At 71.4% G+C, this 57084-nt stretch carries 47 protein-coding genes and 2 pseudogenes (1 of these 49 cut by a window edge); 37 read left to right on the top strand and 12 right to left on the bottom strand.

Going from position 1 to position 57084, the window contains the following annotated elements; translation table 11 throughout:
- From glmS to ACZ7OO_RS03135, 9 genes are all read left to right on the top strand, one after another.
- On the top strand, positions 1-1325 hold the 3' portion of the coding sequence (gene glmS / locus ACZ7OO_RS03175; RefSeq protein ID WP_471500930.1) for a glutamine--fructose-6-phosphate transaminase (isomerizing). It extends 523 nt beyond the left edge of the window; the window shows 1325 of its 1848 coding nt (coding positions 524-1848); the start codon falls outside the window, past its left edge; its stop codon occupies positions 1323-1325.
- Positions 1326-1382: 57 nt separating this feature from the next.
- Positions 1383-1718 (top strand): hypothetical protein, encoded by a 336-nt coding sequence (locus tag ACZ7OO_RS03170; RefSeq protein ID WP_471500928.1) that lies wholly within the window; start codon positions 1383-1385, stop codon positions 1716-1718.
- A 55-nt stretch (positions 1719-1773) separates the two neighbouring features.
- On the top strand, positions 1774-2145 hold the full coding sequence (locus ACZ7OO_RS03165) for a holo-ACP synthase (protein WP_471500926.1): 372 nt from the start codon (positions 1774-1776) through the stop codon (positions 2143-2145).
- 54 nt (positions 2146-2199) lie between these two features.
- Complete coding sequence (locus tag ACZ7OO_RS03160) at positions 2200-3651, top strand: NAD(P)H-hydrate dehydratase (protein WP_471500925.1); 1452 nt, start codon at positions 2200-2202, stop codon at positions 3649-3651.
- Positions 3652-3992: 341 nt separating this feature from the next.
- The gene (locus tag ACZ7OO_RS03155) at positions 3993-4913 is read left to right on the top strand and encodes a L,D-transpeptidase (RefSeq protein ID WP_471500923.1); all 921 of its coding nucleotides are present in this window, start codon (positions 3993-3995) and stop codon (positions 4911-4913) included.
- Between the two features lie 105 nt (positions 4914-5018).
- A complete protein-coding gene (gene alr / locus ACZ7OO_RS03150; RefSeq protein WP_471500921.1) occupies positions 5019-6215 on the top strand; it encodes an alanine racemase in 1197 nt (398 codons plus the stop codon).
- A gap of 158 nt (positions 6216-6373) precedes the next feature.
- Positions 6374-7627 carry an alpha/beta fold hydrolase gene (locus ACZ7OO_RS03145; protein WP_471500919.1) on the top strand — a complete coding sequence of 418 codons (1254 nt, stop codon included), beginning with the start codon at positions 6374-6376 and terminating at the stop codon, positions 7625-7627.
- Entirely contained in the window at positions 7593-8162 is a 570-nt protein-coding gene (gene tsaE, locus ACZ7OO_RS03140) for a tRNA (adenosine(37)-N6)-threonylcarbamoyltransferase complex ATPase subunit type 1 TsaE (protein ID WP_471500917.1), read from the top strand. The genes ACZ7OO_RS03145 and tsaE overlap by 35 nt, the downstream gene beginning before the upstream one ends.
- A 130-nt stretch (positions 8163-8292) precedes the next feature.
- On the top strand, positions 8293-8454 hold the full coding sequence (locus ACZ7OO_RS03135) for a hypothetical protein (protein WP_471500915.1): 162 nt from the start codon (positions 8293-8295) through the stop codon (positions 8452-8454).
- A 52-nt stretch (positions 8455-8506) separates the two neighbouring features.
- On the opposite strand, the gene ACZ7OO_RS03130 is transcribed toward ACZ7OO_RS03135, so the two are convergent.
- Entirely contained in the window at positions 8507-9070 is a 564-nt protein-coding gene (locus ACZ7OO_RS03130) for a hypothetical protein (RefSeq protein ID WP_471500913.1), read from the bottom strand.
- Positions 9071-9182: 112 nt separating this feature from the next.
- Here ACZ7OO_RS03130 and tsaB point away from each other — a divergent pair, with 112 nt between their 5' ends.
- The 4 genes from tsaB to ACZ7OO_RS03110 are packed head-to-tail and all read left to right on the top strand — an operon-like array spanning position 9183 to position 11701.
- The gene (gene tsaB / locus ACZ7OO_RS03125; protein WP_471500911.1) at positions 9183-9839 is read left to right on the top strand and encodes a tRNA (adenosine(37)-N6)-threonylcarbamoyltransferase complex dimerization subunit type 1 TsaB; all 657 of its coding nucleotides are present in this window, start codon (positions 9183-9185) and stop codon (positions 9837-9839) included.
- 17 nt (positions 9840-9856) lie between these two features.
- A complete protein-coding gene (rimI, locus tag ACZ7OO_RS03120; protein ID WP_352223104.1) occupies positions 9857-10354 on the top strand; it encodes a ribosomal protein S18-alanine N-acetyltransferase in 498 nt (165 codons plus the stop codon).
- Positions 10347-11438 (top strand): tRNA (adenosine(37)-N6)-threonylcarbamoyltransferase complex transferase subunit TsaD, encoded by a 1092-nt coding sequence (gene tsaD, locus ACZ7OO_RS03115; protein WP_471500909.1) that lies wholly within the window; start codon positions 10347-10349, stop codon positions 11436-11438. The genes rimI and tsaD overlap by 8 nt, the downstream gene beginning before the upstream one ends.
- Entirely contained in the window at positions 11435-11701 is a 267-nt protein-coding gene (locus ACZ7OO_RS03110; RefSeq protein WP_471500907.1) for a hypothetical protein, read from the top strand. The genes tsaD and ACZ7OO_RS03110 overlap by 4 nt, the downstream gene beginning before the upstream one ends.
- Before the next feature lie 466 nt (positions 11702-12167).
- On the opposite strand, the gene ACZ7OO_RS03105 is transcribed toward ACZ7OO_RS03110, so the two are convergent.
- Entirely contained in the window at positions 12168-14465 is a 2298-nt protein-coding gene (locus ACZ7OO_RS03105; protein WP_471500905.1) for a beta-xylosidase/alpha-l-arabinosidase, read from the bottom strand.
- A gap of 104 nt (positions 14466-14569) precedes the next feature.
- Between ACZ7OO_RS03105 and ACZ7OO_RS03100 the strand changes: the two genes are divergently transcribed.
- The 6 genes and pseudogenes from ACZ7OO_RS03100 to ACZ7OO_RS03075 all read left to right on the top strand — a co-directional run bounded on the left by ACZ7OO_RS03100 (position 14570) and on the right by ACZ7OO_RS03075 (position 21085).
- Positions 14570-15601 (top strand): LacI family DNA-binding transcriptional regulator, encoded by a 1032-nt coding sequence (locus ACZ7OO_RS03100; RefSeq protein ID WP_471500903.1) that lies wholly within the window; start codon positions 14570-14572, stop codon positions 15599-15601.
- A 238-nt stretch (positions 15602-15839) separates the two neighbouring features.
- A pseudogene (locus ACZ7OO_RS03095) lies at positions 15840-15980 on the top strand (cellulose binding domain-containing protein); the annotation flags it as partial.
- A gap of 95 nt (positions 15981-16075) precedes the next feature.
- Positions 16076-17131: an LCP family protein gene (locus ACZ7OO_RS03090; RefSeq protein ID WP_471500901.1), complete on the top strand. Its 1056-nt coding sequence runs from the start codon at positions 16076-16078 to the stop codon at positions 17129-17131.
- A gap of 126 nt (positions 17132-17257) precedes the next feature.
- On the top strand, positions 17258-17614 hold the full coding sequence (locus ACZ7OO_RS03085; RefSeq protein ID WP_471500899.1) for a YciI family protein: 357 nt from the start codon (positions 17258-17260) through the stop codon (positions 17612-17614).
- Between the two features lie 43 nt (positions 17615-17657).
- On the top strand, positions 17658-18926 hold the full coding sequence (locus tag ACZ7OO_RS03080) for an RNA polymerase sigma factor (protein WP_471500897.1): 1269 nt from the start codon (positions 17658-17660) through the stop codon (positions 18924-18926).
- A 116-nt stretch (positions 18927-19042) separates the two neighbouring features.
- Complete coding sequence (locus tag ACZ7OO_RS03075; protein WP_471500895.1) at positions 19043-21085, top strand: cell wall-binding repeat-containing protein; 2043 nt, start codon at positions 19043-19045, stop codon at positions 21083-21085.
- Here the strand turns inward: ACZ7OO_RS03075 and ACZ7OO_RS03070 are convergent.
- Positions 21063-22253 (bottom strand): THUMP-like domain-containing protein, encoded by a 1191-nt coding sequence (locus tag ACZ7OO_RS03070; protein WP_471500893.1) that lies wholly within the window; start codon positions 22251-22253, stop codon positions 21063-21065. The genes ACZ7OO_RS03075 and ACZ7OO_RS03070 overlap by 23 nt on opposite strands.
- Before the next feature lie 90 nt (positions 22254-22343).
- Here ACZ7OO_RS03070 and ACZ7OO_RS03065 point away from each other — a divergent pair, with 90 nt between their 5' ends.
- The 5 genes and pseudogenes from ACZ7OO_RS03065 to ACZ7OO_RS03045 all read left to right on the top strand — a co-directional run.
- A complete protein-coding gene (locus ACZ7OO_RS03065) occupies positions 22344-23243 on the top strand; it encodes a polysaccharide deacetylase family protein (RefSeq protein WP_471500891.1) in 900 nt (299 codons plus the stop codon).
- Positions 23240-24043 carry a polysaccharide deacetylase family protein gene (locus ACZ7OO_RS03060; RefSeq protein ID WP_471500889.1) on the top strand — a complete coding sequence of 268 codons (804 nt, stop codon included), beginning with the start codon at positions 23240-23242 and terminating at the stop codon, positions 24041-24043. Before ACZ7OO_RS03065 ends, ACZ7OO_RS03060 begins: the two co-directional genes overlap by 4 nt.
- Positions 24044-24327: 284 nt before the next feature.
- Positions 24328-24636, top strand: a complete 309-nt coding sequence (gene groES / locus ACZ7OO_RS03055) for a co-chaperone GroES (protein WP_066995800.1) — start codon at positions 24328-24330, stop codon at positions 24634-24636.
- A gap of 118 nt (positions 24637-24754) precedes the next feature.
- Complete coding sequence (gene groL / locus ACZ7OO_RS03050) at positions 24755-26380, top strand: chaperonin GroEL (RefSeq protein ID WP_471500887.1); 1626 nt, start codon at positions 24755-24757, stop codon at positions 26378-26380.
- Positions 26381-26754: 374 nt separating this feature from the next.
- Positions 26755-26844, top strand: a pseudogene (locus ACZ7OO_RS03045) (type II toxin-antitoxin system YoeB family toxin); the annotation flags it as partial.
- Between the two features lie 271 nt (positions 26845-27115).
- Here ACZ7OO_RS03045 and ACZ7OO_RS03040 read toward each other — a convergent pair.
- The 3 genes from ACZ7OO_RS03040 to ACZ7OO_RS03030 form a co-directional block, all read right to left on the bottom strand.
- On the bottom strand, positions 27116-27823 hold the full coding sequence (locus ACZ7OO_RS03040; RefSeq protein WP_471500885.1) for an ester cyclase: 708 nt from the start codon (positions 27821-27823) through the stop codon (positions 27116-27118).
- 75 nt (positions 27824-27898) lie between these two features.
- The gene (locus tag ACZ7OO_RS03035) at positions 27899-28672 is read right to left on the bottom strand and encodes an SDR family NAD(P)-dependent oxidoreductase (protein ID WP_352223031.1); all 774 of its coding nucleotides are present in this window, start codon (positions 28670-28672) and stop codon (positions 27899-27901) included.
- Between the two features lie 120 nt (positions 28673-28792).
- Positions 28793-29461 (bottom strand): MOSC domain-containing protein, encoded by a 669-nt coding sequence (locus ACZ7OO_RS03030; protein WP_471500883.1) that lies wholly within the window; start codon positions 29459-29461, stop codon positions 28793-28795.
- 79 nt (positions 29462-29540) lie between these two features.
- Here ACZ7OO_RS03030 and ACZ7OO_RS03025 point away from each other — a divergent pair, with 79 nt between their 5' ends.
- A complete protein-coding gene (locus ACZ7OO_RS03025) occupies positions 29541-30440 on the top strand; it encodes a LysR family transcriptional regulator (RefSeq protein ID WP_471500881.1) in 900 nt (299 codons plus the stop codon).
- 71 nt (positions 30441-30511) lie between these two features.
- On the opposite strand, the gene ACZ7OO_RS03020 is transcribed toward ACZ7OO_RS03025, so the two are convergent.
- On the bottom strand, positions 30512-30841 hold the full coding sequence (locus ACZ7OO_RS03020) for a WhiB family transcriptional regulator (RefSeq protein ID WP_352223028.1): 330 nt from the start codon (positions 30839-30841) through the stop codon (positions 30512-30514).
- A gap of 381 nt (positions 30842-31222) precedes the next feature.
- Here ACZ7OO_RS03020 and ACZ7OO_RS03015 point away from each other — a divergent pair, with 381 nt between their 5' ends.
- The 4 genes from ACZ7OO_RS03015 (at position 31223) to ACZ7OO_RS03000 (ending at position 35584) form a co-directional block, all read left to right on the top strand.
- Positions 31223-31834: a response regulator transcription factor gene (locus tag ACZ7OO_RS03015; RefSeq protein ID WP_003948568.1), complete on the top strand. Its 612-nt coding sequence runs from the start codon at positions 31223-31225 to the stop codon at positions 31832-31834.
- Between the two features lie 277 nt (positions 31835-32111).
- The gene (locus tag ACZ7OO_RS03010) at positions 32112-32699 is read left to right on the top strand and encodes a sigma-70 family RNA polymerase sigma factor (RefSeq protein ID WP_351693558.1); all 588 of its coding nucleotides are present in this window, start codon (positions 32112-32114) and stop codon (positions 32697-32699) included.
- 152 nt (positions 32700-32851) lie between these two features.
- Positions 32852-34354, top strand: coding sequence for an IMP dehydrogenase (gene guaB / locus ACZ7OO_RS03005; RefSeq protein WP_471500878.1), 1503 nt, complete (start codon positions 32852-32854; stop codon positions 34352-34354).
- A 105-nt stretch (positions 34355-34459) separates the two neighbouring features.
- A complete protein-coding gene (locus tag ACZ7OO_RS03000; protein ID WP_471500876.1) occupies positions 34460-35584 on the top strand; it encodes a GuaB3 family IMP dehydrogenase-related protein in 1125 nt (374 codons plus the stop codon).
- A gap of 214 nt (positions 35585-35798) precedes the next feature.
- Here the strand turns inward: ACZ7OO_RS03000 and ACZ7OO_RS02995 are convergent, their stop codons facing one another.
- Positions 35799-37007 (bottom strand): nucleotide sugar dehydrogenase, encoded by a 1209-nt coding sequence (locus tag ACZ7OO_RS02995; RefSeq protein ID WP_471500874.1) that lies wholly within the window; start codon positions 37005-37007, stop codon positions 35799-35801.
- A 290-nt stretch (positions 37008-37297) separates the two neighbouring features.
- Between ACZ7OO_RS02995 and ACZ7OO_RS02990 the strand changes: the two genes are divergently transcribed.
- On the top strand, positions 37298-39004 hold the full coding sequence (locus ACZ7OO_RS02990) for a glycerol-3-phosphate dehydrogenase/oxidase (RefSeq protein WP_471500872.1): 1707 nt from the start codon (positions 37298-37300) through the stop codon (positions 39002-39004).
- 67 nt (positions 39005-39071) lie between these two features.
- Here ACZ7OO_RS02990 and ACZ7OO_RS02985 read toward each other — a convergent pair whose 3' ends face one another.
- Positions 39072-40115, bottom strand: coding sequence for a serine hydrolase domain-containing protein (locus tag ACZ7OO_RS02985; RefSeq protein WP_471500870.1), 1044 nt, complete (start codon positions 40113-40115; stop codon positions 39072-39074).
- A gap of 180 nt (positions 40116-40295) precedes the next feature.
- On the opposite strand from ACZ7OO_RS02985, the gene ACZ7OO_RS02980 reads away from it, so the two are divergent.
- The 3 genes from ACZ7OO_RS02980 (at position 40296) to ACZ7OO_RS02970 (ending at position 47050) form a co-directional block, all read left to right on the top strand.
- The gene (locus ACZ7OO_RS02980) at positions 40296-42380 is read left to right on the top strand and encodes a serine/threonine-protein kinase (RefSeq protein WP_471501247.1); all 2085 of its coding nucleotides are present in this window, start codon (positions 40296-40298) and stop codon (positions 42378-42380) included.
- 136 nt (positions 42381-42516) lie between these two features.
- Complete coding sequence (locus ACZ7OO_RS02975) at positions 42517-45243, top strand: protein kinase domain-containing protein (RefSeq protein ID WP_471500868.1); 2727 nt, start codon at positions 42517-42519, stop codon at positions 45241-45243.
- A 178-nt stretch (positions 45244-45421) separates the two neighbouring features.
- Positions 45422-47050, top strand: a complete 1629-nt coding sequence (locus ACZ7OO_RS02970; protein ID WP_471500866.1) for a serine/threonine-protein kinase — start codon at positions 45422-45424, stop codon at positions 47048-47050.
- A 68-nt stretch (positions 47051-47118) separates the two neighbouring features.
- Here the strand turns inward: ACZ7OO_RS02970 and ACZ7OO_RS02965 are convergent, their stop codons facing one another.
- Positions 47119-47493, bottom strand: coding sequence for a hypothetical protein (locus tag ACZ7OO_RS02965; RefSeq protein ID WP_471500864.1), 375 nt, complete (start codon positions 47491-47493; stop codon positions 47119-47121).
- A gap of 40 nt (positions 47494-47533) precedes the next feature.
- On the opposite strand from ACZ7OO_RS02965, the gene ACZ7OO_RS02960 reads away from it, so the two are divergent.
- Positions 47534-49150 carry a serine/threonine-protein kinase gene (locus tag ACZ7OO_RS02960; protein WP_471500862.1) on the top strand — a complete coding sequence of 539 codons (1617 nt, stop codon included), beginning with the start codon at positions 47534-47536 and terminating at the stop codon, positions 49148-49150.
- 34 nt (positions 49151-49184) lie between these two features.
- Here the strand turns inward: ACZ7OO_RS02960 and ACZ7OO_RS02955 are convergent, their stop codons facing one another.
- The gene (locus ACZ7OO_RS02955) at positions 49185-51071 is read right to left on the bottom strand and encodes a glycosyltransferase family 2 protein (protein WP_471500860.1); all 1887 of its coding nucleotides are present in this window, start codon (positions 51069-51071) and stop codon (positions 49185-49187) included.
- Between the two features lie 146 nt (positions 51072-51217).
- Between ACZ7OO_RS02955 and ACZ7OO_RS02950 the strand changes: the two genes are divergently transcribed.
- The 3 genes from ACZ7OO_RS02950 (at position 51218) to ACZ7OO_RS02940 (ending at position 55727) form a co-directional block, all read left to right on the top strand.
- On the top strand, positions 51218-52102 hold the full coding sequence (locus ACZ7OO_RS02950) for a serine/threonine-protein kinase (protein WP_471500859.1): 885 nt from the start codon (positions 51218-51220) through the stop codon (positions 52100-52102).
- 124 nt (positions 52103-52226) lie between these two features.
- The gene (locus ACZ7OO_RS02945) at positions 52227-53852 is read left to right on the top strand and encodes a succinic semialdehyde dehydrogenase (protein WP_471500857.1); all 1626 of its coding nucleotides are present in this window, start codon (positions 52227-52229) and stop codon (positions 53850-53852) included.
- A gap of 96 nt (positions 53853-53948) precedes the next feature.
- Complete coding sequence (locus ACZ7OO_RS02940) at positions 53949-55727, top strand: GMC family oxidoreductase N-terminal domain-containing protein (protein ID WP_471500855.1); 1779 nt, start codon at positions 53949-53951, stop codon at positions 55725-55727.
- A 120-nt stretch (positions 55728-55847) separates the two neighbouring features.
- On the opposite strand, the gene ACZ7OO_RS02935 is transcribed toward ACZ7OO_RS02940, so the two are convergent.
- Positions 55848-56873 carry an LAETG motif-containing sortase-dependent surface protein gene (locus ACZ7OO_RS02935; RefSeq protein ID WP_471500853.1) on the bottom strand — a complete coding sequence of 342 codons (1026 nt, stop codon included), beginning with the start codon at positions 56871-56873 and terminating at the stop codon, positions 55848-55850.
- Positions 56874-57084 lie beyond the last annotated feature (211 nt).

Raw genomic sequence — 57084 nt, 5'->3', positions numbered from 1 at the left:
CGCGCCGGAACTCCCCACTGGTGGTGGGCGTTGGAGAGGGAGAGGCCTTTCTCGCCTCGGACGTCGCCGCGTTCATCGCCCACACGCGGTCGGCGATCGAGCTGGGTCAGGACCAGGTGGTGGAGCTGCGCCGGGACGGCGTGACGGTGACGGGCTTCGACGGCGCCCCGGCGGACGTCCGCTCGTACCACGTCGACTGGGACGCGTCGGCAGCGGAAAAGGGGGGTTATGACTACTTCATGCTCAAGGAGATCGCCGAGCAGCCCAAGGCGGTCGCCGATACGCTCCTGGGCCGCATCGACGCGGCCGGCTCCCTGACGCTGGACGAGGTCCGGATCGGCGCCGCCGAGCTGCGGGAGGTCGACAAGGTCGTCATCGTCGCGTGCGGTACGGCCTTCCACGCGGGCCTGATCGCCAAGTACGCCATCGAGCACTGGACGCGCATCCCGTGCGAGGTGGAGCTGGCGAGCGAGTTCCGGTACCGGGACCCGATCCTGGACTCCCGGAGCCTGGTGATCGCCATCTCCCAGTCCGGCGAGACCATGGACACCCTGATGGCCCTCAGGCATGCGCGGGAACAGGGCTCCAAGGTCCTGGCGATCTGCAACACCAACGGCTCCACGATCCCGCGCGAGTCGGACGCGGTGCTCTACACCCACGCCGGGCCGGAGGTCGCGGTCGCCTCGACCAAGGCGTTCCTCACCCAGCTGGTGGCCTGCTATCTGGTCGCCCTCTACCTCGCCCAGGTGCGGGGCACCAAGTGGGGCGACGAGATCGGCGCCGTGATCCAGGACCTCTCGCACATCTCCGGTGAGGTCGAGCGGGTCCTGGAGACCATGGAGCCGGTACGGGCGCTCGCACGCTCCCTCGCCGACAAGAAGACGGTGCTGTTCCTGGGCCGGCACGTCGGCTACCCGGTCGCCCTCGAAGGCGCCCTGAAGCTGAAGGAACTGGCGTACATGCACGCCGAGGGCTTCGCGGCGGGCGAGCTGAAGCACGGGCCGATCGCGCTGGTCGAGGAGGACCTGCCGGTGGTGGTCGTGGTCCCGTCCCCGCGCGGCCGGTCCGTCCTGCACGACAAGATCGTCTCCAACATCCAGGAGATCCGGGCCCGGGGTGCGCGCACGATCGTGATCGCGGAGGAGGGGGACGAGGCGGTGGCCCCGTACGCCGACCACCTGATCCGCATCCCGGCCACGCCGACGTTGCTTCAGCCGCTGGTGGCCACGGTGCCGTTGCAGGTGTTCGCGTGTGAGCTGGCCACGGCCCGCGGCAACGAGGTGGACCAGCCGCGGAACCTGGCGAAGTCCGTGACGGTGGAGTGAGGAGACGCAGCCCGACGAGGCGAGGTGCTGGGCGTTCCCTTATCCGAGAAGGCGACCGTGGACGCCGTCACGACGGATGTGACGGACGTCCGGCCGCCGGAGCGGCGCGTGGACACCGTGCTGCGCGTCGGTCCGTCCGACGGCGAGAGCTTTCTGCTCGCCATCGAGTCGCAGTCGGGCAAGAAGGCCGAGGACCGGGCCGCGCTGATCCTTCGGGTGCTGGAGAAGCGCGGCATCCCTGTTCCCGAGGAGACGCGGGAGCGCATCACCTCGTGCACCGACCTCGACACGCTCGCCGTCTGGTTCGGCCGTTCCCCGGGCGCCACGTCGGCCGAGAACCTCTTCGCCGCGGACCCGGAGGAAGTTCCGGGAACCGGTCCGGGGCAGGCCTGAGCGTTGTCCACGAGGTAGCTCCGCGTGGTAGGCGGGTGGATCGTAGAGTGCCCGGGTGAGCATCATCGGGGTAGGGATCGACGTCGCTGAGATCGACCGGTTCCGGGAGTCGTTGGAGCGGACTCCCGGGCTGGCCCAGCGGCTGTTCGTCGAGCGGGAGTTGTTGTTGCCGAGTGGGGAGCGGCGCGGTATCGCCTCGCTCGCGGCGCGGTTCGCGGCCAAGGAGGCGCTGGCCAAGGCGCTGGGCGCGCCGCCGGGGCTGCTCTGGACGGACGCGGAGGTGTTCGTGGAGGACAGTGGGCGGCCCCGGTTGCAGGTGAAGGGGAGCGTGGCCGCGTGCGCGGCGGAACTCGGTGTGCGGTCCTGGCATGTGTCCCTCAGCCATGACGCCGGGGTGGCGTCGGCGGTGGTGATCGCCGAGGGGTGACCCGGGTGGGGTGGGCGGATGCGCGTCCCGGCGGTTCCGGGGGAGACTCGGGGCATGCGGACTGCTTACAGCGTGGAGACGGTACGGGCGGCCGAGCGGGAGTTGATGGCGCGGCTGCCGGAAGGGGCGCTGATGCAGCGTGCCGCCGCCGGGCTGGCCGCCGCCTGCGCCGAGTTGCTCGGACGGGTGTACGGCAGCCGGGTGGTGCTGCTGGTCGGCAGCGGGGACAACGGCGGGGACGCGCTGTACGCCGGGGCGCGGCTCGCGAGGAGAGGGGCGGGGGTGACCGCCGTACTCCTGACGCCGGATCGGGCGCATGACGGGGGACTGGCGGCGCTGCGGCGCGCCGGGGGGGCAGTCGTCACGGCTGATGCCGCCGACGAGTTGATTCTGCGGTCCGATCTCGTCGTCGACGGGATCGTGGGGATCGGTGGGAAGGGCGGGCTGCGGCCCGAGGCGGCCGCGCTGGTCGGTGTGGTGGAGCGGTCTCGGGCCGCCGTCGTCGCCGTGGACCTGCCCAGTGGGGTGGAGGCGGACAGCGGGCAGGTGCGGGGAGCGGCCGTACGGGCGGACCTGACCGTCACCTTCGGGACGCACAAGCCGGGGCTGCTGATCGATCCGGCGCGGGAGTACGCCGGTTCGGTGCGGCTGGTCGACATCGGGCTTGAACTGCCCGAGGAGGCCGAACTGGAGGCGTTGCAGGACGTGGACGTGGCGCGGCTGCTGCCGATGCCGTCGGCGGAGAGCGACAAGTACCGGCGGGGGGTGGTGGGCATCGCGGCCGGGTCGGCCCGTTATCCCGGGGCCGCGGTGCTCGCCGTCGCTGGGGCGTTGCGGGGCGGGGCCGGGGCCGTACGGTACGCCGGGCCCGCCGGGGACGAGGTGCTGGCCCGCTTTCCCGAGACGCTGGTGTCGGACGGGGGGCCGCGCAAGGCCGGGCGGGTGCAGGCGTGGGTGGTCGGGCCGGGGGTCGGTGACCACGCCGAGGTCGTCGCCGAGGTGCTGGAGGCGGACGTACCGGTGCTGGTCGACGCGGACGGGCTGCGGCTCGCCGACCGGGACGCGGTACGCGGTCGTACGGCGCCCACGCTGATGACGCCTCACGCCGGGGAGGCGGCCGCCCTGTTGGGGGTACGGCGGGACGAGGTCGAGGCCGGCAGGCTCGCGGCGGTACGGGAGCTGGCGGGGGCGTACCGGGCGACGGTGCTGCTCAAGGGGGCGACGACGCTGGTGGCGGAGCCGGGGGGTGCGGTGGCCGTGCGGGTGAACTCGACGGGGACACCGTGGCTTGCCACCGCCGGGAGCGGAGACGTGCTGTCGGGACTTGCGGGGTCGCTGCTGGCGTCCGGGCTGGACGGGCGGGACGCGGGGAGTGTGGCGGCGTATCTGCACGGCCTCGCGGGGCGGTTCGCGGCGGAGGGGGCGCCCACCGTTGCGCATGCGGTGGCTGACGAGTTGCCGTCGGCGTGGCGGGGAGTCTTCCCGCCTACCCGCCCGACTCGGTAGGCCGGGACCTCACCGTCACGGGGCTGCGCCCCTGACCCGTGGGGGCGGCGGTAGTTTCGGGCGCGGGTGAGTGGGGGCTGGTCGCGCAGTTCCCCGCGCCCCTGAGGGGCGCTCACCTCGCGTCGGCCGCATAGCCGTTCCCCTGCCGGGAAGAGGCGCCCCGCTCGCCTCGGCCGCGGAGTGGGCCCCCGTGTCGCGGAAGGGCGCCCCGCTCGCGTCGGCTGGATGGTTGCGGGTGCCGCAGCCAGTGTCCCCCGTCCCGCCGGAGGCACGTGCATCCGTCGGGTGACCTGGCCGCGCGGCTCCCCCGGATTCCCAGGGGCTCGGGGTTGTCTGATCGCATGATTAGTGGACGAATCACGCGTCATCGGTACGGGTTTGCGCGCGGGGCCGCCGGTACCCTCGTCGCATCCGTGGCCGTTCTCTGCCTGGGGGCCGGAAGTGTCGCCGCGGACACCGCTCCCAAACCCCCCGCCGCCATCGCCGAGTCGGACCTGGTGCCCGGGGTCGCGCCCGGCCCCGGGCAGTCCTGGCAGGTCGACACCCCCGACCAGATGCTGCCGCCGAAGGTGTACACGCCCAGCGCCGAGGAGGACGCCGTCGAGCCCAAGGCGGCGGCGCCGGGGGCGTACGACCTCGTCGAGTACGTGCCGCTCAGCGACGCCGTCTCCAAGGTGAGCTGCTCCAAGCTGACCGGGCCGTACCAGCGGCAGATCGAGCAGTGGCTGAAGCTGAAGGTGGACGGGAAGCAGTCCGTGTCCGACTGCAAGGCCATCCAGACGTTCCAGAAGAAGTACAAGATCAAGCCGGCGATCGGGTTCGCGGGGCCCGTGACCTGGTACCAGATGATGCTCCTGTCGGCGAAGAAGAACCCGAACGCCAAGAAGAACTGCCCCGTGAAGTCGTACCGGGTCGCCTGCGTCGATCTCAACCGGCAGGTCACCTGGGTGCAGAAGGGCAGCAAGGTCGTCTTCGGGCCGGTGCAGATGCGCAGCGGGCGGAAGGGGTACGCGACCCGGGCCGGGTGGCACTCCGTCTACTGGCGGCACAAGAACCACTGGTCCACGCTCTACAACTCGCCCATGCCGTACGCCCAGTTCTTCGACGGCGGCCAGGCCTTCCACGCCGTCTACGGCTCCATCTACACCACCGTCGGCTCCTGGGGCTGTGTGAACCTCAAGCTCGGCGACGCGAAGAAGCTGTGGGACGTGCTGAAGAAGGGCGACAAGGTGTACGTGTGGGGGCACCGGACGGGTACCTGATCCGCCGCCCGGCGGGTACCCGAGAGTGACCGGGGCCCGCGCCGGGGCCCGTACCGGGGCCTGTGCCGGAGTGCTGTCAGAGGCCTCTGAGACACTGGGGGCGCGATGAGTGAGACAGCGACTGCACCGACCGCGCCCCTGCGCGCCCGCGCCGAGATCGATCTGGCCGCCCTGCGGGCCAACGCACGGACCCTGCGCGCCCTCGCGCCGGGCGCGGCCCTGATGGCCGTGATCAAGTCCGACGCGTACGGCCACGGGGCCGTCCGGTGTGCCCGCGCGGCCGTCGAGGCGGGCGCGAGCTGGCTCGGTACGGCCACCCCCGAGGAGGCCCTGGCGCTGCGCGCGGATCCCGGGCTTCCCGCTGACGTGCGGATCATGTGCTGGCTGTGGACCCCGGGCGGCCCGTGGCGGGAGGCCGTCGAGGCCGACCTCGACGTGTCGGTGAGCGGGATGTGGGCCCTGCGTGAGGTGGTGGCGGCGGCCGGGGAGGCCGGCCGTCCCGCTCGCGTGCAGCTCAAGGCCGACACCGGCCTCGGGCGCAACGGCTGCCAGCCCGACGACTGGCCCGCGCTGGTCGGCGCGGCCCGGCACGCCGAGGAGGCGGGGCTGATCCGGATCACCGGTATGTGGTCCCACTTCGCCTGCGCCGACGAGCCCGGCCATCCCTCCATCGCCGCCCAGCTCACCCTCTTCCGCGAGATGCTCGGGTACGCCGAGGAGCGGGGCGTGCGCCCCGAGGTGCGGCACATCGCCAACTCGCCGGCCACCCTCACCCTTCCCGAGTCCCACTTCGACCTGGTCCGCACGGGTATCGCCCTCTACGGCCTCTCGCCCAGCCCCGAGCTGGGCAGCGCGGCCGACTTCGGGCTGCGCCCGGTGATGACCCTCTCCGCCTCCCTCGCCCTGGTGAAGCACGTCCCGGGCGGCCACGGCGTGAGCTACGGGCACCAGTACGTCACACCGGGCGAGACCACCCTCGGGCTGGTCCCCGTCGGCTACGCGGACGGCATCCCGCGCCACGCCTCCGGCACCGGACCGGTGCTGGTCGGCGGCAAGTGGCGGACGGTCGCCGGGCGCGTCGCCATGGACCAGTTCGTCGTCGACCTCGGCGGCGACGAGCCCGAAGTCGGCTCCGAGGCCGTGCTCTTCGGCCCGGGCGACCGGGGCGAGCCCACCGCCGAGGACTGGGCCCAGGCCGCGGGCACGATCGCATACGAAATCGTCACCCGCATCGGAACCCGGGTTCCCCGCGTCTATGTGAACGGGGAACCGAGTGGGCAAGAACCAGGGGACGGCGGCTGACCTCCGGGGTTCGGCAGGGGCAGAACCCGGTTACACCTGTAACAAAAGCGGCACTCGTAACAACAGTGACATCTGTAACCAACCCGCAACAGTCACCTCGTCAGCATCACCCGTATAACCGAACGAGCGAACTGCAGTACGGCGAAGAGGAGCGGTACGTGAGCGAGAGCAGTGCGGAGGCCGTAGCGGACGCCGCCGCGGTGGCCGTCGCCTCCGCCGCGGCGGCTGGGGGCTGGCGCAAGGTGACCGGTGTCGCCGGGGCCGCCATAGGCGTGCTCGCCGCCGGGGCGGCCGCGGGGGTCGCCCTGGAGCGGATGACCGTCGGCCGCGGGATGCGCCGCAAGGCCCGGCTGGCCCTCGACTCGGCGGGACCGTACGGCACCCTGCGCGGCACCCCCGGCAAGGCGACCTCCGACGACGGCACCGAGCTGTACTACGAGGTCGACGAGGTGGAGCCCGACCTGGGCGCGGCCGTCTCCCCGCGCCGCCGCCGGCTCTTCGGCCGTAAGTGCCCCGCCCCCGTGACCGTCGTCTTCAGCCACGGCTACTGCCTCAGTCAGGACTCCTGGCACTTCCAGCGGGCGGCCCTGCGGGGGGTCGTTCGCACCGTGCACTGGGACCAGCGCAGCCACGGCCGCTCCGGGCGGGGCGTCGCCCAGCACCAGGGCGGCACTCCGCTCACCATCGACCAACTGGGCCGGGACCTGAAGGCCGTACTCGACGCGGCCGTCCCCGAGGGGCCGATCGTGCTGGTCGGGCACTCGATGGGCGGGATGACGGTGATGGCACTGGCCGCGCAGTACCCCGAGCTGATCCGGAAGCGGGTCGTCGCCACCGCCTTCGTCGGTACGTCGTCCGGGCGGCTCGGCGAGGTCAACTTCGGGCTGCCCGTCGCCGGCGTCAACGCGGTGCGCTGGGCGCTGCCCGGAGTGCTGAAGGCGCTGGGTACCCAGGCCGCGCTGGTGGAGAGGGGGCGGCGGGCCACCGCCGATCTGTTCGCCGGGATCATCAAGCGGTACTCGTTCGCGTCCCGGGACGTGGACCCGGCGATCGAGCGGTTCGCCGAGCGGATGATCGAGTCCACCCCCATCGACGTGGTCGCGGAGTTCTATCCGGCCTTCTCCGACCACGACAAGACCGCCGCGCTCGCCTACTTCCAGGACATGCCGGTGCTGGTGCTGGCCGGGGTGCAGGACCTCGTCACCCCCAGCGAGCACAGCGAGGTCATCGCCGATCTGCTGCCCGACGCCGAACTGGTGCTCGTCCCGGACGCCGGCCACCTGGTCATGCTGGAACATCCGGAAGTGGTCACCGACCGCCTCGCCGACCTGCTCACCCGCGCGGGTGCCGTGCCGGCAGGGGCTACGGTAAGTGGCTATGGAAGCACCAGCAGCACGGCACAGCCAGGCTGACGACCTGGCGGGGGCCGGGGCCGACGACCTGGCCGGGGCCGCAGCCGGCCGCCATGGCACGGAGTTGATCATCAATTCTCCCGAACAGATGGGGGAGCTGGGCCGCCGACTGGCCAAGTTGCTGCGCGCCGGTGACCTCGTGATGCTCAGCGGGGAACTCGGCGCCGGCAAGACGACGCTCACCCGCGGGCTGGGCGAGGGGCTCGGTGTGCGCGGGGCCGTCACCTCCCCGACCTTTGTGATCGCCCGCGTCCATCCGTCCCTCGGGGAGGGGCCGCCGCTCGTCCACGTCGACGCGTACCGCCTGGGCGGCGGGCTCGACGAGATGGAGGACCTGGACCTCGACGTCTCGCTGCCCGAGTCGGTGATCGTCGTGGAGTGGGGCGAGGGCAAGGTCGAGGAACTGACCGAGGACCGGCTCGCCGTACGGATTCATCGGGCCGTCGGGGACACGACGGACGAGGTACGGCACGTGACCCTGACGGGGCTCGGGGAGCGGTGGGCCGGGGTGGATCTGGGGGCGCTGTCGGCCTGAGGACCGCGTCAACGTTCCGACGAGGCGTCGGCAAGATATTGCGTTTCGTGTCCCGGGCGTGGTCACATGGTATCCAGCCTGTAGTTAGGTGTGCCTAACTTCATCCGCCCCCGCAGCTCAGGAGGCGTCCATGCCCGCGTCCCAGTCCAAGGAGCGGCGGCCGTTCGCGGTCGCCGGAGTCTCCATGCGCGAGCTGCTGGCCTCCTGTGCGGCCGCTGACGCGGTGTCTCGGCCGCCGAGAGCGCCGGAGCCGGTGTCGAGGCGAGTCGAGCAGCGCCGCAAGGCCGCGTAGGCGGGGTTCGGCCGACGTTCCCTCAGGGCCGCTGGAAAGATCGGCCCTGGTGTCAGCGGATCACCATCACCTTCACCCCGATCGTCGCGAAGTTCCACATCGCGTCGCCGTCGGCTCGGGTTTCGCGGATGCCGCCCGTTCTCACCGTCGGGTCGGGGGTCTCCGTCACCGCGTTGCCGGTGACCGCGCTGAAGCCGATCGCCGAGCCGTCCTTCGTGGTGGAGAAGCGGACCACGTGCTCGATGGGCAGACCGTCCGTACCCGTGACCGCCTTGGAGCGGGACGACACCCAGTAGGCGCCCGGAAGCGGGTCGATCGTGCCCGGCTTCACCGTGAAGGTGCGCTCGACGCGGTTGTGCTCGTTGACGAGCCAGACCCGGTCGTCGTCCACCGAGTACACCACCCGTTCACCCGTTCCGGAGTTGTTCGGCAGGGCGGTGGGGTGGCGCTGGTCCCGGGGCGCCTTGGCCGCTTCCGCTCCTGGGGCGGGGCTCGACGCGGGCCTGCTGCCGAGGCCGGGCGGGACGGTGGCAGAGGCCTGGTAGGCGAGGAGACCGACCGCCCCGACGGCCGCCGCGGTGAGGCCGGCCACGATTCCCGAGCTGGTCCCTGACACGTGCGCCACCTCTGACTCGCCGTATATGTCGTACTTCGTACAGACGGTAGCAGCCAGTGACCGTCCGCCCCTGGCGGCCGTGCTCGCGGCGCCGGAGCCGTAGGCTGTTCGCGTGCTCTTGCTCGCTCTCGATACCGCCACCCCCGCCGTCACCGTCGCGTTGCACGACGGTGAGGCCGTCATCGCCTCGTCGAGTCAGGTGGACGCGCGCCGGCACGGCGAGCTGCTGCTGCCGGCCGTCGACCGTGTTCTCACCGAGGCCGGGGTGAACCTGGACGCCGTCACCGGGATCGTCGTAGGCGTCGGTCCCGGTCCCTACACCGGGCTGCGGGTCGGTCTGATGACCGCGGACACCTTCGGGCTCGCGCTGGGCGTGCCCGTGCACGGCCTGTGCACGCTCGACGGGCTCGCCTACGCGGCCGACGTCGAGAAGGGCCCGTTCGTGGTGGCGACCGACGCCCGCCGCAAAGAGGTCTACTGGGCGACGTACGCCGACTCGCGCACCCGGCTCACGGATCCGGCCGTCGACCGGCCGGACGACATCGCCGAGCAGGTCGCCGGTCTGCCCGCCGTCGGGGCCGGGGCGCTGCTCTACCCCGGCACCTTCCCGGTCGCGCACGAACCCGAGCACATCTCCGCGGCCGCCCTCGCCTCGCTCGCCGCCGAGCGGCTGGCCGCGGGCGAGGAACTGCCGGCGCCCCGGCCGCTGTATCTGCGCCGTCCGGACGCCCAGGTGCCCAAGAACTACAAGGTGGTCACGCCGAAGTGACCGCACAGTTGCGCGAGATGCGCTGGTGGGACATCGACCAGGTCCTTGAGCTGGAGAAGGGCCTGTTCCCCGAGGACGCCTGGTCGCGGGGGATGTTCTGGTCCGAGCTGGCGCACGCGAGGGGCCCGGAGGCGACCCGGCGGTACGTGGTCGCCCTGGAGGACGGCCGGGTCGTGGGGTACGCGGGGCTGGCCGCCCAGGGCGAACTCGGCGACGTCCAGACCATCGCCGTCGCCCGCGACCACTGGGGCACCGGCCTCGGCGGGGAGCTGCTCACCGAGCTGCTGCGGGCCGCGACCTCCTTCGAGTGCGCCGAGGTCATGCTGGAGTGCCGGGTCGACAACACCCGCGCGCAGAAGCTCTACGAGCGGTTCGGCTTCGAGCCCATCGGGTTCAGACGCGGCTACTACCAGCCGGGGAACGTGGACGCCCTGGTGATGCGCCTGACGACGAAGCCCGGCGGTGGCCCCGCCGACGGACCCATCTCCGAACAAGGAACCGAGACCAATGGCTGACGAACCCCTGGTTCTGGGGATCGAGACCTCCTGCGACGAGACCGGCGTCGGCATCGTCCGGGGTACCACCCTGCTCGCCGACGCCGTCGCCTCGTCCGTCGACGAGCACGCCCGCTTCGGCGGAGTGGTGCCCGAGGTGGCGTCCCGGGCGCACCTGGAGGCGATGGTCCCCACCATCGAGCGTGCGCTGAAGGACGCGGGCGTGAGCGCGAAGGACCTGGACGGCATCGCGGTCACGGCAGGCCCCGGCCTGGCCGGCGCGCTGCTGGTCGGCGTCTCGGCGGCGAAGGCGTACGCGTACGCGCTCGGCAAGCCGCTGTACGGCGTGAACCACCTCGCCTCCCACATCTGCGTCGACCAGCTGGAACACGGTCCGCTGCCGGAGCCGACGATGGCCCTGCTGGTGTCCGGTGGGCACAGCTCCCTGCTGCTCTCCTCGGACATCACCTCCGACGTACGGCCGCTCGGCGCGACCATCGACGACGCGGCAGGCGAGGCCTTCGACAAGATCGCCCGCGTGCTGAACCTGGGCTTCCCCGGCGGCCCGGTCATCGACCGCTACGCGCGCGAGGGCGACCCGGAGGCGATCGCCTTCCCGCGCGGCCTCACCGGCCCGCGCGACCCGGCGTACGACTTCTCCTTCTCCGGTCTCAAGACCGCCGTGGCCCGCTGGATCGAGGCCAAGCGAGCAGCGGGCGAAGAAGTCCCGGTCCGCGATGTGTCCGCCTCCTTCCAGGAGGCGGTCGTGGACGTCCTGACCCGCAAGGCCGTACGGGCCTGCCGTGACGAGGGCGTCGACCACCTGATGATCGGTGGCGGTGTCGCCGCCAACTCCCGGCTGCGCGCCCTCGCGCAGGAGCGCTGCGAGGCGGCGGGCATCCGGCTTCGCGTCCCCCGCCCGAAGCTGTGCACCGACAACGGCGCGATGGTGGCCGCCCTCGGTGCCGAGATGGTCGCGCGCAACCGGACCCCGTCCGGCTGGGACCTCTCGGCGGACAGTTCCCTGCCGGTGACGGACCCGCATGTCCCGGGCCACGACCACGACCATGTGCACGAGGTCAGCAAGGAGAACCTCTACTCGTGACGGTCGCGTTGATGTGGGAGGCGCGGGCGGTGGCGGGACGGGGCGCGGAGCTGCTGACGTGGGCGCGGCGACAGAGCCTGCCCGAGGCCCCGCTGCGCCGGGAGACCTTCCGTGCACCGCAGGACCGGGTCCTGGTGATCACCTGGTGGGACGGGTTGTACGACGACTCGGACCGCCCCGAACTCCCCGAACCGCCGGGAGACCTGGTGACCCGGCCGGTGCACCGCTGGCGCTTCGAGTCGGCCGGAGTGGAGACTCCCTAGGCCCTCGGCACGTCTGTCGGATCTGGGCGTCGGTCATCGCGGACGTGTGGCCGTCGGGGCCGGTTCCAGGCCGAAGCCGATCAGCAGACCTCGGCGTAGCGGCGCCGGGCGTCGGGGGCGATGTCGTGGTTCGGTCCACGACGGCGCCGACCATGTACAGGTAGGCGTACACGTCGGAGCCGGCGAAGTCCGCGCGGACCGCTTCCGCGGCCACGGCCCGTTCCACCAGGCCGTCGACATGGCGGCCGAGTTCGTCGCGCATCGCGGCGAGCGGCCCGGTGCCGAGGTCGGCGTGGGCGAGGCTGACGCGTAGTTGTAGGGCGGATCGTTCCAGGCCGCCGCGGTGACGGCTTCGGCGATCACCCACTGCAGGGCGTTCACCACCAGGACGACGGCTCCCAGCGACAGCCGACGGCAGTTCCATCCGCTTGGTGCTGGTCCGTCGTCCAGCGCGCCCCGACTGCGCTCAGACCACCTCCGTCTCGCAGCGCAGCACCCGGTCCTGCCCCAACCGCCGTACCCGGCCAGTCAGTTGCAGCCGTACCGTGCCTCGGGCCGCCGCGCTGGAAGCGCCCACCCGCAGTTCCAGCGCGCCCGGCTCCACCACCCGGGCACCCTCCCGGTCGGTGAACGCCGACAGATCCGCGTGGAAGCGGAAGGTCACCCTTCTCGAATTGCCCGGTGCCAACTCCAGCCGCCGGTAGCCGATCAGGCGGACGTCCGGGCGGGTCACCGACGCCACCGGGTCGTGCAGATACAGCTGCACGACCTCCGCGCCGGCCCGCTCGCCCGTGTTGCGGACCGCCACGGTCACGTCGTACGAACCGTCCGTGCCGATCTCGGCGGTGCCCTGCGAGACCAGCTCCCATGCGAACGTCGTGTACGAGCGGCCGTGCCCGAACGGGTACAGCGGGGTCGGGTCCAGATTGCTGACCTCGCCCGCCAGGCCGAGCGGGGGCTGGAGGTAGGTCCAGGGCTGGCCGCCGGGCACCCGCGGGACGCTCACCGGCAGCCTCCCCGACGGGTTGACACGGCCCGACAGCACTCCCGCCACCGCCGGGCCGCCCTCCTCCCCGGGGAAGAACGCCTGCACCACCGCGCCGAGCCGGCCCTGCCAGCGGCCCAGTGCGTACGGGCGCCCGGTGAGGAGGACCAGGACCACCGGGACGCCCGTCGAGAGCAGCGCGTCCAGCAGGCCGGCCTGGACGCCGGGCAGCGACAGGTCGGCGACATCGCAGCCCTCGCCCGATGTGCCCCGCCCGAACAGGCCCGCCCGGTCGCCGAGCACCGCCACGCACACGTCCGCCTCGGCCGCGCGTGCCACCGCCTCCTCGAAGCCGGCGGTGTCCGGGCCGGAGACGTCGCAGCCCTCGGCGAACGTCACCTTCGCGTCAGGGAGTTCGGCGCGCAGCGACTCCAGGACGGTGGGGATGGCGATGCCCAGGTCGGCCTCCGGGTGGTGGGCCAGGACATGGGACGGGAAGGAGTAGCAGCCGAGCATGGCCAGGGCGTCGGCCGCGCGCGGGCCGACCACCGCTATGCGGGTGTCGGGGGCCAGCGGCAGGACGCCGTCCGGGTTGTCCATCAGGACGACCGACTCCTCCGCCAGACGGCGGGCCAGGTCGCGGTTGGCGGTCGAGTCGAGGTCGATCGGGCCGTCCGGCTCCGGATCCCAGTCCTCGTCCAGCAGCCCCAGTTCGCACTTCTGGAGCAGCACCCGGCGGACCGCCCGGTCCACCAGGGACTCGGGGACCGTGCCCTCCCGCACCGCCGCCACCAGCGGGCGGCCGTAGCACTTGAGGGTCGGCAGTTCGACGTCGATCCCGGCCGCCAGTGCCAGTTGCGCCGCCTCCGCCTCCGTGCCCGCCACCCTGTGCAGCGTCCGGAGGAAGCCGATGCCGAAGTAGTCGGCGACCACGGTCCCCGTGAAGTCCCATTCGTCGCGGAGCAGTTCGGTCAGCAGGCGCGGGTCCGCGGACGCCGGCACGCCGTCCGTCTCGTTGTACGCCGCCATCACGGAGCGGGCCCCGCCGTCGCGCAGCGCCATCTCGAACGGGGGGAGGGTGACGTCCGCGAACTCCCTAACCCCGGCCCGGACCGGGGCCAGGTTGCGGGCTCCGGCGGAGGAGGCGTAACCCGCGAAGTGCTTCAGCGTGGCGATGATCCCGGCCGACTCCAGGCCCCGGACGTAGGCCGTGCCGATCGTGCCCACCAGATACGGATCCTCGCCGATCGTCTCCTCGACCCGCCCCCAGCGCGGGTCGCGGACCACGTCCAGGACGGGGGCCAGGCCCTGGTGGACGCCGACCGAGCGGAGGTCCTCGCCGATGCGCCGGCCCAGCTCCTCGACCAGCGGCGGGTCGAAGGCGGCGCCCCACGCGAGCGGGACCGGGTAGGCCGTCGCCTGCCAGGCCGTGAAGCCGGCCAGGCACTCCTCGTGGGCGATCGCCGGGATACCGAAACGGCCCGCGGCCGTGATCCGGCGCTGGGCGCGGGCCAGTGCGCGCGCGCCCAGCGCCGGGGCCACCGGGGCGGTACCGAAGGAACGGGTCAGCTGGCCGAGGCCCCGGGTGATCAGCTCGTCCCAGTCGTAGTCGGCGGTCATCTCCCGTTGCAGCGGGGCGACTCCGTCGCCGTCCGTGGCGGCGCCCACCCACACGCCGTAGAGCTGGGCGGTCTTCTCCTCCAGGGTCATCCGGGGGAGCAGGTCGTCGACGCGGGCCGGGGCGGGCAGTGCGGGGTCTCGCCAAGGAGCGGTGGTCATGAAACTCCCGTCACGAATGTTTCGTACAACACACCGAATGTTCCGGGAACCTATGGCGTGCGAAGGTCTTCGTCAAGGGGGAGCGCAGGGATACGATCGCGGGCATGACGCCTCCCAAGCCCGCAGAAACGCAGACGGCGACGCTCGCCGAAATCGCCCGTGAGGCCGGCGTGTCCGCTCCGACTGTTTCGAAGGTCCTCAACGGGCGTGCCGATGTCGCTCCGGCGACCCGCATCCGGGTCGAGGAGCTGCTGCGCGCCTACGGCTACCGGCGGCGCCGCGCCGAGGCCTCCCGGTCGCCGCTGATCGACCTGGTCTTCCACGAGCTGGAGAGCGCTTGGGCGATGGAGGTCATCCGGGGGGTGGAGAACGTGGCCCGGGACGCCGGGCTGAGCGTGGTGCTCAGCGAGAGCGCCGGACGGCTCACCCCGGGGCGGACCTGGGCCGACCAGGTGGCGGCACGACGGCCGCACGGTGTGGTGCTGGTGCTGTCGGGGCTTGACGAGTCGCAGCGGGCGCTGCTGCTGAGCCGGTCGATCCCGTTCGTGGTGATGGACCCGGCGGGGGACCCGGGGCCCGACGTGCCCTCGATCGGGGCGACGAACTGGCAGGGGGGCCTGGCCGCCACCCGGCATCTCGTCGAGTTGGGGCACCGGCGCATCGGGGCCATCAGCGGGCCCTCCCGGATGATGTGCAGCCGGGCCCGGGTGGACGGCTACCGGGCCGCCCTGGAGACCGCCGGGCTGCCCGTCGACCAGAGCCTGGTCAAGGCCGGGGACTTCCACCACGACGCCGGCTACCGGCTCGGCCTGGAGCTGCTGCGCATGCCCGACCGGCCCACCGCCGTCTTCACCGGCAACGACCTCCAGGCCCTCGGGCTGTACGAGGCCGCGCGCGAGCTGGGGCTGCGGATCCCGGAGGACGTGAGCATCGTCGGGTTCGACGATCTGCCGGTGGCCCGCTGGGTGGGGCCGCCGCTGACGACCGTACGGCAGCCCCTCACCGAGATGGCCGAGGCGGCGGCGCGGCTGGTGCTGGAGATGGGGCGGGCGGAGGAGGCCACCACCGCGACCCGGGTGGAGCTGGCGACCAGCCTGGTGGTGCGGTCGAGTACGGCGGCGCCCATGCCCGGCTGAGGCGGGCCCGGCCGGAAGTTGACGTATTGACGGGTGGTGCGGGCGTCTCCACACTCCTCCGAAGCCAATCGGTTGTACGGCCGAAAGTTTCGGAGGCACCCGCAATGAGATCCTCTGAGAACAGGCTGGTCCACGGGCTTGTCCCTGGCGGCGCTCGTCACCGGCGCCGCGCTGCTGTGCACGGCGCCCGCGGCGCACGCCGCCGACACCCCGCTGCGCGACCTCGCCGCCGCCAGGGACCTGCTCCCAGTCGGGCACGGCCGTGTCCTGTGCGAACGCCTCCTACAACGGAGCGGTGTCGGAAGGCGGTTCGGTGACCTTCGGGTTCAACGGGTCCTGGAGCGTCAGCAATCCGTTGCCGTCCGTGACCCTGGGCTGAACCACGCCTGAGAAGAGTGAGATTTTCCGAAGAAAACGCCATTGCGGCGCTCGCGCTAACAGTCCCCTAATAATTCGGACTTACGTTCCTGTCTCGTGACGGGACACGAGGAGCAAGGCGGCGCGGGCAGACGGGTGGGCCGGCGGTCGAGAGGGCTGAAGATCGTCGGCCTCACCCTGGCGGGGGTCATGACGCTGGGCATCGCGGGCGCGGGGTGGGTGTACTGGCACCTCAACGACAACATCAAGAGCGTAGACATCAACAGCGCGCTCGGCGACGACCGCCCGGCGAAGGCGGTGACGACTCCGACGGCCAGCGCGTCCGCCTCCGCCTCCCCGCTGCCCACCGGTTCCGTCAACATCCTGGTGCTGGGCTCGGACTCGCGCAGTGGCAAGGAGAACCAGAAACTCGGCGGCGGTGACAGCTCGGGCGCCCGCTCCGACACGGCGATGGTGGTGCACATAGACGCGGGCCGCACGGAGGCCACCGTCGTCAGCATTCCCCGCGACACCCTCGTCACCCGCCCCTCCTGCCCGCTGTCCTCCGGCGGCTCGACGTCCGTCGCCTACAACGCGATGTTCAACAGCGCCTACTCGGTGGGCGGGGCGGTGTGCGCGGTCAAGACGGTCGAGTCGATCACCGGGGTCCGCATGGACCACTACCTGGAGATCGACTTCTCCGGCTTCGCGAAGCTGGTGGACGCGCTCGGCGGGGTGACCGTGACCACCGGCCAGGACATCGACGACGACGACAGCCATCTGCACCTGAAGAAGGGCACCCACCACCTCGACGGCACCACGGCCCTGGCCCTCGCCCGCACCCGGCACGGCATAGGCGACGGCAGCGACCTCGGCCGGATCGGCCTCCAGCAGAAACTGGTCAAGGCCCTGCTGGACCAGATGGCCTCCATCAGCCTCCTGACCAACCCGGCCAAGCTCTACGAGGTCGCCGACGCGGTCACCGCCAGCCTCACCACCGACACGGGCCTGGACTCGCTCAGCGAACTGGTGCGCCTCGGCCAGAGCCTGAAGGGCCTCACCTCGGACCACCTCAGGACGGTGATGATGCCCGTGGTGACCGCACCCTCCGACCCCAACCGGGTGGTCGCGAAGGAGCCGGCGGCGAGTGAACTGTGGGACTCGCTGAAGTAGCCGGAGCCGCGCCGGAAAAAACTCCGGGGAATTTCGGCGTGCGTGTCGATCCCGGGGCGGGTCGTTCGACGCAAGGGTGAGAGGCGGGGAGATACCCCGCACCGCACCGGAATACCAGGAGTCACCATGCCCCGTTACCTGTCGCTCGTGAAGATCGACGAGGCCGCCGCCCCCGCCGAAGGCCCCAGCCAGGAGCTGATGCAGCGGATGGGCGAGCTGATCGAGGAGATCACCAAGGCCGGCGTGATGCTGGACACCGCAGGGCTCATGCCGACCGCCCAGGGCACCCGGGTGCACTGGGAGGGCGGGAAGATCTCCGTCACCGACGGGCCGTTCACCGAGTCCAAGGAGGTCGTCGGCGGTTACGCGATCATGCAGTGCAAGGACAAGGCCGAGGCCCTGGAGTGGACCAAGCGGTTCCTCAAGGTGCACGAGGAGTTCTGGACGGTGACCTGCGAGGTGCGGGAGATCGCGGAGGGCTGACACTCCTGGCGTACCGCCGTCCGGGGGTGTCGAATGGGGGGCTGTGAGACCACAGCCCTCCGCCGACGCCGATCCCCGGCACGCCATCGAGACCGTCTTCCGCCTGGAGTCGCCCCGCGTGATCGCCGGCGTCGCCCGGATCGTCCGGGACGTCGGCATCGCGGAGGAACTGGCGCAGGACGCGCTGGTCGCCGCCCTGGAGCAGTGGCCCCGGGACGGGGTGCCCGACAACCCGGGCGCCTGGCTCATGACCACCGCCCGCCACCGCGCCGTCGACCTGGTCCGGCGCCGGGAGAACTACGCCCGCAAGCTGGCGGAGATCGGCCGCGGCATGGAGACGGCCGCCCCGCCGGAGGAGCCCACCGACCCGGACGACATCGACGACGACCTGCTCCGCCTGGTCTTCACCACCTGCCATCCGGTGCTGTCGCCGGAGGCCCGCACCGCCCTCACCCTGCGCCTCCTCGGCGGTCTGAGCACGGTTGAGATCGCCCGCGCCTTCCTCGTCCCCGAGCCGACGATCGCCCAGCGCATCGTCCGCGCCAAACGCACCCTCGCCACCAGGAACATCGCCTTCGAGGTGCCGTACGGACCGGACCGCGAGGCCCGGCTCGGCTCCGTGCTCGACGTCATCTACCTGATCCACAACGAGGGGTACGCGGCCACGGCGGGCGACGACTGGCTGCGCCCGTCGCTGTGCGAGGACGCGCTGCGGCTGGCCCGCGTCCTGTCCTCCCTGATGCCGAAGGAACCGGAGGTGCACGCCCTCACCTCGCTCCTCGAATTCCAGTCCTCCCGTACGGCCGCACGTACCGGCCCCGACGGCGAACCGGTCCTCCTCAGGGACCAGAACCGCCGCCGCTGGAACCGCATGCTCATCGCCCGCGGGATCAGGGCGCTCGCCCGCGCCGGCGCCACGGAGACGGGCCCCCCGGGGCCGTACGCCCTCCAGGCGGCCATCGCCGCCTGCCACGCGCACGCGTACACCTACGAGGAGACCGACTGGACGGCGATCGCCACCCTGTACGGTCTGCTGGCGGCCCGGTCCCCGTCCCCGGTCGTCGAGTTGAACCGGGCGGTGGCCGTGTCGATGGCGGACGGCCCGGCGGCGGCCCTGGCGATAGTGGAGCCGCTGACGGCCGAACCAGCCCTCCGTGACTACCACTTGCTGCCCAGCGTGCGCGGCGACCTGCTCGCCCGTCTCGGGCGTACGACCGAGGCCCGCGTGGAGTTCGAAAGGGCGGCGGGACTGGCGCGCAACGAGCGGGAGCGGGAGTTGTTGCTGGCCAGGGCACGGGAGTGCGCTTCGTAACCTGGAAGCACACGGCTGTTCACTCGTAACTCTGTTCCCATGGCCACTAGTTGGCCACTACAGTGACCCGGCCCCTGTGCAGGGGCTGTAGACCATGGGGGGTCGACAACTTGAGAATGTTCACGCGCCGCCGTGCCGCGGCGCTCGCGACCGCGGCGGTACTCGCCGCGATGGGCACCCTGGCCACCGCGCCGGGCGCCGTCGCCGACGACGCCGGCAGCTGGCCCGGCACCGAGGGCAAGATCCTCGTCGACGGGGGCATGCTGATCGACCCGGCGACGGGCAACGCCACACAGATCCCGGGCGTCGGAGGCGACTACGCCGCCTGGGCGCCGGACGGCAGCAGGCTGGTCACCAGCGCGGGCCAGATCTCCAGCTACCGCCCCAGCGGCTCCACCAAGATCACCCTGCCGTGGGCGGACGGCGTCCGCTCCAGCGCCGTCTACGAGGACCTCGCCTACGGCTGGGGCGGCCGGTACGTCGTCTTCTCCACCGCGGGGCAGCTCGCCTACGGTCCCTCGGACGGGTCGTGGGCCCCCGAGCCGCTGCTCAGCAGCACTCTGGAGCCGTCCACCGTCTGCGACACCCACCCGACGGTGAACCCGGAGTCGGGTCTGGTCGCCTTCCAGCGCAACGTCAACTACGGCTGCTACGACAATGCCGGTGTCTACGTCTACGACTCGGACGCGAAGACGGTCAAGCGCGTCCTGGCCGATGCCGAGCAGCCCGACTGGTCGCCCGACGGCACCAAGCTGGCCTTCGTCCGCAAGGACACCGACGGCAACTACCAGGTCTTCACGGCGAATGCGGACGGCACCGGCGTCAAGCAGCTGACCACCGGACCGCGTTGGTACGCCAACCCGTCCTGGTCGCCGACCGGTACCCGGATCGTCTTCGACGCGCACACCTCGCCCAACAGCGACGACGTGCACACCGTCGAGTACGCCGACGTGGCCACCGGCGAGCTGACCAAGGTCGCGGACACGGCGGGGCAGAACTTCAGCGTCAACCCCAGCTGGCAGCCGGTGCGCAAGAACACCACCGCCCGGGTGTGGGGCGCCGACGCGGGCGCCACCGACATCGCCTCGTCCCGCTGGAGCTGGAACACCGTCGGCAAGAGCGAGGCGGGCCTGCTGGACGCCAAGTCCGCCGTGCTGCTCAACCAGGACGACTCGGCCGACGCGCCGATCGCCACCGCCCTCGCCGGCAAGCGGCAGGGCCCGGTGCTGACGACCGTGAAGACCGGGCTGTCGACTGCGGTGCGGAACGAGCTGAAGCGCACCCTGAAGAAGGGCGGGAACGTCTGGATGGTCGGGGGGACCTCGGTCCTCACCACCAACGTCTCCACGCAGCTGAAGTCCCTCGGGTACGTCCCCAAGCGGGTCTCCGGCACCGACCGCTACGACACCTCGGTCAAGGCCGCGCAGACGGTCACGACCAGCCCGACGTACGTCTTCCTGGCCAGCGGCACCGACTACCAGGCGGCGCTCCCGGCGGCCGCCGCGGCCGGCGCCGAGGGCACCAGCAGCACCGGCAGCGTGGTCCTGACCAACGGCAAGTCGCTGACGTCGTCGGTGAAGTCGTACCTCAACAGCCTCAACCCGGCGAAGACCATGGTCATCACGGTCGGGTCGGACGCGAAGTACGCGCTGACCCATTCGTCGTTCTCCAAGTGGCCGTCGACGTACTACTACTACCCGATCACCGGGGCCAACAACGTGGCGCTGTCGGTGGCCGTCGCCAAGTTCTGGTGGACCGCCCCGGGCCAGGTCGCCCTCGCCTACGCCGGCTCCTGGCGGGACGGGGTCTCCGCGGGCTCGGCGATGAACATCTACGGCCCCGTGCTGTGGACCTCCAGGCCCGCCCTGTCCGACGAGGTCAAGAGCTATCTGCTGCGCGAGTCCGCCGGCACCCAGTCCGCGATCGCCTTCGGCGACACCGGCTCGGTCACGATGGGCGCGCTGAACACGGCCGGTTCGTCGATCAGCGCGAGCGGGAACGACTTCGTGTACCGGCCGTACTACAACGGCGTCGCCTCCACCGCGCGCACGTTCGCGCTGCGCACGGACGGCGGTGACCCCGTCTCGGCCGCCACCAAGTCCGGCCGTCCGGCCGTCGGGCCGAACCTCGGCTCGCTCAGGACGGCTCAGCACCAGTAGCCGGTGCGGGGGCGCCGACGAGCATGGTCGGCGCCCCCGCCACCCGGGTCAGGAAAACGGTCGCAGCGTTCGGCCCCTGCGGCTTGACCTTCCTGCGCAACTCCTCCGGCTCCACCGCCGACCCGCGCTTCTTCACGGTGAGCGTGCCGACCCCGCGCTCCCGCAGCAGCGCCTTCAGCTTCTTCACGTTGAAGGGGAGTCGGTCGGTGATCTCGTACGGCGTCGCGTAGGGGGTGGCGCGCAGTGTGTCGGCCGTGATGTACGCGATCGTCGGGTCGACCAGCCCGCCGTCCAGTTCCTCGGCGACCTCGGCCACCAGATGGGCGCGGATGACGGCGCCGTCGGGCTCGTACAGGTACCGCCCCACCGGACGGACCTGAGGGTCGGGCAGGCCCCTGCTGAGCAGGGTGCGCGGGCCGGGCAGGAGGGTGGCGCGGATCGTCCCCGGCGCCGTCCCGAACCACAGCACCGCCTCCTTCACATCGCCCGCGTCCGAGATCCACTCCGCCTCGGCGTCCGCCGGGACCGCCTCGTGCGGGACACCGGGGGCGATCTTCAGCGCGGCGGTGTGCGCGGCCCCGCGGGCCGCCTCGATCGCCCAGGACAGGGGCGGTGAGTAGGCCTCCGGGTCGAAGATGCGGCCGCGGCCGCCGCGCCGGGCCGGGTCGACGAACACGGCGTCGTAGCCGTCCGTGTCCACCTCCGTCACGTCCGCCTCCCGTACCTCGATCAGGCCGGAGAGCCCCAGCGCGTCGGCGTTCGCCCGCGCCGCGGCCGCCGTCACCGGGTCCCGGTCCACGGCCAGCACCCGGATCCCCGCCCGTGCGAGGGCGATCGCGTCGCCCCCGATCCCGCAGCACAGGTCGGCGACCGAGGTCACCCCGAGCGCCTTCAGCCGCTGAGCCCGGTACGAGGCGACGCTCGCCCGCGTCGACTGCTCGACCCCGTTCGGCGTGAAGAACATGCGGTCCGCGTCCGCGTCCCCGAACTTCGCCGCCGCCCGCTGCCGCAGCCGGGCCTGGGCGAGCGCCGCCGACACCAGCTCGGCGGGGTGCTCGCGGCGCAGCCGGGTGGCCACGGCGAGTTCGTCGGCGGGCGCGGTACCGCGCACCTCGGCGAGGAGGGCGCGGCCTTCGGGGCTGAGGAGGGGGGCGAGGAGGTCGTTCACCGGGTCATTGTCGGCCAGTCGGTGGATGGTTCGCCTCCGGCGGCGGTGTCGGCGCCGGTTCCGGGGCCGGGCCTGGAAGGATCCGACGCCATGCGAGTAGTCGTACAAAATGACAAAAAAGGGTTGAAGGTGGGCGTGGTGGGCGTGACGGGCCTGCTGGCCGTGGCCGCCCTGATGTCCGGCTGCGCGGGGCCGGACCCCGGCTCCACCGCCCCTCCCGCCGCCGGCCAGCAGCCGCACCGGGCGGCGGCCCCCGCCCCCGGCTCCCACGCGGCCCTGGTCGCCGCCGCCAGGCGCTGGGGCCTGGACGCGGTCCCGCTGCGGCCCCCGGCCCCGCCGAAGGTGAAGCCGAGGATCACCGCGCGCGACGGCTTCGAGGTGGACGGGCAGGAGGAGGACGACCTCCCCCCGGTCTTCACCACGATCCCGACCAGGCAACGGGTCGTCTTCCTCACCATCGACGACGGCTGGAACAAGGACCCCCGGTTCCTCCGGATGATGAGCGACCTGCGGATCCCCTACACCGCGTTCCTCAGCAACTACCTGATCAAGGACGACTACGGCTTCTTCCGCACGATGCAGTCCGAGGGCCACACCCTCAACAACCACACCCTGACCCACCCCTATCTGCCGGGCCTGTCCTACGACGAGCAGAAGGACGAGATCTGCGGCATGCAGGCGATCATGAAGAAGCAGTTCGGCAAGGCGCCGACGGTCTTCCGGCCGCCCTACGGCAACTACAACGGCGACACCCTGCGCGCAGCCAAGGCATGTGGCATCAAGTACGCGCCGATCTGGGACGAGGAGGTGTTCGTCGACCACTGGGAGTACCGCGAGTGGGACCGCGGCCTGCACCCCGGTGACATCGTGCTCACGCACTTCCGCGGCCGGGACGACTGGGACGGCACGATGATCGACGACATGCGGCGCTTTCTGAACAAGGTCACGCGCGAGGGCTATGCGGTGGCGCGCCTGGAGGACTACCTGTGAGCCGGCCGAGGGCGACGGCCGCGCTGCTGGCCGCTGCCCTCCTCCTGTCGGGCTGCGCCCAGTCCGTCGACCCGATCGAACGACTGGGCGAGAAGGCGGCCGACCGGGTACGACCGCACGGCCCGGCCGCCGAACAGCCGTACCGCCACTGGGGCCTGAACGCGCCCCTGCTCCCGGCGCCGCACCCGCCATCCCACCCGCTCTCCCTCCGTGCGACCCTCCCCCCGGTCGTCGACCACATCCCCACCGCCGACAAGGTCGTCTTCCTCACCTACGACGACGGCGCCGAGAAGGATCCCCGGTTCGTGGACATGGTCCGGGAACTGCGGCTCCCGGTGACCATGTTCCTCACGGACAGCGTCGTCGGCCCCGGCTACGGCCACTTCGCCCGCCTCCAGGAGGTCGGCGCGAGCGTCCAGAACCACACCCTCGACCACCGGGCCATGTCCGGCCTGCCGTACGTCGGCCAGCGCACCGAGATCTGCGGCCAGCAGGACAAACTGAAGTCCCGCTTCGGCGTCCGCCCCCGCCTCTTCAGCCCGCCCTACGGCAGGTACGACACCACCACCCTCCGCGCGGCGGCCGACTGCGGAGTGACGGCGGTGGTCCTGTGGCGGGCGGCGATGACGGCCGACGGCATCGCGTACCGCCACGGTGAGAAGCGGCTGCGCCCCGGCGACATCGTCCTGGTCGGCCTGGACGAGGCCACGGGCCTGCCCCTGCGCGAACGCACGACCCGTCTGCTCCGCCGGGTCCAGGAGAACGGCCTGACGGTGGGGCGGCTGGAGGACTACCTGTAGCCGAGGGCGGACGGGACCCGGAACCGGCGCGTCGGCCCTTCATGTGCGGCAGTCCCGAAGGGTGGTCACCGCGGCTCAGGGCACCTAATTTCCGCGCCGCGCCGTAGGCAATTGGCACTCCGCTTGACCGAGTGCTAATCGCGGTCATAGTCTCGGGTCTGGCACTCACCACAGGAGAGTGCCAACAACGCGACAGGCAGGTCCGGCACCCGCGACGACGGATCCACCTGGTCGCCACCTCAGACAGTTAACCCCGTGAGATCTCCGAAGGGGGAGGTCGGATCGTGACGACCACCAGCTCCAAGGTTGCCATCAAGCCGCTTGAGGACCGCATCGTGGTCCAGCCGCTCGACGCCGAGCAGACCACCGCCTCTGGCCTGGTCATCCCGGACACCGCGAAGGAGAAGCCCCAGGAGGGCGCCGTCCTCGCCGTGGGTCCGGGCCGTTTCGAGAACGGCGAGCGCCTGCCGCTCGACGTCAAGGTCGGCGACGTCGTGCTCTACAGCAAGTACGGCGGCACCGAGGTGAAGTACAACGGCGACGAGTACCTCGTCCTCTCGGCTCGCGACGTGCTCGCGATCATCGAGAAGTAGTTCACCCCAAGCACATCCTGCTTTGAGCTGCGCCCCTGGCACCCGCGACCTTATGAAGCCGGGCGTCGGGGGCGCGGTTCGTTTCACCCACGTTTTCCGAGAGGGCTGAACCGCTCCCATGGCGAAGATCCTGAAGTTCGACGAGGACGCCCGTCGCGCCCTTGAGCGCGGCGTCAACAAGCTTGCCGACACCGTCAAGGTGACGATCGGCCCCAAGGGCCGCAACGTCGTCATCGACAAGAAGTTCGGCGCCCCCACCATCACCAACGACGGTGTCACGATCGCCCGCGAGGTCGAGATCGAGGACCCGTTCGAGAACCTCGGCGCCCAGCTGGTGAAGGAGGTGGCGACCAAGACCAACGACATCGCGGGTGACGGTACGACCACCGCCACCGTGCTGGCCCAGGCGCTCGTCCGCGAGGGCCTCAAGAACGTCGCCGCGGGTGCCTCCCCGGCCGCCCTGAAGAAGGGCATCGACGCCGCCGTCGCCGCCATCTCCGAGGACCTGCTCGCGACGGCCCGCCCGATCGACGAGAAGTCCGACATCGCCGCCGTCGCCGCGCTGTCCGCCCAGGACCAGCAGGTCGGCGAGCTCATCGCCGAGGCGATGGACAAGGTCGGCAAGGACGGCGTCATCACCGTCGAGGAGTCCAACACCTTCGGTCTGGAGCTGGACTTCACCGAGGGCATGGCCTTCGACAAGGGTTACCTGTCGCCGTACTTCGTGACGGACCAGGAGCGCATGGAGGCCGTCCTGGAGGACCCCTACATCCTCATCAACCAGGGCAAGATCTCCTCCATCGCGGACCTGCTCCCGCTGCTCGAGAAGATCATCCAGAGCAACGCCTCCCGCCCGCTGCTGATCATCGCCGAGGACGTCGAGGGCGAGGCGCTCTCCACCCTCGTCGTCAACAAGATCCGCGGCACCTTCAACGCGGTCGCGGTCAAGGCCCCCGGCTTCGGCGACCGCCGCAAGGCGATGCTGGAGGACCTGGCGATCCTCACCGGCGCCACGGTCATCTCCGAGGAGGTCGGCCTCAAGCTCGACCAGGTCGGCCTGGACGTGCTGGGCTCCGCCCGCCGTGTCACGGTCACCAAGGACGACACCACGGTCGTCGACGGTGCCGGAGACTCCGCCGCTGTCGCAGGCCGCATCGCCCAGATCAAGGCCGAGATCGAGAACACCGACTCCGACTGGGACCGCGAGAAGCTCCAGGAGCGCCTCGCGAAGCTGGCCGGCGGCGTGTGCGTGATCAAGGTCGGCGCCGCCACCGAGGTGGAGCTGAAGGAGAAGAAGCACCGTCTGGAGGACGCCATCTCCGCGACCCGCGCCGCGGTCGAGGAGGGCATCGTCTCCGGTGGTGGTTCCGCGCTCGTCCACGCCGCCAAGGTGCTGGAGGGCGGCCTGGGCAAGACCGGCGACGAGGCCACCGGTGTCGCCGTGGTCCGCCGCGCGGTCGTCGAGCCGCTGCGCTGGATCGCCGAGAACGCCGGCCTGGAGGGCTACGTCATCACCTCCAAGGTCGCCGAGCTGGAGAAGGGCCAGGGCTTCAACGCCGCCACCGGCGAGTACGGCGACCTGGTCAAGGCCGGCGTCATCGACCCGGTCAAGGTCACCCGCTCCGCCCTGGAGAACGCGGCCTCCATCGCCTCCCTGCTCCTGACGACCGAGACCCTGGTCGTCGAGAAGAAGGAAGAGGAGGAGCCGGCCGCCGGTGGTCACTCCCACGGCCACTCCCACTGAGGCACGCCGGCGAAGCCGGTGAGCAGTAGGTCGCTGTGCCCCGCCGCTCCGCGGCGGGGCACAGTGCTCCCACCGGACTGCCGGGGGCGCGTCCGGGTGTTGGCACCCCGTGTGTCGATGGGCGGTGATCCGAACACGGTCTCCACCTGGAGTGCGGCATTGATGATCGCGTTGGCCCGCTCGCCCGTGTCACCCAGCACGCGCACCAGCGACCGCTCGAACTCGGGGGCCGCCTGTGTGTGATGGCTTTCGTACTCGCGAAGAACGGCAGTATGTGGGGAGAGGTCGGCGACGGGGGCGGACTGTTTCGGGGCGCGTGAAGGAGTGCCGCGCGGGACGACGGGTGCATTCCGGGGTGGGTGCCACAGGAAAACTGGTCACGCCGGATCGGCGACGAGCACCGGCTGGTCTACCGGGCCACCGAGAAGGAAGTCGTGATCATCAAGGCTCGATACCACTACTGAGGGATCGCCGCGCGCAGGCTCGTGTGCGGCATCGCTCCGCGGGCGGGCGGTCACGAGTCGATCAGCCGCGCGAGCCGAATCCTGGTCGGACCCTCTGACAGCGTTCCCTCGACCATTGGCCGAGGACAGGAACACCACAGTCGCTGTCGCTCCTGCTCGGAGACCGGCAGAAGCCCCCGTTCCTTTTCCGGAACGGGGGCTTCGCCCCTCGCGGGTACTTCCCACTGTCGTACCGCTTCGCCGGTCGTACTACTTCGCGGCCGCTGTCGTTTCAGTTCTCCAGCACGTCCAGTGCTCCCAGCCGGTCCATCAGCCCGAGCCGGTCGTACTGCAACCAGCCCTCGGCCATCTTCCCGTCGGCGTCGAAGCGGTGGATCGTCGTCCCGGCCATGGTGACCTGCCGGCCGGTGTTCGGCACCCCCATGAACGCCGCCTTCTGCACACCCGTCCAGAGCCACCTGGTGCACACCCGGTCGCCCTGGGCGATCTGGTCCTCGACGAGGAACGAGAAGTCGAAGGCCTCCCGCCACATCTCCAGCTTGCGCCGCATCGCGTCCATGCCGATGGTGTCCTGGCCCTCGACCGGATCGTGGTCGTGGTAGTCCTCGGTGATCAGGCCGTCCAGCGGAGCCAGCGGGCCGGGCGCGGCGATCGTCTCGAAGAACCGTCGCGCGGTGTCGGCGTACCACCGCTCGTCGCGGACCACGTCCAGATCCGTGAACGTCGGCATCCCGTCGCAGATCGCCAGGATCTCGTTGAGGACCTGGTCCGTCTCCGGCCGGTTCGAGTTCCGCATCGCCTCCTCGTACGAGGGGAACTCCACGATCTCGACGACGTGCGACGCGTCGGAGCGGTCCTTGCCGACCACCGCGTGCGTCGCCGTCCGCTTCCCCTTGGCCTGCGTGACCCACCTGTCCATCAGCCGGTCCATCTCGGCCGGCCGGTTGGTCCTGCACTCGATGAGCTGTACGAACGTCATGCCGCCGCCTCCGGCCCCCCTGGGTCCGGTACCGTCACGCCCATTTTCCCACCGGGGGAAGCGGCACCACAGCCGTCACTGCGGCCCGTACCTGCGTCCCGTCTTCGAGCTGATGCCGCCCACCAGCCCGCGCGGGGCCACCTTCGCCAGGCCCGTCAGCACCTTGTAGCGGGGATCCGGGATCGACAGCGTCTTCCCACGCGCGAGGTCGGCGAGCGCCGCCGCGACCAGCTTGTCGGCGTCCAGCCACATCCAGTCCGGGATGTTGTCCGTGCCCATCCCGGCCCGCTGGTGGAACTCGGTGCGGACGAAACCGGGCGCCAGCGCCATGAGACGGACGCCGGTCCCGGCCAGATCGCGCGCCGCCCCCTGGGTGAACTGCACGACCCACGCCTTCGACGCGCCGTAGGTGCCCCGGGGCACGAAGGCCGCCACCGAGGCCACGTTGACGACACCGCCGCGCCCGCGCTCCCGCATCGCCTCGGCCGCCGCCGAGGTCAGCCGCAGCACCGCCTCGCAGTGGACCTTGAGCATCCTCAGTTCGTCGGCCATCGAGACGTCCAGATAGCGGCCCTTGTTGCCGAAGCCGGCGTTGTTGATCAGCAGGTCGACCGGGTTCTTGCGGTCGCCGAGGCGGGCGGCGACCGACTCGATGCCGGTGTCCTCGGCGAGGTCGGCGGTGAGCACCTCCGCCTCGATGCCGTGCCGGTCGTGCAGCTCGGTCGCCTGCTCGCGCAGCCGTTTGGTGTCCCGCGCCACCAGGACGAGGTTGTGCCCGTCAGCCGCCAGCCGCCGCGCGAACGCGGCGCCGATCCCCGCGGTCGATCCCGTAATCAGAGCCGTTGTCATGGCCCAAGGGTAGTTACCCGGACTGCCAGCGTCCGCTGCGTGCACCAGCTCTCCCCAAGCGTGCGCACCAGCTCTCCAGAAGGGTGAAGCGCCGGTGAACGGCTCGCGGGTGACGGCCGTTCAGTCCTGCCGCGTCGCCACGTACTTCCGGGCCTGCGCCAGCGCCTCCGGGTGCAGCGCCTCGCCCGCCGCCAGAATCCGCGGCAGCAGCTCCCGCTCGGTGGTGACCGCGCGGAACTGCATCGCCGCCGTCACCCCGTGCGCCGGCCGGTGCACGATCTCGATCGGGTCACCGGCCCCGATCTCACCCGGTTCGATCACCCGGAGGTAGGCACCGGTCGCACCCTTCCGCGTGAACCTCTTCACCCATCCCCGCTCGCCCAGATGGCCCTGAAAAGTGCGGCACGGGATGCGCCCGGAGGTGACCTCCAGTACGACCCCGGAACCGATCCGCCAGCGCTCGCCGATCAGCGCATCCGACACGTTCAGCCCGTTTGTCGTGAGGTTCTCACCGAAACAGCCGTTCGGCAGCGGCCGGCCGAGCTCCTTCTCCCAGGCGTCGAGGTCCTCGCGCGCGTAGGCGTACACCGCCTGGTCGTCGCCGCCGTGGTGGCGCAGCTCGCACACCGCGTCCCCGGCGAGACCGCTGCCCGCGACCCCCTTCGGCCCGGGCGCCTGCACCCGGACCAAGCCGTCCGCGGGCCGCTTGTCGATGGCGGTCACGCCGTCCTTCTGGTCCGTATGGGGCGACGCCGTCGGGCGTCCGAGGTTCACTGAGAGAAGCTCCATGCCCCGACGGTACGGGACCAGACTCAAAGCACCGACGCATTATTGGGTCTCCTGCCCAAGTCGGCCTTATGCTCGAAGGGTGATTGAGGCCCGCCATCTCCGCGTCCTGCGCGCCGTCGCCACCACAGGCTCCTTCTCGGCGGCGGGGCGCGAACTGGGCTGCACCCAGCCCGCCGTCAGCCAGCAGATGAAGGCCCTGGAGACCTCCGTCGGCACCCCGCTGCTGGTGCGCAACGGCCGGGAGATGCGCCTGACCCAGGCCGGCGAGGCCCTCGTGCGGCACGCCTCCGGGATCCTCGCCGGGCTCACCGCCGCCGAGGAGGAGGTCGCCGCGATCGCCGGCCTGCGCGCCGGCCGGGTCCGTCTGGTCTCCTTCCCGAGCGGCAGCTCCACCCTGGTCCCGACGGCACTGGCCGCCCTGCGCGCGGCCCACCCCGGCACCCGGGTCTCCCTGGAGGAGGCGGAACCACCGAAGTCCGTGGAACTGCTGCGCGCGGGCGACTGCGACATCGCGCTGGCCTTCCGCTACGAGGGCGCGGCGGGCGCCGAGGAGTGGGACGACCTGGTGGTACGACCGCTGCTGACCGACCGTCTCGTCGGCCTGCTGCCCGAACGGCACTACCTCGCGCGCGCGGAGTCGGTCGCCCTCGGGGAACTCGCCGACGAACCGTGGATCGCGGGCTGCCCGCGCTGCCGGGGACAGCTCGTCCAGGCGTGCGAGAATGCGGGCTTCACGCCCCGCATCGACTTCGCCACCGACGACTACCCCGCCGTGGTCGGCCTGGTCGGCGCGGGTCTGGGCGTGGCCGTCCTGCCCCAGCTGGCGATCGAGTCGGTACGCCCGAGAGGCGCGCGCACGGTGGCGCTGGAACCCGCGGTGGTGCGGGAGATCGTCGCCCTCACCCTGCCCGACCTGGCACAGGTGCCGGCCGTGGCGGCGACGCTGGAACAGCTGGGCCGGACGGCCCGGCGAGCCTAGGGCGACGGGCGGCCCGCTCGGCAGTGCTTTGAAGAAACGTTCTTTCAGGTGTGCGGGAGGAATCGGCTCTTTCAGGTGTGCGGGAGGGAGTCGCCGCTGGTCGTCGAAGCCGACACCAGCCTGTTGCGCGCCCGCCCCATGAGCTCTTCGCGCTCGTCCTCGGTCAGGCCGCCCCACACGCCGTACGGCTCGCGGACCGCCAGCGCGTGCGCCGCGCACTCCGCGCGGACCGGGCACCTCATGCAGACTTCCTTGGCCGAGTTCTCACGGGCACTCCGAGCCGCCCCGCGCTCGCCCTCGGGATGGAAGAAGAGCGAGCTGTCGACCCCACGGCAGGCAGCCAGGAGCTGCCAGTCCCACAGGTCCGCGTTCGGTCCGGGAAGGCGGGAGAAATCTGCCATTACGTGACCCCTTGTAGCCGTGCTGGGCGGATACGGTGCCAACGACCGTACATCTCCGGTCTAGAGAGATGAAAATATGACTCATTGCGAATCTAGCCCCAGACACCGTGAAACGGGAAGAAAAAGGGCTAAATGGGGCATTGGATGTGATGAAAAGTTGAGAGTCTGACGGTCATGTCTGCACCGTGTCCGCGCCCTCACGTAGAGTGCCGAAGACGGCACGCAGCCCCGTAACTCTTTCGAGTGACCGTCGTTGAGAGTGCGGAGGCGGTTGAAACAACAAGCGCTCGGGCAGGCGTCCGAGACGGTCGACCGCACAGGTGACGATTCCGTACCAGCCTGGAGGCTCAAGGTGACGCGCATCAGCTGCGGAGGGCGGTCATGACATCCGTCCTCGTCTGCGACGACTCCCCGCTTGCCCGAGAGGCGCTGCGCCGCGCGGTCGCGACCGTGCCCGGCGTCGAGCGTGTGACGACGGCGGCCAACGGCGAGGAAGTCCTCCGCCGCTGGGGCGCCGACCGCTCCGACCTGATTCTGATGGACGTGCGCATGCCCGGACTGGGCGGTGTCGAGACCGTGCGCCGGCTGCTGTCGGCCGACCCCGGCGCGCGCATCATCATGCTCACGGTCGCCGAGGACCTGGACGGCGTGGCCCTGGCCGTCGCCGCCGGTGCCCGCGGCTACCTGCACAAGGACGCCTCGCGCGCGGAGCTGCGCGCGACCGTCACCCAGGCGCTCGCGGACCCCACCTGGCGGCTGGCGCCCCGCCGTCTCCGCTCGGCCGAGATGGGCGCCGCGCCCACCCTCACCGCGCGCGAGATCCAGGTCCTGGAGGGCATGAGCCACGGCCGTTCCAACGCCGAGATCGGCCGTGAGCTGTTCCTCTCCGAGGACACCGTGAAGACCCACGCCCGGCGCCTGTTCAAGAAGCTCGGCGCCTCCGACCGCGCCCACGCGGTGGCCCTCGGCTTCCGCTGGGGACTGGTCCGTTAGCAGGGCGGTGAGCTGCGCCGCAGCGGGACCGCGGGCCGACCGGACGCCCCCGCCTACCCCACGGTGGGCGGGGTCCGCAAGGCGGAGCGCCGGAGTCCCGCTGCTTGTTTCGTCGCCGATGCCGCATCCTTGAGGTGTGGAGTCTCTCGGGGACGAGTCGTTCGAGCGGAAGGGGAGGGCGCAAGGGATGAGTTCCGGCGCACCTGCTCATAACGCTTCGGTGCACAACGACGGACGCGGTGCCACGCCGCCGACGGCAGCAGGGCACGATGGAGCGATGCGCGACGACGAGGCGGTCACCGCCATAGGCACGATCGGCGCTCTCGTCCACCGCGCTGTCGACGGGGACGAGCAGGCCACGCACGACCTGCTCGCCCATGTCCACCCGCTCGCGCTGCGCTACTGCCGTACGCGCCTGTCCCGCCTTCCGGGCGACGCCCGCCACTTCGTGGAGGACCTTGCCCAGGAGGTCTGCGTAGCGGTTCTCCTCGCGCTGCCCCGCTACCGCGACACCGGCCGTCCCTTCGAGGCCTTCGTCTTCGCCATCGCCTCCCACAAGGTCGCCGACCTCCAACGCGCCGCGATGCGCCATCCGGGCTCCACGGCGGTCCCCTCGGACGAGATGCCGGAACGCCCCGACGACTCCCTCGGCCCCGAGGAGCGGGCACTGCTCAGCAGCGACGCCGAATGGGCCAAGAAACTCCTGGCCAACCTCCCCGAGAACCAGCGCGAGCTTCTTCTCCTGCGCATCGCGGTGGGCCTCACCGCCGAGGAGACGGGTCAGATGTTGGGAATGTCACCGGGTGCGGTGCGGGTCGCCCAGCACCGGGCCCTGAGCCGGCTGCGCGCGCTGGCGGAGCAGTAGCCGCACGGTCCCCCCGCCCCTGATGAACAGGTGTGCGCGTATTTCCGTACGAACATACGAAGCCCGCAGCTGAGCCGTACCGTGGAATTTGGGGCCTGTGCTTCCCGTTAGCATGGACATCCGCACCGTTCAAGGCCATTGGGGAAGGTGTCATGACTGCCAACGTCGACGGAGTGCCCGGAAAATTCGCGACACTCGGGCTTACCTACGACGACGTGCTGCTGCTGCCGGGCGCATCCGAGGTGCTCCCGAACGCGGTCGACACCTCGTCCCGCATCTCCCGTAACGTCCGGGTCAACATCCCGCTCCTGTCGGCGGCGATGGACAAGGTGACCGAGTCACGCATGGCGATCGCGATGGCCCGCCTCGGCGGCGTCGGCGTGCTGCACCGCAACCTGTCGGTCGAGGACCAGGTCAACCAGGTCGACCTGGTCAAGCGGTCGGAGTCCGGCATGGTCACCGACCCCATCACGGTGCGTCCGGAGGCGACGCTCGCGGAGGCCGACGCCCTGTGCGCGAAGTTCCGCATCAGCGGTGTGCCCGTCACCGACCCGGCCGGCAAGCTGCTCGGCATCGTCACCAACCGTGACATGGCCTTCGAGAGCGACCGCTCCCGCCGGGTGCACGAGGTCATGACCCCGATGCCGCTGGTCACCGGCAAGGTGGGCATCTCCGGCACCGAGGCCATGCAGCTGCTGCGCAAGCACAAGATCGAGAAGCTGCCGCTGGTCGACGACGAGGGCGTCCTCAAGGGCCTGATCACGGTCAAGGACTTCGTCAAGGCCGAGAAGTACCCGAACTCCGCCAAGGACGCGGAGGGCCGCCTTCTCGTCGGCGCCGCCGTGGGGGCCAGTCCCGAGGCCATGGAGCGGGCCCAGGCGCTCGCCGAGGCCGGTGCGGACTTCCTGGTCGTCGACACCTCGCACGGCCACAACAGCAACGCCCTCAGCTGGATGTCGAAGATCAAGTCGAGTGTGGACGTCGACGTGATCGGCGGCAATGTCGCCACCCGTGACGGCGCCCAGGCGCTCATCGACGCCGGTGTCGACGGCATCAAGGTGGGTGTGGGCCCCGGCTCCATCTGCACCACGCGCGTGGTCGCCGGCATCGGCGTCCCGCAGGTCACCGCCATCTACGAGGCCTCCCTCGCCGCCCGCCCCGCCGGCATCCCGCTGATCGGCGACGGCGGTCTGCAGTACTCCGGCGACATCGGCAAGGCGCTCGCCGCCGGCGCCGACACGGTGATGCTGGGCAGCCTCCTCGCGGGCTGCGAGGAGTCGCCCGGCGAGCTCCTCTTCATCAACGGCAAGCAGTTCAAGTCGTACCGCGGCATGGGATCGCTCGGTGCGATGCAGTCCCGCGGCCAGGCCAGGTCGTACTCGAAGGACCGGTACTTCCAGGCCGGGGTGGCCTCCGACGACAAGCTCGTGCCCGAGGGCGTCGAGGGCCAGGTGCCCTACCGCGGCCCGCTCTCCAACGTGCTGCACCAGCTCGTCGGCGGCCTCCGCCAGACCATGGGTTACGTGGGCGCCGCCACCATCGGGGAGATGGAGTCCAAGGGCCAGTTCGTCCGCATCACCTCGGCGGGTCTCAAGGAGAGCCACCCGCACGACATCCAGATGACGGTCGAGGCGCCGAACTACAGCCGCAAGTAGTCACCACGGCCTCTTCAGGGCGGCCCCGGGTGCACCGGGGCCGCCCTTGTCGTACCCGTCGGCGATACTGGAAGACGCTGAAACGCAGAGGGAAAGGCCACAGACGTGACTGAGATCGAGATCGGGCGCGGCAAGCGCGGCCGCCGGGCGTACGCCTTCGACGACATCGCCGTCGTCCCCAGCCGCCGTACGCGGGACCCGAAGGAGGTCTCGATCACCTGGCAGATCGACGCCTACCGCTTCGAGCTGCCGTTCCTGGCCGCCCCCATGGACTCGGTCGTCTCCCCGGCCACCGCGATCCGTATCGGTGAGCTCGGCGGCCTCGGCGTGCTCAACCTCGAAGGCCTCTGGACGCGGCACGAGGACCCGCAGCCGCTGCTCGACGAGATCACCGGGCTGCCCGCCGAGCAGGCCACCCGCCGCCTCCAGGAGATCTACGCGGCCCCCATCAAGGAGGAGCTGATCGGTGCGCGTATCAAGGAGGTGCGCGACTCCGGCGTGGTCACGGCGGCCGCGCTCTCCCCGCAGCGCACCGCCCAGTTCTCCAAGGCGGTCGTGGACGCGGGCGTGGACATCTTCGTCATCCGCGGTACGACGGTCTCGGCGGAGCACGTCTCGTCCTCGCACGAGCCGCTGAACCTGAAGCAGTTCATCTACGAGCTCGACGTCCCGGTGATCGTCGGCGGCTGCGCCACCTACACGGCGGCCCTGCACCTGATGCGCACGGGCGCCGCGGGTGTGCTCGTCGGCTTCGGCGGCGGCGCCGCGCACACCACGCGCAACGTGCTGGGCATCCAGGTCCCGATGGCGACCGCGGTCGCGGACGTGGCGGCGGCCCGCCGTGACTACATGGACGAGTCCGGCGGCCGGTACGTCCACGTGATCGCCGACGGCGGTGTCGGCTGGTCCGGCGACCTCCCCAAGGCGATCGCCTGCGGCGCGGACGCGGTCATGATGGGCTCTCCGCTGGCCCGCGCGACCGACGGCCCGGGCAAGGGCCACCACTGGGGCATGGAGGCGGTCAACGAGGAACTCCCGCGCGGCAAGAAGGTCGACCTCGGCACGGTCGGCACCATCGAGGAGATCCTCACCGGCCCGTCCCACACCCCCGACGGCTCGATGAACCTCTTCGGCGCCCTGCGGCGGGCGATGGCCACGACCGGCTACAGCGAGCTGAAGGAGTTCCAGCGCGTCGAGGTGACGGTGGCGGACTCGCAGCACAAGCGGTAGGACTCGCCGACTCGGACCGAGGGCCGGCTTCGACGTCACCGGCAAGATCGTGGGCAAGGGGACGGCCCGCAAGGCGATCGGCTACCGCTACGAGCACTCTGCCAGGTAGTTACACCTGCAGGTAGTTACACCTGCTCGATCGAACGGCCCACCGGTCCGACCGGTGGGCCGTTTCGTCGTGAGGCTCCCACCGCCGGGGCCTCGCGCCGTGTGCTCAGAGCCGGTGCGCCGCCCCCGTCGGTGTCGCCCCCCGGGTGTCCAGCAGCAGCTGTGCCTTCACCGACAGGCCCTGGAGGTCGTACGTCCGGTGCTGCTGGACCAGGATCGTCAGATCGGCGTCGGCGGCCGCCTCGTAGAGGGAGTCCGCGCGCGGGACCGGGCGCTCCAGGACGCTCCAGGACGCGATGTGCGGGTCGTGGTAGCTGACCGAGGCGCCCAGTTCCATGAGCCGGATCGCGATCTCGCGGGCGGGCGTGGCCTGCTGGTCGGCGAGGTCGGCCTTGTAGGTGACGCCGAGCAGCAGCACGCGCGCGCCGCGGGCCGACTTGCCGTGCTCGTTGAGAAGGGCGGCGGCGCGCTGGACGACGTAACCGGGCATCCGGTGGTTGACCTGCTGGGCCAGTTCCACCATGCGCAGGCCCCGGCCGGCGACGCCTGCCAGGTCCTGGGCGACGCCGTGGCCGCCGACACCGGGGCCGGGCCGGAAGGCCTGGAAGCCGAACGGCTTGGTCTCCGCGCAGCGGATGACGTCCCACAGATCGACGCCCAGGCCGTGGCAGAGAACGGCCATTTCGTTGACGAGGGCGATGTTGACGTGCCGGAAGTTGGTCTCCAGCAGCTGCACGGTCTCGGCTTCGCGCGGGCCACGCGCGCGTACCACCTTGTCGGTGAGCCGGCCGTAGAACGCGGCGGCCGACTCGATGCACGCGGACGTGAGACCGCCGATGACCTTCGGGGTGTTGGCCGGGGTGAAGTCGCGGTTGCCGGGATCCACCCGGCTGGGCGAGTAGGCGAGGTGGAAGTCGCGCCCCGCCCGCAGGCCCGAGCCCTTCTCCAGCAGGGGCCGCAGGAAGTCCTCCGTCGTCCCCGGGTGGACCGGCGACTCCAGAATCACCGTGGTGTGCGGGCGCAGCCGCTCGGCCAGGGCGCGGGCCGCGGCCTCCACCTGGCTCAGGTCGAGCCCGCCGTCGTCGCCGCGCGAGGTCGGCGCGCAGATCACCGCCGTCCGCACCCGCCCCAGCTCGGCCGGGTCCTTTGCCACCCGGAAGCCCCCCGAGAGCATCCGGCGCAGCTCGGCGGGGCTGAGCGAGCCCGCCTCGGGACCGGTGGCGTACCCGATCGTGGGGATGCCGGCGGCCACCGCGGCCTGGGCGAGGGGCAGGCCGTAGGGACCGAGTCCCATGACGGCGAGGTCTGCGGGCATGGCGTGGGCCGTCCTTCCCAGTAACCGAAGCGGGACAGGTGCGCAAGCCCTGTGGACAGGATGAGCGAAGCGCAATGTCAGACTAGGAGTAAATATGAACGTTATGTGGGATTGTGTACGTGTGTCTTCCGGGGGTTCGGTGCGCGTTGTCCACAGGCTGGGGGCGCGTGGTGGCTGAAGTCGCGCAACACGGTCAGACTTTGGGCATGGGCCTCGCCTGCCGGGTGTGGCCGGCGCGACCGATGACCGACGACCAGCCATGACCGATGGCGGCACAGCGGGAGGCAGCGGTGAGGACAGCGACACTGGGGCCGAAGCAGCGGGCGGAGTCCTTGGCGGCCATGGCCGAGCGCGAGCTGGACGTGCTGGTCGTGGGCGGGGGAGTGGTCGGCGCGGGCACCGCGCTCGACGCGGCCACCCGGGGCCTGAGCACCGGCATCGTCGAGGCCCGTGACTGGGCCTCCGGTACCTCCAGCAGGTCCAGCAAGCTGATCCACGGCGGCCTGCGCTATCTGGAGATGCTCGACTTCGACCTGGTCCGCGAAGCCCTCAAGGAGCGCGGCCTGCTCCTGGAACGCCTCGCCCCGCACCTGGTCAAGCCGGTGGCGTTCCTCTACCCGCTCCAGCACCAGGGCTGGGAGCGCCTCTACGCGGGCTCGGGTGTCGCGCTCTACGACGCGATGTCGATGGCCCGCGGGCACGGCCGGGGCCTGCCCGCCCACCGCCACCTGACCCGCCGTCACGCCCTGCGTGTCGCGCCCGCCCTGCGTAAGGACGCCCTGGTCGGCGCCATCCAGTACTACGACGCCCAGATGGACGACGCCCGCTATGTGGCGACCCTGGTGCGCACGGCGGTGTCCTACGGCGCGAAGGCCGCCAACCGCGCACGTGTGACCGGGTTTCTGCGGGAGGGCGAGCGGGTCGTCGGCGCCCGGGTGCAGGACGTGGAGGGCGGCGGGGAGTACGAGATCCGCGCGAAGCAGGTGGTCAACGCCACCGGCGTGTGGACCGACGACACCCAGGCGATGGTCGGCGAGCGCGGCCAGTTCCACGTCCGTGCTTCCAAGGGCATCCACCTGGTCGTCCCCAAGGACCGTATCCACTCCACGACCGGCCTGATCCTGCGCACCGAGAAGTCGGTCCTGTTCGTCATCCCCTGGGGCCGGCACTGGATCATCGGTACGACCGACACCGACTGGGACCTCGACAAGGCCCACCCGGCCGCCTCCAGCGCCGACATCGACTACCTGCTGAACCACGTCAACTCGGTGCTCGCGGTGCCGCTCTCGCGCGACGACGTCCAGGGCGTGTACGCGGGGCTGCGCCCGCTGCTGGCCGGCGAGTCCGACGCCACCAGCAAGCTGTCGCGCGAGCACACGGTCGCGCATCCGGTGCCGGGGCTCGTGGTCGTCGCCGGCGGCAAGTACACGACGTACCGGGTGATGGCCAAGGACGCCGTCGACGAGGCGGTGCACGGGCTCGACATGCGGGTCGCGGAGTGCGTCACCGAGGACATCCCGCTGCTCGGCGCGGAGGGTTACCGGGCGATGTGGAACGCGCGGGCGCGGATCGCCGCCCGCACCGGCATCCACGTGGTCCGGGTCGAGCACCTGCTGAACCGGTACGGCTCGATGGCTGACGAACTCCTCGACCTCATCGCCGCCGACCCGGGCCTCGGTGAGCCGCTCTCGGCCGCCGACGACTATCTGCGCGCCGAGGTCGTCTACGCCGCCTCCCACGAGGGCGCCCGCCACCTCGACGACGTCCTCACCCGCCGCACCCGCATCTCCATCGAGACCTTCGACCGGGGCACCCGCAGCGCCCGCGAGGCCGCCGAGCTGATGGCGCCGGTCCTCGGCTGGGACAAGGACCAGATCGAGCGGGAGGTCGAGCACTACGAGAAGCGGGTGGAGGCGGAACGGGAGTCCCAACTCCAGCCGGACGACCAGACGGCGGACGCGGCCCGGCTGGGAGCACCGGACATCGTGCCGCTCTGAAGCCGCCCTCCGACATCACCCGATCGGGCGACCGGGCGTCGGGATCTTCCCTCGGCCCTGGGCCGTTCTACCGACTGCGAGGGCAGAACTCGGCCGCGAGCAGTGCGGGTTCGAGGTCCGGGTCTGCGATCGAGGTCGTGTTCACACGGAACGTGAGGACATGCCGGCCGCCGATCGAGGCAGCACTCCGCACATAGCTGCCCGCGATCCGTCCGTTGTGCCCCCACACCGTGGTCCCGCACGGCAGCGTCACAGGAAAGATCCCCAGGCCGTACGCCCCATGTGCGGCACGGGTGCTGAGCATCTCGCGCAGCCGGTGCGAGGGCAGCAGCTCGCCGTCCAGCAGCGCCGCGTAGAAGCGGTCCAGGTCGTCGAGCGTGGTCACCAGCTCACCTGCGGCGCCGGCCACCCGCGGGTCGAGCTCGGTGGCGTCGGAGCCGTCGGCCGCGTAGGCGCGGCCGTGCGGAACGGTCAGCGAGGTACGGGCACCCGGGAAGGACGTGCCCGTCAGGCGGAGGGGAGTGATGATGCGGCGCCGCGTCTCGGTGGCGTACGAGTGACCGGTGACCCGGCGGATGACCATGCCGAGGACGACGTAGCCGGTGCTGGAGTACGAGTAGCGGCCGAGGCCGGTGGAAGGGAGGGCGAGCGAGATGCGTACGGCCTGAAGCGGAGTCAGGGGGACGGTCCCTCGGGTGACGTTGGTGAAGTCGGCGAGCCCGCTGGTGTGGCTGAGCAGGGCGCGCAGGGTGATCCTCCGCCCGTCGGTGCCGCGTCCGCGCAGCAGCCCCGGCAGATACCGCTCCACGGGGTCGGACAGGGACAGCCGGTGTTCCGTGGCCAGTTGCAGGACGACGATGGCGACGAAGGTCTTGGTGATGCTGCCGGCGCGGAAGTGGTCGGCGCGGGTGATGCCCCGGCCGGCGGCCGCGTAGTGGACGTCGTCGCCGTCGCGGTCGAGGAGGGCGGCGGCGGGCGCCCGGCCTTTGGCGACGAACTGTGACAGGAGCGGGTCCGTCGCCTCCGCCGAGGACGCGGAACCGGCCGTCACCGGGGCGAGCAGCAGGGCAAGGGCGACCGCTATGGCCACCAGTGTCCGAAGCGACGGCATCCGGGTTCCTCCCTTGTCGCGGGCCATGATCCCGGCCCGTGTGACGCCCTCGTCACCGGGGGTTCCGGTCGACCGGCCCCAGCGGGTTCCGATGCGCGGTCAGGGGCACCCGGGGCGTTGGGCACTTGTCGGGTGAGGGACAATGAAGGTTCTGTCAGGGCGGGTTGCATGAGGGGACGCATGTCGGAGGCGGAGCGGGCGGGTACTTCTCGTCAGGAGACTCGTCAGGACAACAGTGAGCGTCTTCTCGCCGGGCGATACCGGCTGGGAAGGGTGCTCGGCCGCGGCGGCATGGGCACGGTGTGGCGGGCCGAGGACGAGACCCTCGGCCGGACGGTCGCCGTCAAGGAGCTGCGGTTCCCGTCGAACATCGACGAGGAGGAGAAGCGGCGCCTGATCACGCGCACCCTGCGCGAGGCCAAGGCGATCGCCCGGATCCGCAACAACAGCGCGGTGACGGTCTTCGACGTGGTCGAGGAGGACGACCGGCCCTGGATCGTGATGGAGCTGGTCGAGGGCAAGTCGCTGGCCGAGGTGATCCGGGAGGACGGCCTGCTCAAGCCCCGGCGCGCGGCCGAGGTCGGGCTCGCGATCCTGGACGTGCTGCGGTCGGCGCACCGCGAGGGCATCCTGCACCGGGACGTGAAGCCGTCCAATGTGCTGATCTCCGAGGGCGACGGCCGGGTCGTGCTCACCGACTTCGGTATCGCCCAGGTCGAGGGCGACCCGTCCATCACCTCCACCGGCATGCTCGTCGGCGCCCCCTCCTACATCTCCCCGGAGCGGGCCCGCGGCCACAAGCCCGGCCCGGCGGCCGACCTGTGGTCGCTCGGCGGCCTGCTGTACGCGGCGGTCGAGGGCGCTCCGCCGTACGACAAGGGGTCGGCGATCGCCACGCTGACCGCGGTGATGACCGAGCCGTTGGAGGAGCCCAAGAACGCGGGGCCGCTCAGGGACGTCATCTACGGCCTGCTCACCAAGGATCCGGCCAAGCGGTTGGACGACGCCGGCGCGCGGTCGATGCTCAACGCGGTGCTCAGCGCGCCGGAGAGCCTGCCGGTGGACGCCACGCGGGTCGTGCCGCTGCCGCCGGACGCACCGCAGCAGGAGAAGGTCGCCGGGGCCAGGCGGGGCGAGGAGGCCGGGGAGAAGCTGCGCGGGGCGCTGCGGTCGGTGCGGAAGGCCGCGGGAGCGGCGAGTGTCGCCTCCGCGACCCGGCCGAAGAGCACCGCTGCCGAGGCCGGCGGCGCCAAGGGATCGGTCGCTTCGGGCTCGGGATCGGTCGGTTCCGGTTCGGGGCCGGTTTCCGGCTCGGCCGGCGGTGGGCGTCCCGCCGCCGGTCCGGCCGCCGGTCCCGCTGTCGGAGGGGCCGGTGCGGGCAGTGGAACGGCGGGGACCAAGCCCGCCGTCGGCAAGGCGAGTTCGGGGTGGCCCGTGGTGCCGCCGCCGGATATGGACCTGGCGCCCCGGACCGTGCCCCGGGCTCCGCTCACGGACGTGGTGCCGAAGCGGACCCTTGTGATCATCGCCGTGGTGGTGGTGCTCGCGGTGCTCGGTACCGTGCTCGCCCTCACGCTGGGCGACGACGGGAACGGCAAGGGGAGCGGCAAGAGCGGCGGTTCCAAGGCGGTGGCCACCTCGGGCGCGAGCGCGAGTGCGAGTTCCGGTTCGGGGTCCGGCGGCGGATCCTCCACCAAGGAGGGCGCGAGCGGCGGTACGCAGACGGACGGTGCCTCCTCCGCGGCCGCGACCTCCGGGAGTACCGGGAACTCGGACCAGTCGGGCAACGACGGTTCCTCGGCGTCGAACTCCAGTGGCAGTAACGGGGACAACACCTCAGCGGTGCAGACGTACAACGGAGGCCAGGGCTACTCGATCGGGCTGCCCAAGGGCTGGAAGTTCCAGACGAGCAGCCCCGCCGGGGACCGGTTCACCGGGCCAGACGGCCAGAAGCTGCTGATCGCCTGGACCAGCACGCCCAAGGGCGACCCGGTGGCGGACTGGGAGAACCAGGAGCGTTACATGGTGCGCTCCCAATACCAGAAGATCCGCATAGCGAAGGTGAGCTACCGCAGCTGGAACACGGCTGACTGGGAGTTCACTTACGTGGAGAGCGGCACCGAGTACCGGACCGTCGACCGCGGGTTCGTCGTCAGCTCGAAGCAGGGGTACGGGCTGATGTACACCGCGAAGGCCGCCCACTGGAGCAGTGAGCTGCGCAAGGACACCTGGAAGACGCTGACGGCGAGCTTCGAGCCGAAGTGACAAATTCGCATCCCCACAATGCGAATTGCCTCCGGCACGTATCGTGAGTGGTTGCGGACCGTACGCATTCAGGTATGCATGCAGAACGGGCCGCGAAACGAACGGATTTGACCACCGGGCGGCCGGGGGAGGCAACGTGGACGACTACGCGGGTCGGGTACTCGCCGACCGCTACCGCCTGCCCCTGCCCCCCTCCGACGAGTACGAACACACCGAGACCCGGGCCTTCGACACCTACAGCGGCCAGGAGGTGTACGTCCGGCAGGTGCCGTTGCCGGAGGTCGTCGAGGCGGAGGTGCTCGACGCGGAGGGACTGCCCGACGGGTTCACGGCCCGTGACCGTGGCGCACGTCGGCCACCGGCCGCCCGCACCGCGACACGCCGGCCCAGCGATCCCGCGGTGCGCCGCGCCGTCGAGGCGGCGCAGGCCGCCGCCCGGATCCCCGACCATCCCCGGCTCGACCAGGTCTTCGACGTGTTCGCCGAGGGCGGTTCGCTGTGGATCGTCAGCGAGTTCGTGGCCGCGCGGTCGCTGGCGACGCTGCTCGCCGAGCGGCCGCTGACGCCGTACCGGGCGGCCGAGGTCGCCTCCGACGTGCTGATGGCGCTCAGGGTGCTGCACGCGCACGGCTGGGTGCACCGCAACATCACCGCCCGCACGGTCCTCGTCTGTGACGACGGCCGGGTGATGCTGACCGGTCTCGCGGTCGGGGCGGCGGAAGAGGCGCTGTGCGGGTACGACCCGGTGCCGCCGCCGGAGGGAGAAGGCGGCGCGGAGGCGGACGGCCGTCGGCGGGTCGGGGAGGCGGAAGGTTCCGCCACACCTGGCGGTCCGGCCGGTCCCGGAGGCTCAGGCGCCCTCGCTGTCGGGGGCATCGGGAGCGTCGGGGGTGCGTCGGGTGGTACAGCAGGCGCACGGACGGCGCCCGGCGTGCCGGAGGCGGATCCCGAGGCGGCCCGGCGCGCCGCCATTCAGGCACGGGCCGCCGGCGGGTTGCCGGCGGCCGGACCGGGCGAGGGCTCGGGCGGTGCCGGTACGGGCGCGGTGGAGCGGCGGGCGTTGGAGACCGGGGCGGACATCCGGGCCGCGCGGGCCGGGGCGATCGCGGCGTACCGGGCGGGGGCGAGGGCCGCGGCCCGGGTCCAGGAGGCCCAGCAGAACGGCCGGGCCGCGCTGCCCGGGGCCCGGCCGCCGGTCGACGCCGACACCGGAACGCCCGCACCGCAGCAGCCGTATGCGAACGGGGCGGCTCCATCGCAGTATGTCCCGGGCCAGGCCAACGGTGCCGCGCAGCCGCCGTATGCCCCGGGGCACGCAAACGGAGCGGCCCAACTGCCTTACGCCAATGGGCAGGCGCAGGTGCAGGCGCCCGGCGGTGAGCAGCGGGCCGCCGGCAGTGTGCCGCCCGGTCGCATCGCCGACCCGTACGGGGTGAGCGGTGCCTCCTCGCCCTGGCACGGGGCCGTGCCCCGCCCCCATCCCGGCACGCCTCCCGCGGAGCGCACCGCACTCCCGGCCGTCGGTCCCGGCACCGACCTCCCGCAGCCGGTCGTACCCGCGCAGGCCCCCCGGTGGGGCGAGGCGGAGGCCGCCGTGGCCGGGCGGCGGGGGCCCGCCACCGCGCTGGCCGCCGAGCGGGCGCGGCAGGTGCGGATGACCGTGGTCGGGCCGGTGACCGAGCGCTGGGCGCCGGAGCAGGCCGGGCCCGTGCACGAGAACTGGCAGCTGGCGGCCCCCATCGGACCGGCCACCGACCTGTGGGCGCTCGGCGCGCTGCTGTTCCGGGCCGTGCAGGGGCACGCACCGTACCCGGAGGAGTCCACGGCCGAGCTGGTGCAACTGGTGTGCTCGGAGCCGCCCGCCTTCGCGGAGGAGTGCGGGTCGCTCAGGCCGGTCGTGGAGTCGTTGCTGCGTCAGGACCCCACCGAGCGGCTGGACTTCGAGGAGCTGCGCGGCTGGCTGCGCTCGCTGGTGCGTTCCGCGCCCGAGCCGGACGCCGGCGCGCATGTCGTCACCGCCCCGCCCGCCGCCGACCCGGCCCGGCTGCCGATCGTCCGCAGGCGCGGGCAACTGGTGCGCTGGCGCCGGGCAGGGCTGCCGGCGACCAGTCCGCACGGCCGGCACAAGCGAGCCCGCCAGGAGGCCAAGTCCCCGCGCAGACTGGGCCGTACGCTGCTTCTGCTGGTGCTGCTCCTGCTGGCCGCGGTGGTCGCGTACGCCATGCTGTTCCTGCCGAAGAAGGGCAGCGCGGACAACGGCGGCGCGACGAACGGCGACCGGACGGGTGCGGCCGGCGAGGCCGGTCCCGCGCCGAGTCCGAGCCCGACCGCCACGCCGACACCGTCGCAGACGGCGCCCCCGTCCACCGAGACGCAGACCACCGCGGGTTCGACGGGCGGAACCACGGCCGCCGACGGCTTCACCCTGCGCAACGACCCGGACGGCTTCAAGGTCGCCGTCGCCAAGGGCTGGAGCCGTACACCACGGAACGGCAGCGGCCAGGTGATCTACTCGCAGGGGAGGTTCGAGCTGATCGTCGTGGCCGGGCGGGACAGCGCGGCGACCTACGGCAACGATCCGATGACGTACCAGCGGGACAAGGAACGGGAGTTGCAGCCGTACCGGGACTCCAGCTGGGCCACGGCGGGCGGGCTGCGGACCATCACGGTGGGCCAGCAGGTGTCCGCCGAGGGGCAGTTCACCTGGACGGACGGCCGGCAGGGCGACCTGTTCGTACGGAACATGGTCTTCCTGATCAACGGTCGGTACCACATCGTGCAGGTCCGCGGCCCGGAGTCGGAACGGGACGAGGTCACACGGCTGTACGACCAGGCGTCGTCGACGTACAAGTACACGGGCTGAAGGTCAACGCCGGTGTGAGCCGAATGGTTCCCGTTCCGGTGGGCGGATTCCGTTCACTTTCCGTGGTGAAAGCGAAAACCGTCACAGTGCTGTCTCCGTGGGACCCCACCGGTTCCATGGCCGCAGGGTGGTCCTTAGTCTGACCCTGACAAGAGCATTGCGGGGCAACGTGAATCAGATGCAGGGCCTGCTCATCGCGGGCCGCTATCGGCTGGCCGACACCATCGGCAGCGGCGGCATGGGCCGAGTGTGGCGCGCCCACGACGAAGTGCTGCACCGGGCGGTCGCCATCAAGGAGTTGACGGCCGCGCTCTACGTCTCCGAGGGCGACCAGGCCATCCTGCTGGCCCGTACCCGGGCGGAGGCCCGGGCAGCGGCGCGCATCAACCACTCCGCCGTCGTCACCGTCCATGACGTCCTCGAACACGACGGCCGTCCGTGGATCGTCATGGAGCTGGTCGAGGGCCACTCGCTGGCCGACGAGGTCAAGGAGCGCGGGCGCGTCGAGCCGCGGGAGGCCGCGCGGATCGGGCTGTGGGTGCTGCGCGCGCTGCGTGCCGCGCACAGCGCCGGGGTGCTGCACCGGGACGTCAAGCCGGGCAACGTCCTGATCGGCCGGGACGGCCGGGTCCTCCTCACCGACTTCGGCATCGCGCAGATCGAGGGCGACACCACGATCACCCGTACCGGGGAAGTCGTCGGATCCGTCGATTATCTCGCGCCGGAGCGCGTGCGCGGGCACGATCCCGGGCCGTCCTCCGACCTGTGGGCGCTGGGCGCGACGCTGTACACCGCGGTGGAGGGGCGCTCGCCGTTCCGCCGTACCTCGCCGCTGACCACCATGCAGGCGGTTGTCGAGGAGGAGGCCGCCGAGCTGAGCAACGCGGGCCCGCTGGAGCCGGTCATCACCGCGCTGCTGCGCAAGGAACCCGCCCAGCGGCCCGGCCCCGAAGAGGCCGAGCAGATGCTCGCCGAGGCGGCGGAGGGCCGGCGGCCGAGCGGGGCGCAGATGTATGTGGCGACGGGGCAGACGGGGTACGACATCATGGGGACCGGGACGGGCACCGGTACCCGTGTGCAGTCGGCCGTCGCCACGCCGTATCCGCCGGTGACGATCGGGCCCGTGCCCGTGCCGGCGAAGCGGTACCGCCTGCGCACGTTCGCCCTGGTCGTCGCCCTCGCGGCGGTCGTCGGTGGGGGCGTCGCGGTCGCGCTGCAGCAGTTCGGCACCGACAGCCCCGACGGCCTCGTCTCTGCCTCGTCGACTCCGGGTGCCAGTGCCGGCGCCGGCGCCAGTGCTTCGCCGAGCGACAGGGGCGGCCAGGGGGCGGTTCCCGCCGGTTGGGAGCGGCGCGATGACCCGGTGGGCTTCAGCATCTCCCTGCCCAAGGGGTGGAAGCGGTCCGTCTCCATCGACCAGGACGGCCTCCGGCAGGTCGACTACTCGCCCGACAAGGGCAAGCACCTCGTGCGGGTCGCCGTCGACACCGCGCCGGACTTCAGCACCGCGTACGAGCACATGAAAGACCTGGATCAACGGGTCTCGAATCGGCTGCTCGGCTACAAGCAGCTGAGCCTCAAGGAGGAGCTCTTCCGCGACCAGCCGGGCGTCCGCTGGGAGTACACCTGGAACGCGCTGGCCAAGGACGCTCCCCACTACTTCCCGGGGCCCTACCATGCGATCGACGCCGGGTACATGAACAGCGCCGGCACCGAGTACGCCATCTACGCGGCCTCGCCGGCCGACGACTGGGCCACCACCAGCAAGCAGTTCGGCGTGATCCTGCGGGGTTTCCAGGAGGGCTGACCCGAGTGGAACAGTGCGCCGCCGTCCTTCCTGGGACGGCGGCGCACTCGGCCGCCCTCCGCGGAGGCTCAGGCGTAGTCGGTGCAAGAACGGACTATCGTGCTTCCTTCTATGACCGCCACCTGCGCGCCGATGTAGTCGAGTGAATCACCCGAGGGTGCCGCGTAAGTGGAGAAGCTGCTTTTCTGGTCGTTTCCGTCGTATTCGGAATGCCAGCCCCACTCCGTGACGAATCCAGTGCTGTCGTCTATGGAAACGAGGCGAATGGCCACATGGTGACCATCGGCAGCGGTGTCCTTGATCCAACCGCTGATGTCCACATGGTGGGCTGACCAGTTGGTGAACGTGAGACTCCCCGTGGCGCCCGTGCACCCGTTTTGAAACCGGTCATGGCTGAAAATGATCGCCCCTGAAGTCAGGCGGAGGTGCACTTGGCCGGTCACCGCGCCGGAAGGGGTCCGTCCGGTGCGGCATCATGGGGCCATGGGGACCGACGGGGAAGCCGTTCGTCTGATCGCGGGGCGTTATCGCCTGGAAACGCGGCTCGGGCGGGGCGGGATGGGTGTCGTATGGCGCGCGACCGATCAGTTACTCGGCCGGCAGGTCGCCGTGAAGGAACTCACCGTCGACGACTCCCTCCCGGACGACGACGCCCGGCTGCGCCGCGACCGCACCCTGCGGGAGGCGCAGGCCGTCGCACAGCTGCACCACCCTCACATCATCGTCGTGCACGACGTGGTGGAGGAGGGCGAACGGCCCTACATCGTCATGGAGATGATCGACGGCGGCTCGCTCGCCGACCGGATCTCGCAGAACGGTCCGGTGGACGTCGGCGAGGCCGCGCGGATCGGGATCGCCCTGCTGAGCGCGTTGCGGACGGCGCACACGGCCGGGGTGCTGCACCGGGACATCAAGCCGGCGAACGTGCTCGTCGAGGCGGCCACCGGGCGTGTCGTACTCACCGACTTCGGGATCGCGCAGGTCGCGGGCGCCACCACGCTCACCGACACCGGCTCCTTCGTCGGGTCGCCCGAGTACACCGCGCCCGAGCGGATGTCCGGCTCCCGCTCCGGTCCCGCCTCCGACCTGTGGTCGCTGGGCGCGCTGCTGTGCGCGGTCCTCAGCGGCGAGTCGCCGTTCCGGCGCGACTCGCTCGGCGGGATCCTGCACGCCGTGGTCTCCGACGAGATCCGGCCACCGGCCCAGGCGGAGCCGCTGCTGCCGGTCGTACGAGGGCTGCTGGAGCGGGATCCCGAGCGGCGGCTGGGTGCGGCGGAGGCCGAGCGGATGCTGCGGGGGTTCCTGGAGACGGGGTCCGTGGCGGCCGCGAGCACGACGGAGAGCGCCGGTGTCTCCGCGTACACGCCGACCCAGCGGGACGTGCCGTGGCCACCGGACCCGGCCCCGGAAGGGTCACCCCGGTACTCGCCCCGCGGGGTGCTGATCGCCGCCCTGCTCGTCGCCGCGATGGCCGGGGCCGGGGTGTCGGCGGCCGCGCTGCTGTTCAACGGCGGCGGAGGCGGTGGTACCCCGGGCCCCGGGGGTACGACGACCGTCACCGCGTCACACACGACGGCCACGACCCCGCCGCCGTCCCCGTCGTCCCTCTCGTCCCCGTGGCCCCTTTCGCCCTCGTCACCGGCCGCCACCTCCCGCACCGCCCCCTCCGGTTACCGTCTCGCGCAGGATCCGGCCGGCTTCTCCCTCGCCGTCCCCGAGGACTTCACCCGCGACCCGCAGGGCGAGCGCGTCTTCTACCTGTCGCCGGGGCAGGCCTTCCGGCTCGGCGTCAAGGTCTCCGAGCCGCAGACCGGCGGACCGGGGACGGCGATACGGCGGGCGGCGGCCGACGGGCCGAGCACCAACCCCGGCTACCACGACGGCCGGGTCACCGACACCACCCACTCCGGACACCCCGCCGCCTTCTGGGAGTTCACCTGGAAGGGCTTCAGCGCGACGGAGGGCCCCCGGCACACCTATGACCTCTGCTGGGAGGAAGACGGCCGGTTGTACGACGTGTGGGTGTCGGCACCGGTCGGGAAGGTGCGGGAGGCACGGGAGTACTTCGATGTCGCGGTGGACACGTTCGCGGGGAACTGAGGACCGGGATGCGACATGGATCCGGGGGCGCCCTTCACCTGCCCAGTCTGTCCAGCCAGCGGCGTGCCGTACCCGGCCGGTACGCCGGGCCCTCCAGTCGTAGCACCACGCCGTCCCGGACGACCGCGTACGCCACCGGAGCCGACGCCTTCGGGAAGGTCACCGGGTGGCGGCCGGAGGGGAGCTTGAGGCGGCCGGGGAGACGAAGGCGGGCCCCTGTCGCCTCGGGCACCAGCTCCGCCTCCACCGTCACCGTCGACACGGTCACCTTGACGGGTGCCGGAGCCGATCCGGCCGTCGCCGAGATGTACGGCAAGGGGAGCCCGCGATCGTCACGCCCGGCGTTCTTCTCGGCGGCCTCCGCCGTGTCAACGCCCAGCCTGCGCTGACGCTGGTCGATGTCCAGGGCCAGCTGGCCGCTGCCCGTCCAGTAGGGGAGGGCCAGGCGCCCGCCGGTCAGTGCCGGGGCGGCGGCCGGGGCGCCGTGGGTGCCGTCTCCCGTCATACGGACCATCCGGTCGATGCCCAGCAGGTGCACGAACGCCCACACGTCGTGCACCCCGCGCTCCAGCGGACGGCCGCCCGCCAGCCGTTCCGGGTCCAGGCGCAGTCGGCCGGACGCGACGAGCTGCGACCGGCCTTCCCCCAGGGACTTCAGCCGTACCTCCAGGTCGCCCTCCGGGTACCACCAGTCCTCCCGGTCCCGGTCCTTGACCACCAGCTCGGCGTAGGCCAGCCGGAACGGATCGCGGACCTCCCAGCCGTCCTCGGTGCCGGGCACGCCGGTCAGCAGCTCGGGGTCCAGCCACTGCCTCCCGTCGCGCTCGACGAGGACCAGCGGTTCACCGTCCCCGCGCAGCAGGCTCAGCGTGATGTCGGCGACCAGGCGGCCGTCCTCCCACCTCGGATCACCGACCTCGGTGCGGGCCTTCACCTCGCGGACGCGCTCGGCCAGCGCCACCGCGCCGTCGAAGTCGCCGCGTTCGAGGAGTTCGGCCCGCAGCCGGGAGACGGCCGGGAGGCCCTCGCGTACGGCCGCCGGGAACTCCGTCAGCGCCAGTTCCCGGGCCGATTCGAAGCGCGGTCGCTGCTCGGCGGGGTCCTCGCGGAGGATCTCGGGCTCGCGGGTGCGGGAGAGGATCTCTACGTGGTAGAGGCGGTGGAGAAGGCGGTTCTGCAGGGCGTCGAGGTCGTCGGAGGGGGGCGTGCCGTCCTTGATCTGCCCGACGATGGTGCGGACGTTGGGCCAGAACCCGTACCGGGGGTCGAAGCGGTGCCGGGTGTTGTTGCCGCCGTCGTCCCGCTTCATCCAGTAGTAGCAGGGGTAGTCGGCGAGGACGGAGATCCGCTCGGCCTTGAGGTAGGCGGCGCTGACGAAGAGCAGGTCCTCCAGGATCCAGGGCCCCTCCGGGAACCGCAGGCCGTGCTCCTCGACGAAGGCGCGCCGGAACATCTTGTGCGGCGACATGCTCTGCATCAGCTCGTCGTTCTCTATGGTGCAGGCGTCGACCGTGTGCCGGAACAGCCGCCGGGGCCGGACCATGGTGCTGGACATCTTGCCGAGTACGACGTCGGCGTCGTTGCGCCTGGCGTGCTCGTACAGCCGCTCCAGCGCCTCGGGGCCGAGCGTGTCGTCGTGGTCGACGAACTGGATGTACTCGCCTCTGGCGTGCCGCATGCCGAGGTTGCGCGGTGCACCGGGCCAGCCCGAGTTCGGCTGGGTGTGCACCTGGACGTTCGGATGGGCGGCGGCGATGTTCTCCAGCCGGGCCAGGGTGTCGTCGGTCGACCCGTCGTCGACGTAGATCACCTCGTACTCGTCGGCGGGCAGGCTCTGCCCCAGCAGCGACGGCGCGCACTCGTCGACGTATTTCCCGGTGTTGTAGACGGGGACGATGACGCTGACCTTGACTCTCGGCATTCCACGGACCTTACCTGCCCGGCCAAGAAGCGCGGCGGCACTGCCTGGGGTACTGCCCTCGCGGACTCAGCGCATGTCCATGGCACTCTGACCGCTCTGACCGCGCCGCTTCGACAAGGGTGTGGTGCGCAGGGTACTCATGTGCCATGAACGCAGACGGCGAACAGCCGCCCGACGGACGTCTGATCGGTGGCCGTTACCGGCTCGTCGAGCGCATCGGGGCCGGCCCCACCGGCACCGTGTGGCGCGCCCACGACGAACAGGACGCGCGGTACGTCGCCGTCAAGGAGCCCCGCCTGACCGGCGATCCGGCGGACGAGGAACGGCAGCGGGCCGCGCACCGCCTGCTGCACGAGGCCCGGGCCGCCGCCCGCGTCGACCACCCCTCCGCCGTCGCCATTCACGACGTACTCCTCGATGACGAACTCCCCTGGGTCGTCATGGAGTTGGTGGAAGGTGAGTCTCTCCAGGAAGCCCTCGACTCCCGTGGGCCCCTGTCGCCCGCCGAGACCGCCCGGATCGGCCTCGCCGTCCTCGGTGCTCTGCATGCGGCGCACGGCGTCGGCATCGTCCACCGTGACCTCAAGCCGTCCAACGTCCTTCTCGGAGTCGGCGGCGAGCGTGTCGTCCTCACCGACTTCGGCATCGGCGCGGGGCAGCAGGGGCAGGGGTACGGCGGCTTCGTCGCCCCCGAGTGCGCCGAGGGGCGCGGCGCCGGCCCCGCCTCCGACCTCTGGGCTCTGGGCGCGCTGCTCAGCACGGTCATGGACACCGCGGAAGGCCCTCTCGGCGCCCTTCTCGAGGGGCTCCGGGCCTCCGAACCCGAGGCCCGTCCGGACGCCCCGGCCGTCGCCGAGGTGCTGGCCTCCGTCGCCGGGGTGAGCCCGCCGCGGTGGGCCGTGGAACCCGCGCCATCGGTCCCGCCCGCCGCACCCGCCCCTGCCCCGCCGTCCCCGGACCCCGAGCCGCGGCGCCTCACCCCCCTCGCCGCCCTCGGCCTCCTCCTCGCCAAAAAACCGGAACGCGGCTGATCGTTCGCCCCGCGTCCTGATCAGCGCATTCCCCGCCAGTGATCACTGGCGGCATGTGTGTACTCGGTGAATCCGAGTTACCCACGGGTACCCAAAGGCCCCGCTCCCGAATACCCTGCGGCACATGACGGACTCGCAGGCCCCGGCACACGCACCGGCCCACACCGGCACGAACCCCCTCGCCCCAGCCCCCGCAGGGGCCAGAACGGCCGCCGACGTGGTCACGCCCGAGCTGGTCGCCCAGCTCACCAAGGGTGTCGTCGGTTCCGGACGCACGGCCAACCACACGCCCTTCACCGGCGAGAAGCTGGCCGACCTGCCCGAGTCCACCCCCGAGGACGTGGCGAAGGCCTTCGACGCGGCCCGCGCCGCACAGGCCGTATGGGCGAAGGTGCCGGTACGGCAGCGTGCGGCCGTCCTGCTGCGCTTCCACGACCTGGTCCTGGCCCGCCAGGCGGAGGTCCTCGACCTCATCCAGCTGGAGACCGGCAAGGCCCGCCTGCACGCGCACGAGGAGGTGCAGGCCGTAGCCGTCGCCGCCCGCCACTACGGCCGCAAAGCCCCCTCCTATCTCCGGCCCAAGCGGCACGCGGGCGCCATGCCCACCCTCACCAAGGTCACCGAACTGCGCCACCCGCGGGGCGTGGTCGGCCAGATCGCCCCCTGGAACTACCCCCTCGAACTCTCCGTCGGCGACGCCCTCCCCGCCTTCGTCGCGGGCAACGCGGTCGTCATGAAGCCGGACACGGAAACCTGCCTGACCGCCCTGTGGGCGCGTGATCTGCTGATCGAGGCGGGACTTCCCGCCGGTGTCTTCCAGGTCGTCCTCGGCGAGGGCCCGGTCGTCGGCCCCGAACTCGTCAAGCACGCCGACTACGTCTCCTTCACCGGCTCCACCCGCACAGGGCGCGAGGTCGCCCAGGGAGCGGCGGCCCGCCTTGTCGGCGTCTCCCTCGAACTCGGCGGCAAGAACGCCATGCTGGTCCTGGAGGACGCCGACATCGAGAAGGCGGCCGCCGGCGCCGTCCGCGCCTGCTTCTCCTCGGCCGGCCAGCTCTGCATCTCCATCGAGCGGTTGTACGTCCACGAGTCGATAGCCGACGCCTTCGTCGAGCGCTTCGCCGCCCGCACCAAGGCGATGCGCCTCGGCAGGTCCCTCGCATACGGCGCGGACATGGGATCCCTGGTAGGGGAGCGCCAGTTGGAGACCGTCATGCGGCATGTGGAGGAGGCCGTGGAGAAGGGCGCGACCGTCGTCGCCGGCGGCACCGCCCGCCCCGACATCGGCCCCTACTTCTACGAGCCGACCATCCTCGACGGTGTCGAGGACGCGATGGCCGTCTGCACGGAGGAGACCTTCGGTCCGGTCGTCTCCCTCTACCGCTTCAAGACGGAGGAGGAGGCCATCGAGCACGCCAACGCGACGCCGTACGGCCTCAACTCGTCCGTCTGGACGAAGAACGGCGGCCACGGCCGCGAGGTCGCCGCCCGCCTGCGCACCGGCACGGTCAACGTCAACGAGGGCTACGCCCCCGCCTACGGCAGCGTCCAGTCCCCGATGGGCGGCATGAAGGACTCGGGCCTGGGCCGCCGGCACGGCTCTGAGGGCATCCTCAAGTACACGGAGGCCCAGACGGTGGCCCAGCAGCGGCTGCTGCCGATGGCCCCCGCCCTGGGCATGGACGACGAGAAGTACGCCCGGTTCATGAGCACGAGCCTGAAGGTGATGAAGGCAATGGGGCTGCGCTGACCTACCCCGGGCGCGGGCCGTGTCGACATGCGGCTCCGCCGCGTCGGCGCGACCGACCACGAACCACCCGCACGCGAAACTCAACGAGGAGCACCCGTGCCCCAGGACACCTACGATTACGACGTCATAGTCGTCGGCTCCGGCTTCGGCGGCTCGGTGACTGCCCTTCGCCTGACGGAGAAGGGCTACCGCGTCGGCGTCCTGGAAGCCGGCCGCCGCTTCACCCGCACCACCCTCCCCAAGAACTCCTGGGACATCAAGAACTACCTCTGGGCCCCCGCACTCGGCTGCTACGGCATCCAGCGCATCCATCTCCTCGGCAACGTCATGGTTTTGGCGGGGGCGGGCGTCGGCGGCGGCTCCCTCAACTACGCCAACACCCTCTACGTGCCGCCGAAGGCCTTCTTCGACGACCCCCAGTGGCGTGACATCACGGACTGGCAGGAGGAGCTGCGGCCGTACTACGACCAGGCGCGGCGCATGCTCGGCGTACGGCTCAACCCGACGATGACCCCCTCCGACGTCCACCTGAAGGCGGCGGCGGAGAAACTCGGCGTCGGCGACACCTTCCATCTCGCCCCCGTCGGCGTGTTCTTCGGCGACGGCAAGGACGCCGACGGCGAGGCGAAGGCCGCGCCCGGCGACCAGGTCGCCGACCCCTACTTCGGCGGCGCCGGCCCCGCCCGCAACGCGTGCACCGAGTGCGGCGAGTGCATGACCGGCTGCCGGCACGGCGCGAAGAACACCCTCAACGAGAACTACCTCCATCTCGCCGAGCAGGCGGGCGCGGTCGTCCACGCCATGACCACCGTCGTCTCCGTCACCGACGACTCCCAGGGCGGCTACGCGATCGCGACGCTCCCCACCGACGACAAGAAGGCGAAGGGCCGGATCTTCAAGGCGCGCCGGGTCGTCATCGCGGCCGGCACCTACGGCACCCAGACCCTGCTGCACCGGATGAAGGCCGGCGGCCAACTGCCGTACCTCTCCGACCGGCTGGGCGACCTCACCCGTACCAACTCCGAGGCCCTGGTCGGCGCCCAGACCGACAACCGCCGTTACCGCAAGGCGCACGGCACCCCGCAGGCCGACTTCACCCGGGGCGTGGCGATCACGTCCTCGATCCATCCGGACGGGAACACGCACATCGAGCCGGTCCGTTACGGCAAGGGCTCCAACGCGATGGGCGGCCTGTCCATCCTCCAGGTGCCGTACGCGGAAGGCTCCTCCCGCGTCCTCGGCTGGCTGGCGAACGCGGCCCGCCACCCCCTTCTCGTGCTGCGCTCGCTCTCCAACCGGCGCTGGTCGGAGCGGACCATCATCGGCCTCGTGATGCAGTCACTGGACAACTCCCTGACGACCTACCTGAAACCGGACGGCGTCGGCAAGGGCCTGCTCACCGCGCGGCAGGGCCACGGCGCCCCCAATCCCAAGCAGATCAGGGCCGCTTCGGAGGCCGCCACCGTGCTCGCCGCCGAGATCAACGGCTTCGCCGGCAGCAACGTCGGCGAGCTGATGGGCACCCCGCTCACCGCGCACTTCCTCGGCGGCTGCCCGATCGGCGACTCGCGCGAGACCGGGGTCATCGACCCGTACCACCGCCTCTACGGCCACCCGGGCATCTCGGTCGTGGACGGCGCCGCCGTCTCCGCGAACCTGGGCGTGAACCCGTCCCTCACCATCACCGCGCAGGCCGAGCGCGCGATGTCCTACTGGCCCAACAAGGGCGAGGCGGACCCGCGTCCGCGACAGGGCGAGGCGTACGAGCGCCTCCGGCCGGTCGAGCCGCACAGCCCCGCGGTCCCGGCGGAGGCCTTCGGCGCGCTACGGCTGCCGCTGTTGGACATCCCGGCCGTACCCCCGAAGAAGAAGTAACCAGGGCGTCTCGCGCCTGGACGCCGAAGAGGGACCTGTGCCCCCCTCCGAGCCCAGGTCCCTCTTCATCCGGTGCGCGCGGGCCGCCGTACGACGGTCCGCGCGACCTCGTTCACATGGCTATGCGTCCGCCCCGGCCTTCCGGCGCCGCACCACGAACACCGCACCGGCACCGGCCACGACGGCGACCCCGCCGATCAGGCCGATGACCGGGAGCGCCGAGCTGGAGCCGGTGTCGGCGAGGTTGCCGGTCGGCAGGTCGGAGACATCGCCCTGCGGCCTCTTCACCGAGTCCTTGCTGTCGTCGTCGCTCGGCGTGGCCGTACCCGGGGCCGGGTTGGACGAGCCGGCCTTGAGGACTGTGAAGTCGTACTGGGCCCAGCCCTCGGCGATGCAGTCCTGGCCGTCGACCTTGTCGAGGTAGGCGCCGGAGCCGAAGGAGTAGGCGTCACCGGCGGGCGCCTTGGCGTCGACGGAGACGCGCAGGTCGACCGACTCGCCGGCGCCGGACTTGAGCTTCTTGACGTAGAAGAAGTAGTCGCCGGCCCAGTCGTCGCTGCCGATCCGGTCCCAGGAGCCGTTGTCGGGGTTCTTGAACTCCAGGTCGACGTACGGGCTGAGGTACTTCGCCTCGCTGAGCTCGTAGTTCTCGACCTCGGCGTAGAAGGCGACGTCCTGGACGTCGGTCTTGGACTCGTTGGTCACGACCAGCTTGAAGCTGTGGAAGCCGTCACCCGCGACGATCTTGCCGGGCAGGCCCTTGATGTCGGCGGACAGCTTGGCGTCGGTGAAGTCCTTGTCGAGGTCCTCGCAGTACGGGACGTTCGGGTCGGACGGGTCCTCGCTGGGCCCCGCCGACTCGGACGGCTCGGCCGAGGCGGAGGCAGACGCGCTCGCGCTGGCGCTCGCACTGTCGCTGGGCGAGGCGGAGGCGGAGGCCGAGGTGGACGCGGACGCACTGTCGCTCGCCGAGGCGGAGTCCGACGGGGAGGCCGAGGCGGACTCGCTCGGGATCTCGCTGGGTGCGCTCTCGGAAGCGGACGCCGACGGTGTGTCCTCCGCGAACGCGGCCGGCGCGGTCAGCAGGGCGACTGGCGCGATGACAGCCGTGGCGGCTGCCGCGGCCATGGCGCGGCGAAGCTTCATCAGGACCCCCGTGACTCAGGTGCGGCAGACGGATGTAACCGCTGGTTCTGGTGATGTGACCCGCGAATCCTGTGAATGGTTGCCTCCGCATTGACCGGATCCTTATGTGACGGTCGTCACTTCACCCCGGTGTGCCGAGTTGCCGTCTCGTGTTCTACACCGCCTGAGACGCGCTGTGGCCCACCCCTGGCGGATGATCGAAGCCGACCGC

The sequence above is a fragment of the Streptomyces sp. NPDC111744 genome, from assembly GCF_055634995.1.
Note: the sequence above shows the minus strand (reverse complement) of the source record. Positions and strands in the feature narration are given on the sequence as shown.

Excerpts from the sequence above, each read along its gene's own strand:
- guaB (WP_471500878.1), top strand. The coding sequence starts at position 32,852 with ATGACTGCCAACGTCGACGGAGTGCCCGGAAAATTCGCGACACTCGGG.
- rimI (WP_352223104.1), top strand. The coding sequence starts at position 9,857 with ATGCGCTGGTGGGACATCGACCAGGTCCTTGAGCTGGAGAAGGGCCTG.
- ACZ7OO_RS02955 (WP_471500860.1), bottom strand. The coding sequence starts at position 51,071 with ATGCCGAGAGTCAAGGTCAGCGTCATCGTCCCCGTCTACAACACCGGG.
- ACZ7OO_RS03020 (WP_352223028.1), bottom strand. The coding sequence starts at position 30,841 with ATGGCAGATTTCTCCCGCCTTCCCGGACCGAACGCGGACCTGTGGGAC.
- ACZ7OO_RS03010 (WP_351693558.1), top strand. The coding sequence starts at position 32,112 with ATGCGCGACGACGAGGCGGTCACCGCCATAGGCACGATCGGCGCTCTC.
- ACZ7OO_RS02970 (WP_471500866.1), top strand. The coding sequence starts at position 45,422 with ATGCAGGGCCTGCTCATCGCGGGCCGCTATCGGCTGGCCGACACCATC.
- ACZ7OO_RS02945 (WP_471500857.1), top strand. The coding sequence starts at position 52,227 with ATGACGGACTCGCAGGCCCCGGCACACGCACCGGCCCACACCGGCACG.
- ACZ7OO_RS03105 (WP_471500905.1), bottom strand. The coding sequence starts at position 14,465 with ATGACCACCGCTCCTTGGCGAGACCCCGCACTGCCCGCCCCGGCCCGC.
- ACZ7OO_RS03030 (WP_471500883.1), bottom strand. The coding sequence starts at position 29,461 with ATGGAGCTTCTCTCAGTGAACCTCGGACGCCCGACGGCGTCGCCCCAT.
- ACZ7OO_RS02960 (WP_471500862.1), top strand. The coding sequence starts at position 47,534 with ATGGGGACCGACGGGGAAGCCGTTCGTCTGATCGCGGGGCGTTATCGC.
- alr (WP_471500921.1), top strand. The coding sequence starts at position 5,019 with ATGAGTGAGACAGCGACTGCACCGACCGCGCCCCTGCGCGCCCGCGCC.
- tsaD (WP_471500909.1), top strand. The coding sequence starts at position 10,347 with ATGGCTGACGAACCCCTGGTTCTGGGGATCGAGACCTCCTGCGACGAG.
- ACZ7OO_RS03075 (WP_471500895.1), top strand. The coding sequence starts at position 19,043 with ATGTTCACGCGCCGCCGTGCCGCGGCGCTCGCGACCGCGGCGGTACTC.
- ACZ7OO_RS02950 (WP_471500859.1), top strand. The coding sequence starts at position 51,218 with ATGAACGCAGACGGCGAACAGCCGCCCGACGGACGTCTGATCGGTGGC.
- ACZ7OO_RS03155 (WP_471500923.1), top strand. The coding sequence starts at position 3,993 with ATGATTAGTGGACGAATCACGCGTCATCGGTACGGGTTTGCGCGCGGG.
- ACZ7OO_RS03065 (WP_471500891.1), top strand. The coding sequence starts at position 22,344 with ATGCGAGTAGTCGTACAAAATGACAAAAAAGGGTTGAAGGTGGGCGTG.
- ACZ7OO_RS03015 (WP_003948568.1), top strand. The coding sequence starts at position 31,223 with ATGACATCCGTCCTCGTCTGCGACGACTCCCCGCTTGCCCGAGAGGCG.
- tsaE (WP_471500917.1), top strand. The coding sequence starts at position 7,593 with ATGGAAGCACCAGCAGCACGGCACAGCCAGGCTGACGACCTGGCGGGG.
- ACZ7OO_RS03135 (WP_471500915.1), top strand. The coding sequence starts at position 8,293 with ATGCCCGCGTCCCAGTCCAAGGAGCGGCGGCCGTTCGCGGTCGCCGGA.
- groL (WP_471500887.1), top strand. The coding sequence starts at position 24,755 with ATGGCGAAGATCCTGAAGTTCGACGAGGACGCCCGTCGCGCCCTTGAG.
- ACZ7OO_RS03040 (WP_471500885.1), bottom strand. The coding sequence starts at position 27,823 with ATGACGTTCGTACAGCTCATCGAGTGCAGGACCAACCGGCCGGCCGAG.
- ACZ7OO_RS02985 (WP_471500870.1), bottom strand. The coding sequence starts at position 40,115 with ATGCCGTCGCTTCGGACACTGGTGGCCATAGCGGTCGCCCTTGCCCTG.
- ACZ7OO_RS02935 (WP_471500853.1), bottom strand. The coding sequence starts at position 56,873 with ATGAAGCTTCGCCGCGCCATGGCCGCGGCAGCCGCCACGGCTGTCATC.
- ACZ7OO_RS03035 (WP_352223031.1), bottom strand. The coding sequence starts at position 28,672 with ATGACAACGGCTCTGATTACGGGATCGACCGCGGGGATCGGCGCCGCG.
- ACZ7OO_RS03085 (WP_471500899.1), top strand. The coding sequence starts at position 17,258 with ATGCCCCGTTACCTGTCGCTCGTGAAGATCGACGAGGCCGCCGCCCCC.
- ACZ7OO_RS02980 (WP_471501247.1), top strand. The coding sequence starts at position 40,296 with ATGTCGGAGGCGGAGCGGGCGGGTACTTCTCGTCAGGAGACTCGTCAG.
- ACZ7OO_RS03100 (WP_471500903.1), top strand. The coding sequence starts at position 14,570 with ATGACGCCTCCCAAGCCCGCAGAAACGCAGACGGCGACGCTCGCCGAA.
- ACZ7OO_RS03160 (WP_471500925.1), top strand. The coding sequence starts at position 2,200 with ATGCGGACTGCTTACAGCGTGGAGACGGTACGGGCGGCCGAGCGGGAG.
- ACZ7OO_RS02995 (WP_471500874.1), bottom strand. The coding sequence starts at position 37,007 with ATGCCCGCAGACCTCGCCGTCATGGGACTCGGTCCCTACGGCCTGCCC.